This window comes from Tsuneonella deserti, assembly GCF_014644315.1.
GTDB lineage: Bacteria > Pseudomonadota > Alphaproteobacteria > Sphingomonadales > Sphingomonadaceae > Tsuneonella > Tsuneonella deserti.
The window spans coordinates 1-41,816 of sequence record NZ_BMKL01000002.1; the positions used below are offsets into that span (position 1 = coordinate 1).

Consider the following 41,816-nt stretch of genomic DNA (forward strand, 5'->3'; position numbering starts at 1 on the left):
CGAGCCGGGCGGCGCCAATCGCGGCTCCTCCGCCGAGCGCCACCGCGCCGGCCGCACCGATCGTCGTGCCGAGCGCGGCGCCGGCACCGAGCTGCGGCGCCCCTGCGACCAGCCCCGAGGCAATGCCGGGACCGAAGATACCGAGGCCGAGCAGCGATAGGGCGCCGAGCGCCAGGCTCATGGCCTGGCCGAGGTCGGGCTCCTGCCCCTGGAGCGCGGTGGTGAACTCGGCGAAGAAGCTGGAGCCGATTCCGACGATGACGGCGAGCACCATGACCTTGATGCCCGAGGAGACGACGTTGCCGAGCACGCGCTCGGCAAGGAAGCTGGTGCGGTTCCACAGCGCGAAGGGCACGAGAATGAAGCCGGCGAGGCTCGTCAGCTTGAACTCGATGATCGTGACGAACATCTGCACGGCGAGGATGAAGAAGGCGAGTATGACGATCGCCCAGGCGAGCAGGAGCACCGCGATCGTCAGGAAGTTCTCGAAGAAGCTGACGAAGCCCATCATGCTCGCGGCCTGCTCGAGAAGCGGCCATGCGGCAGAATAGCCGGTCGCGGCGAGCCGGCCCGGCCTCAGCAAATCGTCAGCCGAAAGCGTACCCCCGCCGGCGGTCAGCCCGGCCTGGGCGAAGGACTTGAAGATGATATCGGCCAGCGTCGAGAAGCTGTTCAGGATGAACGCGAAAGCGCCGACGTAGAGAATCTTGCGCAGGAAGCGGCCGATGACGTCCTGTTCGCCCCCCATGGCCCAGAACAGGCCCGCGAGCGTGATGTCGATGCCGATCAGCGTCGCGGTCAGGAAGCCGACATCCGGGCCAAGCAGCCCGAAGCCGCTATCGATGTAGCGGATGAAGGCTTCCATGAACCGGTCGATGACGTTGAGATCGTTCACGGGCGCGTCGTTTCCTGCTGGTGTGGCGACGAAATCGCGGGGCGTGGCCTGGGGAGCGGGTAGCCACGCCCCGCGGCGATGACGGCGTAGGGGGGACCGCCGCCATCAAGCTCGGCTAGCGGGGCGTGTAGGTCGAGCCGGTTCCGAGAAACCTCTTGGTGGCGAGGCGTCCGTCGATCTCGGCCTGCGCGCGCCGCGCGGCCTCGGTCGCCTGGGCGCGATATTGCGCCGCCATGAGATCCTGGATCTGGAACTGCTGCTTGGCCGCGAGCGCGAGCAGCTGGTTCGACGTCTGCGTGGCCTGCAACGCGCCTTCGGCGCCCTGGCTTCGCGCGACGAGCCGGTTCAGCAGGCCGGCATCGGCCTGGACGTTCTCCGCGACCTGGGCCTGGAGCGTCATTGTCTGCCGGTAGGCATTCATCGCCGCGTCGAGCCGCCTGCGCGCGGCGATCACCTGCTGGTCGGTCGAGAGTGCCTGCCCGTAGTCATGCGGGAACAGCTGCCTGAATTGCTGGTCCAGCCCGGAAACCTGGAACCCGATGCCCTGCGCCTGCGCCATCAGCCGGTCGATCTGCTGGATGTCGGCGTTGAGAGCCTGGAGTTCCGGGAAGTCGACGCGCGCCAGGTTCTTGGCCTGGTTGAGCAGCATCGTCGCTTCGTTCTGGAGCGACTGGATCTGGTTGTTGATCTGCTGGAGCGTTCGCGCCGCGGTGAGCAGGTTCTGCGAATAGTTGCGCGGGTCGAACACCGCCATCTGTGCCTGGGCGGGACTGCTCGACAGCGCGAACGCTGCGACCAGCGGGCCTGCCGCGGCGAGGCCGAGAGCGGGTGCGATCAAGCGGCTACGCAAATACTTTGCCATGGGTCTTACTCCTGGGGCTGGGGGTTGGCGGGGAAGGAGGCGAGCAATTCGGCTGTCCACGGCAGGCCGGCCGCGGCGAGAAAGCGCGCCGCGAAGTCGTCGGCGCCGCCTTCGTCGAGCATGCGGTCGATCAGGGCCTGGGTGGCAGGATCGGATGCACCGCAAAGCGCGAGGCCGACCGGTCCCAGCCCGAGCTCGAACAGCCGATTGCCGCGCGCCGACTGGAGGTAATAGTGGCGCTTGGGGGTGGCGCGGCTGACCAGCCCGATCTGCCGCTCGTTGAGCCCGAAGCGTTCGTAGGCGGCGCGGCTTTGCGGCTCGATCGCCCGGTCGTTGGGCAGGAAGATGCGCTGCGGGCAGCTCTCGATGATGGCCGGCGCGATGCTGCTGTCGGCGATGTCGGCGAGGCTTTGCGTCGCGAACAGCACGGCGACGTTCTTCTTGCGCAAGGTCTTCAGCCACTCGCGGATGCGCGCGGCGAACAGCGGATGGTCGAGGAAGATCCAGGCCTCGTCGAGGACCAGCAACGTCGGCCGGCCGTCGAAGCGCTCCTCGAGCCGATGGAACAGGTAAGTGAGGACCGGCGCGACGACGCTTGCCTGGCCCATCAGCCCCTCGGTCTCGAAGCATTGCACATCGGCGAGCGCGAGGCGCTGCTCGGCCGCATCGAGCAGGCGCCCGTAGGGCCCCTCCAGCGTGTAGGCGGCCAGCGCCGTGCGCAGCGCGCTCGACTGGAGCAGGAGCGCGAGTCCCGTCAGCGTGCGCTCCTCCACCGGCGCGGAGGCGAGGCTGGCGAGCGCGGACCAGACTGCCTCCTTGACCTCCGGCGTCACCGTCACGCGCTCGTGGGCGAGGAGCGTGGCGATCCATTCGGCGGCCCAGCTTCGTTCGGCTAAGTCGTCGATCCCGCGCAGCGGCTGGAAGGCGAGCGCCTCGCCCGCGTCGGCGCCGAGCCCGAGCGCGTGGTGCGCGCCGCCCATCGCCAGCACCGCGGCCCGCGCGGAAAATCCCTTGTCGAAGATGTAGAGCTGCGCGTCGCGATAGCGGCGGAACTGGAGCGCGATCAGCGCCAGCAGGACCGACTTGCCCGCGCCGGTCGGTCCGACCACGAGCATGTGGCCGACATCGCCGACGTGCGTGGAAAGCCGGAACGGCGTGGTGCCGGACGTCTGCGCGTACAGCAGCGGCGGGCCGCCCAGGCGACGGTTTTCCGTCGGCCCTGCCCAGATGGCCGAAAGCGGCATCAGGTGCGCGAGGTTGAGCGTGTGGACCAGCGGCTGGCGGACGTTGGCGTAGACATGTCCGGGCAGCGAGGAGAGCCAGGCTTCGACCGCGTTCACGGTCTCGCGCACGCTGGTGAAGCCGAGGCCGCCGACGATCCGCTCGACGGCGCGGACCTTTTGCTCCGCCTTGGCGGCATCGGGATCGCTGACGGTGATCGTCGTGGTGAGATAGCCGAAGGCGACATGGTCGCCGCCGAGCGCCTGCAACGCGAGGTCGGCGTCGATTACCTTGTTGTCGGCATCGCTGTCGAGGAGCTGCGTCGGCTGGTTGTAGAGCACTTCGCGCAGCAGTGCGGTGATCGACTTGCGCTTGTTGAACCATTGCCGACGGATGCGCGTCAGCACCTTGATCGCGTCGGTCTTGTCGAGCGCGATGAAACGGGTCGTCCAGCGATAGGCGAAATCCGCCGCGTTGAGGGCATTGAGGATCCCGGGCCTGCTCGCATTGGGAAAGCCGAGGAGCGTGATCGTTCGCAGGTGCGCTTCGCCGAGCCGCGGCTCGAGCCCGCCGACAAGCGGCGTGTCGGCGAGGACCGCGTCGAGGTACATCGGCATCTCGGGCACGCGGACGCGGTGCGGCCGGGCCGATATGCCCGCGTGGAGGTAGGTGAGCGTCTCCGCGTCATCGAGCGCGCGGATTTCCGGCATGAAGCCCGAGAGCAGGTCGAGCAGGCGGTTGGTTTCGGTCACGAAGCCGCCGAGGGCGGCGCGCCAGTCCCGCCCGGCGTGCTCCTGCGGGCGTTCCACCAGCACCCGGCCCGCGGCATCGCTGCTGTCGGCCGGAGGCATCCAGACGAGCGTGCCGTAATAGCGGCTCTCGAAATGCTCGCCTTCGGCTTCGAAGGCGATCCGCCGCTCTTCGTCGACCAGCCAGGACGCGGCGTCCGGGAAGCGGCTCTGCGGATAGGCCAGCGCCTCCTGCCGGACCGCCTCGAAGAACAGCGCCCATCCCGAGCCGAGCCGCCGGAGTGCGTTGTTGGCGCGCGCCGAGGCGGCGACGAGCTCGGCCTCGGTCGCGCTTTCCAGGTCGGGACCGCGAAAGGCGAAGCTGCGCTGGAAGCTGCCGTCCTTGTTGAGGACCACGCCCGGCGCGACCAGCGCGGCCCAGGGAAGATGGTCGGCGAGCCGATCGGCACGCCGGCGATATTCGTGAAGCGCTAGCATGCCAGGTATCCCTTCTGGCGGAGGTGCCGCAGCAGCACGGGGGCGAAATCGGGATCGCGCCGCGCGGCGAAGACCGCGAGGCTGTGGCCCACGGCCCACAAGGCAAGCCCGGCCAGCCATTGCTGCAGGCCGAGGCCGACCGCCGCGGCGAGCGTGCCGTTGACGATCGCCAGGCCGCGCGGCGCCCCGCCCAGCAGGATGGGCGAACCGAGGCTGGCGTGGATCGGCACCTCGAAGCCTTCGACATGATGCAAGCCGGTGGTCACGCGACGAGCGCCCCGCCGCCGAAGCTGAAGAAGGAGAGGAAGAAGCTCGACGCCGCGAAGGCGATCGACAGGCCGAAGATGATCTGGATCAGGCGACGAAAGCCGCCGGCCGTCTCGCCGAACGCGAGCGTCAGGCCGGTGACGATGATGATGATCACCGCGATGATCTTGGCGACCGGCCCCTGCACCGATTCCAGGACCTGCTCGAGCGGCTGCTCCCAGGGCATGCCGGAGCCACCGGCCCAGGCGGGTTCGGCAAGCGTTGTCGCCAGACCGAGGGCAAGGCCGGCGAGAAGGTTGGGGCGTAAGGACATAGCGCGCATGGGTCAGTCTCCTGTGAGAGAGGCGGCGGGTTCGGGAGTGATGTCGAGCACGGCGTATTCGGCGTCGGGATCGAGGCCGACGACGCGCGCGAGCGTGTCGACCCGCCGGCCGGTGCCGCGGCCCGAGATGAAGACGACGAGATCGATCGCTTCGGCGATGAGGCGTCGGGGAACCGTGACCACCGCTTCCTGCACCAGCTGCTCGAGCCGGAAGAGCGCCGAGATCGCGCTGTTGGCGTGCACCGTGGCGATCCCGCCCGGATGGCCGGTGTTCCAGGCCTTGAGCATGTCGAGCGCTTCGGGTCCGCGCACCTCGCCCACGATGATGCGATCGGGCCGGAGGCGGAGCGTCGAGCGGACGAGGTCGGCCATCGTCACCGCGCCCGCGCGCGTACGCAGCGCGACCGTGTCGGGAGCGGGCGACTGGAGTTCGCGCGTGTCCTCGATCAGGATCACCCGTTCGTCGAGATGCGCCATCTCGGCGAGCAGGGCGTTGGCGAGCGTCGTCTTGCCCGAGCTCGTGCCGCCGGCGACGAGAATGTTGCGGCGTTCGACGACGGCCAGGCTGAGCAGCCGCGCCGCTTCGGCCGACATGATGCCGTCGGTCACATAGTCCATCAGCGTGTAGAGCCGCGTCGCGGGCTTGCGGATCGAGAAGCACGGTGAAAGGCTGACGGGGGGCAATATGCCTTCGAAGCGCTCGCCCGCGCCTTCGCCCAGCGGGGGAAGCTCGGCCGAGACGATCGGCGCGGCCGCATGCACTTCGGTTCGCGCGTGGCTGGCGACCAGCCGGATGATCCGTTCGACCTGCGCGGGATCGTAGCGAACGCCGGTGTCGATCCGCCCTTCGCCGAGGCGGTCGAGGCGCAGGACGCCGTCGGGATTGACCATGACCTCGATGACCAGCGGATCGCCGAGCGCGGCCGCGATCGTCGGCCCCATCGCCGTGCGCAGCATCGCGCGGCGCCGGCTCTCGGACACGGTGTCGGGACCGCCGCTCATGCCGCGCCTCCCGTGTCGGGATCATGGCCGATGGTGCGCTTGCCGCCGGCGAGCTGGCGGCCGACCTGCGCCACGAATTTCTCGAACCGCTCGCGACCCACGGCGACGGCGGCGGCATCGGCGTCGGGAAGCGGCGCCGTCACCATCAGTTGATAGCGCACGAACAGCGACAGGCTTTCGAGCAGTACTTCGATGTCGCGCCGCGCATGGCTGATCTCGCGGGTGATCCGGTCGAGGCGGACCTTGAGGAGGTCGTCGATCTCTCGGGTAGCCCGCCGCGCCAGCCAGTCGGCGAGCGCGTCATTCACCAGCCGCGACTTGTTGCCGACGGTGCCCGCCGCGAGTGCCTCAAGCGCGTCGCTCAGCTCGCGGTCGATGTAGAGGTTCTGCCGGACCTTCATGGCTTACAGTCCCGGCACGAGATCGCGGTCGCTGCCCTCGTTGAGGGCATACCCGCGGGCGACGGAGGTGAGGCCGCGCGCCTGGTCCATCGCGCGCTGGTCGGTGGCGATATCCTCGTCGTCGGCGGGCGCGAGGGCCGGATCGGGCGCGGTGTCGGGCTGCGACGCGGACTGCTCGGGCAGCGCAGGATGGCGCTGCTGTTCCAAGCCGCCGTCCTCGGCGAGTTCTTCGGGCGCGTCCGGTTTACCCAGCCGCGCATCCGGGCCGCGAACGATCCCGCTCCAGTCATCCCCGCGAGCGCCGGGCCGGTCGGCATAGCGGCCATCGGACAGGGCCGGCGGCGCGGCGACGCGGCCGGTGAAGTTGTAATCCGCGAAATAGCGCAGCTTGCGGGCGCGGATCGGGGCCATGCCGGAGACGAGCACCAGTTCCTCGTCGGGCGAGAGCTGCATCACCTCGCCGGGCGTCAGCAGTTGCCGGGCGGTCTCCTGGCGGCTGACCATGACGTGGGCGAGCCAGGGTGCGAGCCGGTGGCCGGCATAGTTGCGCATCGCGCGCTGCTCGGTCGCGGTGCCGAGCGCGTCGGAGATGCGCTTGGCGGTGCGCTCGTCGTTGGTCGCGAAGGCGACGCGGACATGGCAGTTGTCGAGGATCGAATTGTGCTCGCCATAGGCCTTCTCGATCTGGTTGAGGCTCTGGGCGATGAGGAAGGCGCGGATACCGTAGCCCGCCATGAACGCGAGGCTGGTCTCGAAGAAGTCGAGCCGCCCGAGCGCGGGAAACTCGTCGAGCATCATCAGCAGCTTGTGTCGCCGCTCGGACCTGGATTGATCGAGGCGCTCGGTCAGGCGCCGGCCGATCTGGTTGAGCACCAGACGCACGAGCGGCTTGGTGCGGCTGATGTCCGATGGCGGAATGACGAGATAGAGCGACAGCGGGCGCTCGCCCTCGATCAGGTCCGCGATCCGCCAATCGCAGCGAGAGGTGACCTCAGCGACGGTCGGATCGCGATAGAGGCCGAGGAACGACATGGCGGTCGAGAGCACGCCCGAGCGCTCGTTCTCGCTCTTGTTGAGCAGTTCGCGCGCGGCCGAGGCGACCACCGGGTGGACCCGCGGCGCGTCCTCGGTGCCGAGATGGTTGGTCGTCATCATGCGCCGGAGCGTGGCGACGAAGGGCCGCTGCGGATCGGAGAGGAAGGTGGCGACGCGGGCGAGCGTCTTCTCTTCCTCGGCATAGAGGATGTGAAGGATCGCGCCGACCAGCAGCGAATAGCTGGTCTTCTCCCAATGGTTGCGCCGCTCGAGCGCGCCTTCCGGATCGACGAGGATGTCGGCGATATTCTGAACGTCGCGGACCTCGTTCGGGCCGCGTCGGACTTCGAGAAGGGGATTGTAGCGGGCCGACCGCGCGTCGGTCGGGTTAAACAGCAGCGCGTGGCTGAACCGCGCGCGCCAGCCGGCGGTGAGCTGCCAATTCTCGCCCTTGATGTCGTGGATGACCGCCGAGCCGGTCCAGCTCAGCAGCGTCGGTACGACTAGGCCGACGCCCTTGCCCGAACGGGTCGGCGCGAACGCCATGACATGCTCGGGCCCGTCATGGCGAAGATAGCGGGCGCCGAGGCGCCCGAGCATCACGCCGGCATCGCGCAGCAGCCCGGCGCGCTCGATCTCCTTCTGCGTCGCCCAGCGTGCGGAGCCATAGGTGGTCACGTGCCGCGCCTGCCGTGCCCGCCACAGCGAACCGAAGATCGCGGCGCCGCAGCCGATGAAGCCGCTTGCTCCCGCCAGCGCGCCGGCGCGGTCGAACACATGCGGCGCGTAGGCGTCGAAGTGATACCACCAGGCGAACAGCGCCCAGGGCCGGTAGACCGGCAGGCCGGCGACACGGAACCATGCGGGGCCGAGCTCCGGCTGGTAGGCCAGCATCGCCGCGGCCCATTGCGTCGCCGCCCACAGTCCCGCGACGACGATCGCGAAGACGACCAGGATCTGTCCGATGAGCAATTTGGTGGGCGTCACGTCGAGGCTCCCGCCGGTCGACGTCAGGTCGATCCGGACGGCCTCAAAGTCCGTCCAAGCCCTCGAAAAGAGAATGGCGCTGATGGGCCGGGAACGGTCAGGTTCGGCTGGAAAACCGTCCGTGGCGGCTACAGGCCGGCGACGCTCCGCAGGTGATCGAGCCGCTCGCGCGATACCTGCTCGATGATGTCGCGGAGCTGGCGCACGGAGCCGAGAATTGCGTTCAGTTCCTCGACGGTGATCTCATAGGCGGTGGAGTAGCGCGCCTCGACATAGGCGCGCTTCAGTAGCTGGAAGCGTCGCCGGTCGATTCTGCGCTCGCGCGGCCACGCTTCGATCAGACGCGGTTCGCTGTCCTCGGCGAGCGAGCGCAGGAATTTGATGTTGTGTGAGCGCGGGAAATAGAGCGTTCGCACCAGCAGGAAGCAGATGTAGGCCCGCTCCACTGCTTGGTGCAGCGTGAAGGCGGCATCCTTTCGCCATCCAAGGTCGTCCGCCCCTTTTTGGACTTGGTCACTGGCCGTGGATAAGGCGCGATCGATGCTCGGCAGCCACTCTCCAAAATAGCCAGCTGCCATCTGATAGGCGTCGGCCGACGTGAGCGGCATCGGCGTCGCCAGCGGATGGCATGGCAGCTCGTACAGGATGATCCCGTCGCGGGCGATATCGACCCAGAAATACTCGCCGCGTTTGAGCGACTGGTTCACCTCGTCGAGCGAATGGACGATGATGTTGACGGGGCGCGCGATCGCGGCGTCGCGCAGGATACGGTCTTCGGCCACGTACCAGTAATGCGCAATGTCGGTGAGGTCGTCGTGGTTGACGACGACGAGCAGGTCGAAATCGGACTGGTAACCGTTCTCCGGCTCGTCGACCCAATCGTTCCGGGCGTAGGAGCCGAACAGGATGATCTTGAGGATCTTGCCGTTCTTCCGGCTCTCGGTGGTCGCCCTGCCGATCGCCTCGGCGAACTCCTCCATCAGCACGCACTGGACACGCTCCAGTTCGCCCTGTTGGATCGCCGGTAGGTGATCGACATCCTTTCTCATCAAGAGGAATCTTCGGCGACCGAGTCCCGCTTGGCAAGCACAGGTTGTCGATCCAATGATTTAGGCGCTATGCCTTCCGCGTTCGGCGGCGCCGGATGGCCGTTATCGGCGCGCGTTCTCAAGCGCGGTTCTCACAACTTCCGGGGTCGTCGGACACCCGAAATTTTTGCCCTGCGCCGACAAAATGGGACGCCTGAATCCGCAAAGCATCGCGGAATCGAGCATTTAATGCGCTGATTTGATGAGCGCCTGCCGACATTAATTCTGGCGAAAGCCGGCACCCAACGCTATACAAAAATTCAATCGCGCGAGGGCATTGGGGGGCCTCATTTTGTGACGCTTGTCATCACCGCCTGTACGAATCGCAAGCGCAAGCCGGTTTCCGACAGTCTCCATATGGCCGCTCTCCCGGAGGCGGACCTTTCCAATCTCGCCTACGATTGGGCGCGCCGGCTTGCCCGCGAGCGAGCGCGTTTTCGCGGCGACGAAATCTATGGGGGCCGCAGCTTCAGGGAAGCGATCGCCGCGGCTAGGTTACTCGACGCAAGGTTGATGGTTGTCTCCGCGGGGCTCGGCCTTATCGACGCGGAGGCATCGGTGCCGCCTTATGCCTGCACCGTGCTGATCGGCGCGCCAGACAGCATTTCTGCCCGGATCATTGGCGAATTTGATTCCGCGGCTTGGTGGCGAAAGCTGAACCAAGCTTCGCCATTCGCCGTCGCGCTGCACGATGTCGCCTCGCGGAATGACGGTTTGATCTGCGCTGCGCTCTCAGAAGCCTATATCGATATGATCGCTGCTGATCTTCTGTCGCTGCCCCGAACCGTGCTGGCGCGATTGCGGCTCTTCACACGCGCACCAGCCGACCAAATTCCGGCGACTTTGCGCGATTTTCTCATGCCCTATGATGACAGGCTCGATGGTCCGGACAGCTCAAATCGCGGAACGCGTAGCGACTTTGCCGGCCGGGCTCTGCGCCACTTCGCCGAGGTGATTGCGGATAACGTGGATGCGCGCGACGCGCACGCGCATGCCGAAGCTGTGTCGCACGCGTTAGAGGGCTGGCGGCTGCCGACGCAGTTTGCTCGGACTCGTCATGACGATGCAGCCTTGCTCGACTTGATCCGCGCGAACTGGGACGCAGAAGGGGGAAGCTCCTCACGGCTGCTGCGCCGGTTTCGGGACGATCTCGGCATAGCATGCGAACAGGGCCGCTTTGCGCAACTGGCGCGTATCGTCCGGGGTGAACGCGCATGAACGGGCGCGAATATCTCAAGGTGCGTGCGGTGCGCGCTGAGCAGGGCTCGGGCACGAGCATATTCGCCTTTTTCCTCTACGGTGCCGACATCAATCGCGTTGCAGACATTAGCCGCATTCGTCGTGATGAGCAGGAATTGAAAGGTTTCCAGCGGCGCGAGATCCGCGACCACGTCAAGGAAATTGCCGCCTTTCTTGACAGCGGCCCGGTGCTGTTCCCCAATGCGATCATCCTCGCCCTCTCGCCGGAAGTCGAATTTGCGTCGGCACGCGGGCGTTCGCCCGGCAATCTGTGCGAAGTGGGCGACGCCGGAACGCTTTCGATCCCGATCTACCCGGAGGGACGCCGGGCGGCATGGATCGTCGACGGCCAGCAGCGCTCGCTCGCGCTCAGCGCCGCCAAGGACCGGACGATCGCCGTGCCAGTGGTCGGCTTCGTATCGGATGCGCTCGAGACGCAGCGCGAGCAGTTCATCCTGGTCAACAAGGCGCGGCCGCTGCCCACACGGCTGATCAACGAGCTTCTGCCCGAAGTCAGCGTGCTCCTGCCGCGTGATCTTGCCGCCCGGCAGTTGCCGAGCGCGCTGTGCGAAGCGCTCAACACCGATCCGAACTCGCCCTTCTGTGGGCTGATCAAGCGGGAGTCGGACGCCAAGGATCGGGCCGGGATCGTCACCGACAATGCCCTCATCGAGACGATGAAGGCGAGCCTCAAGACTCCGGCGGGCGCGCTCGGCCAGTTCAAGCACAATGGCGACGGCAACGACACGGCGGCGATGTACGACGCGCTCGTGCTCTACTGGTCCGCGGTGCGCGACACCTTCCCGGAGGCATGGGGCAAGCCGCCGTCGGAAAGCCGGCTCATGCACTCGGCGGGCATCCGCGCGATGGGGGCCTTGATGGACACGATCATGCTGCGCGCCGACGCGTCGCCGGACAAGGCGGCGGCGGTGCGCGCGATGCTCGCGCGGATGGCGCCGCGCTGCTGCTGGACCGGCGGCACGTGGGAGGGCTTGGGGCTCGATTGGAACGAGATCCAGTCGACCTCGCAGCATATCACCAAACTCAGCGATCATCTGATGCATATCGAGCGCGATCTCGCGCGGGCGGCAGCATGAAATTTATCTTCGCCGACAGCCTCGATTATGTGGACCCCGCGTTCGACTTCATCGCCGATCGCAGTCCGGCGGAGCGCCAGCCCTATTGGGACGATGCCTATCCGCACGAGATATTGGGCTATGCCCCTTATGACGGGGTGCTGGTCTCGCGCGGCATTGTCGGCGACCACCGGGTGAAAGGCAAGTATACCGCGAGCCAGGCGCGCCGGTTCCGGCTGGTCGGCGCACGCAAGTTCCTGCGCCTCGACAAGCCGGAATTCGCCCATCTCGAGATATTCGGCGACTGCGGCGCTTTCACCTATGTCCAGGACGAGCGGCCGCCCTACACGCCTGCGGAAATGGCCGAATTCTACGACGAATGCGGTTTCACCCACGGCGCCTCGGTCGACCATATCATCTTCGACTTCGATGCTGGCCTTGTGGGCATGGCCGGCGGGTCGGCCGAGGCCCGGCAGCGCTTCGATATCACGCTGGAGAATGCCGAGGGTTTCCTGCGCGAAGCCAGAGCGATGGACGCGGATTTCACCCCCCTCGGCGTGGTCCAGGGCTGGTCGCCGGACAGCATGGCGGACGCGGCGCGCCGGCTCGTCGCCATGGGCTATGACTATCTCGCGCTCGGCGGCATGGTTCCGCTCAAATCGCCCGAGATCAAGCTCTGCCTGGAAGCGATCCGTCACGCGGTGCCCGCCTCGACTCGCCTCCACATCCTGGGTTTCGCCAAGGCCGACGATATCGACAGCTTCCACGGCTACGACATCTCGAGCTTCGACACGACCTCGCCGCTCATCCGTGCGTTCAAGGACGCGAAGCAGAACTATTACCTGCCCGGTGATGGGCTGGCGCTGCGCTATTTCACCTCGATCCGGGTGCCGCAGGCGATCGAGAATCCCAAGCTGCAACGGGCCGTCAAGAAGGGCATGTTCCGCGCCGAGGATCTGGTCAGGCTCGAAGCGCTGGCGCTCGGCGCGCTGCGCGCCTTCGATCGGGACGAGGCCGAGCTCGAGGAGACCTTGCACCACGTTCTCGTCTACAGTGCGCCGCTGTTCGAGGAGAAGCCGCACGAGGACTGCAAGGACAGTCCGACACTGGCGCGGCTCGCGCAGCGCTACCGCGCGACCCTGACGGAGCGGCCCTGGAAGCAATGTTCCTGCAAGATCTGCCGGGACGCCGCGATCGATGTCATCATCTTTCGCGGCAGCAATCGCAACAAACGCCGCGGGATCCACAACCTCGCGGTCTACCAAGACCATATCGAACGACTGGATTTGAAGCGTGCCGTTGAACCAAGTGATGACCTACCTCGCCGTCTGTGCGCAGCAGAGCAGTGAGCACAAAGTGCTCAGCTTCGCGGCGAAAGCCGCGGATGTGCTGCGCTTTGCGACCATCGATCGCATCGGGCGGGACGCGCAGGGCGAGCTCAACGGATTTCAGCGCCCGCAGGTCGCGGCCCATATCCGCGAGATTCGCGACTATCTCGAAAAGCCCGACGCCGTTCTTCCCAATCCGATCGTGGTCGCCTTCACGGAAAGGGTTTCGGTGGAGGAGCTGGAAACCGGCGTCGTGCGGCTGTCGATCGACATGAGCGCGGGGGCTCCGGGGCTGGTGGTCGACGGCCAGCAGCGGCTCTCGGCCTTGGCCGATCTGGACCGCGACTTCCAAGTGTTCGTCTCGGCGTTGATCTGCCGAGATGAAGCCGAGCTGCGCCGCCAGTTCGTGCTCATCAACAACACCAAGCCGCTGCCCAAATCGCTGATCTATGAGTTGCTGCCGACGGTCGGGGATCTCCCGCCGCGGCTCAGCCGCCGCTCGACGGCATCCGACCTGACGGCGCGCCTCAACTTCGAGAACACCGCGCTCAGGGGTTATATCAAGCAGCACACATGCCCCGAGGGCATCATCGCCGATACCGTGATGCAGAAGATCATCATGGAATCGCTCAGCAACGGCGTGATGCGCGAACTCATTCGCGGTCCGAAAGGCGTGGAACGCTGCGTTCGCCTCGTGTCGAACTTCTTCGAGGCCGTGAAGAAGACCTGGCCCGAGGCCTGGCACGGCCAGAAGCCGAACTCGTCGCGGTTGCTGCATGGCGCGGGCATTCAGGCAATGGGCGATGTGATGGAAGTGCTTGCCGAGCGCGCCGGCGCACGCAGTGTGGAGGACTTCCGCGATGGCCTTGCATCCCTCAAGGACAAGACCGCCTGGACCAGCGGAGAGTGGCACCTCGAGGGCGAAGTGCGGCGGTGGAACAGCTTGCAGAACGTCAATCGCGACGTCGCGCTCTTGAAGCATTATCTAGTCGGGCTCGTGAAGGCGGACCTTCGGCGCAAGGCCAAGCTCGCCCCGGCTCCGCTGCTCGAATCGACGCCGGCCCCGTCATGAGCTACGCCGTCAAGGAGATCTTCAAGACGCTTCAGGGCGAAGGTGCGCAGATGGGCGGCGCAGCGGTGTTCTGCCGCTTTGCCGGCTGCAATCTGTGGTCGGGCCGCGAGATCGACCGGGGCCAGGCGGTATGCAGCTTCTGCGATACCGACTTCGTCGGCATCGACGGCAGCGGCGGCGGCCGTTTCGCCGATGCAGGCGCCCTAGCTGACGCGGTCGAGGCCGAATGGGGCGACAGCCGTCCGGGCCGCTATGTCGTTCTCACCGGCGGCGAGCCCTTGCTGCAGGTCGATCAATCGCTGGTCGATGCGCTCCATGCGCGCGGCTTCGAGGTCGGGATCGAGACCAACGGAACGCAGGCCGCCCCGGCGGGTCTGGATTGGGTCTGTGTCAGTCCCAAGGCCGATGCCGAACTGGTGCTGCGAGCGGGCGACGAGTTGAAGCTGGTCTATCCGCAGGACAAGGCGGCGCCCGAGCGCTTCGAGCATCTCGCGTTCGACCATTTCTTCCTTCAGCCGATGGACTCGCCGCAAGCTACAACCAACCTGGAGGCGGCGATCGCCTATTGCACCAACAACCCGCGCTGGCGCCTGTCGCTCCAGTCGCACAAGATGATCGGGATCCGCTGATGTTCGAACTCAGCAAGCAATTTCGATTCGACGCGGCTCACACGCTCGAACGGTCGATCGACACGGAGTCGAGTCGACGCATTCACGGACATAGCTATCGCGCCGAGGTCGCGGTGCGCGGCCGCCCCGATCCGGTCACCGGCATGATCGTCGATCTCGGTCTGCTCGAACGGTCGATGGAGGATGCGCGCGATGCGCTCGATCATCGCTTCCTCGACGAGATCAACGATCTTGGTCCCGCCACCATGGAGAATCTCAGCCGGTGGATCTGGGATCGGCTGCACCCGGTCGTGCACAATCTCCATAGGGTCAGCGTCCATCGCGACAGCAGCGGCGAAACCTGCTCCTATTGGGGCGAGGAGGCGTCGGCGTGACCCCGGACACGGGCGCGCTGGTGCTCTTCTCCGGGGGGCAGGACAGCGCCACCTGCCTGGCCTGGGCGCTCGACCGGTTCGAAACAGTCGAAACCGTCGGATTCGATTATGGCCAGCGCCACCGCGTCGAACTCGAGTGCCGCGGCGATTTCCGGGCCCGTGTCGCTGAACTCGATCCGGAATGGAGCGATCGGCTCGGTCCCGATCATATGCTCGATCTCTCGGTGCTGGGTCAGGTGAGCGAGACGGCGCTTACTCGAGAAGCGGAAATTGCACTGCGCGACGATGGGCTTCCCAACACCTTCGTGCCGGGGCGTAACCTGCTGTTCTTCACGCTCGCGGCCGCACTCGCGTCACGCCGCCAGCTTCGACATCTCGTCGGGGGCATGTGCGAGACCGATTACTCCGGATATCCGGACTGCCGCGATGACACGCTGAAGTCGCTCCAGGTCACCCTCAACCTCGGCATGGGCAGCCGCGCCGTCGTGCACACGCCGCTGATGTGGCTCGACAAGGCCCAGACATGGGCGCTGGCCGACCGGTTGGGCGGACAGCCGCTCGTCGAACTGATCCGGACGGGTACGCACACCTGCTATCGCGGCGAGCACGAAATTCTGCACGACTGGGGCTATGGCTGCGGTGGCTGCCCCGCCTGCGAGCTGCGATCAAAGGGTTGGGAAGCCTTCGATTCAGCTGCAGACAGGTGACGATTGGGCAAATGAATCATCAACGATGATGGCATAAGAGGATCGAATAGCGGGGGAATCAGTGTTCGTTCGGTCGACCGGGGGGCAGTATGCATCGCTGGGAATTGGCAAGCAGATCGATCGAAGCGGGTCTTTCTGCGCGGTCGAGTATTTCGATTCGCCGACTTCCGAGCCGGTCGTCCATGAGATCGAACACGATCTGATCGAGCGGGTAACGCTCGCCGAGCAGACCCGCGTCTATCATTTCGACGAGGCAGCCGGCGCGTGGGAGATCGGTCGGCTGCTCGACGATCATGGCGACAGCCAGCTCATCCAGTTTCCGAATGGCAAGGCGAAGCACCTGAAGCTCGAGGCCGTGTTCGTGCGCTGGGCTCGCCCCATCGAGGATCCGACACCGTTTCTCGCCAACCGGATCAATGAGAGCCCGCGCTTCTCCGATGGACGAAGCGCCTTCATCCGCTCGCAGACGCGCCAGCGGGCAGCATCGATGGGCATGTCGGCGCTCCTGGCGTCGGCAGTCGAACTCGAGGCGCACCAGATCGAGGTGGTGCGACGCATCCTTCAGGATCCGGTTCAGCGGTATCTGCTCGCGGACGAGGTCGGCCTCGGCAAGACGATCGAGGCCGGCGTGCTGATCCGTCAGTGTATCCTCGACGCGCAGCAGAGATGCAGCATCCTCGTGATCGTGCCTGCGGCGTTGGTCGGTCAGTGGCGGAGCGAGCTTGCGGGCAAGTTCTTCCTCGAGCGCTGCCTCGATCGCAACCTCCATGTGGTCGCCCTCGACGACGACGACCGCATTCGCGCGCTCCTGCCAAAGGCGACGATGCTAGTCATCGACGAAGCGCACCATCTGACCGAGCGAAAGGCGGGCGGCGTCGGCGGGATTTACGCAGACGTCGCGGCTGCGGCCCCGGCGATCGACCGGGTCTTGCTCCTGTCGGCGACGCCAGCCCTGCGCAATGAACGCGGCTTCCTCGAAATGCTGCACTTGCTCGACCCTGCCACTTATCCGCTCGGCGGCGAGGATGCGTTTCGTCGCAAGGTCGAGAGCCGCCAGGCGCTGGCGGAGATCGTCGCGGGCCTGACGCCCGAAAATGCGATGTACCTGGACTATACGATCGACCAGTTGGCGGCTCTCTTCCCCGATGATGAACTGCTGCAGGAGCATGCGAGCGACCTGCGCGGCGTCATCGACACGGTGCCGGAGCCCGACGATCCTGCCCTCATCGAGGCGATCGGACGGCTTCACGCCCATTTGAGCGAAGTCTACCGGCTGCATCGCCGCATTCTGCGTCATCGACGGCGGAGTATCGGAGGGCTGACGCCCGACCGAGCCGGCGCCGAGATCGTCCGATATCGCAGCAGAGATCGTGCCGCGCTGACCGTGGCCATCGATGACTGGCGGTTCGACGAGGCCATCAAGCTCGACGCGGCAGGCTCGGAGAAACTTTGGGGCGATCGTGTGCGCGCCTTCTGGCAGGTGCTCGACCGGGCCTCGCAATATCCGAGTTCCGGCCCGGGGATGATCGGATTCCTGGCTCGCCAGCCGGCGATGATCGGCGATCCCGAACGCTTTGCGGAGATCAATCGGTGCCTGGGACGTGCCGGGCTGTTCGAAGACCGCGCGGAGGCGCTGCTCGGCGCGCTGGCGTCCCTCGTGCGCAGCCACGCACAGTGCGTGATCTTTTGCTCCGACGCCAAGACCGCGGATGCGCTCGCGAAGCGTATCCGGGATGAGTTCGGGATTACGGTCGATCGGCACGATCCACAGGACGATGCGTGGACAGCGTTCGCCGGAGCCGCCGATCACCCGGTGCTCGTCTGCGATCGCCGCGCCGAGGAAGGCCTCAACCTCCAGGGCGGGAAGAAGGTGGTCGTCCACTATGACGTGCCGCTCAATCCGAACCGGATTGAGCAGCGGCTCGGACGGGCGGACCGCTACGGATCGGGCGAGGCGGTGCGCTCGCTGGTGCTGGCCTGCGAGGACGACCCCCTGGAAATGGCTTGGGTCGGCTATCTCGATACCGCCCTCAGAGTATTCGACCGGTCGGTTGCGAGTCTTCAATATCTGATCGAGCAGACGGTGCGCGACATAGCGCGTGCGCTCTTCACCGACGGGGCCGAGGCCCTCGCCGATCTCACCGAGAGCAGCACCGGCGAGCACGGCCTCATCGAGCGCGAGATCAAATCGATCGACCAACAGGACGCGCTCGACGCGCTCGGCACGCCTCCGACCGACCTGGTCGATGAGCTTTCCGAACTCGATGAGGATTGGCAGTCGATCGCCAGCGATACGGCGATCTGGCTCGAGCAGACACTGCAGTTCGGCCGCGCGGACGAGGCGGGCCCGGTTGCGGCGGCGGGCATGGCGGCACCGTTCCGCTACGTCTATTCGACCTCGAACCGGCATACGCTCATTCCGTTACCTGCCTTTATGGCGCAGTGTGCGGAGGCGCTCGATCTGCGGCCCGGGCCGAGGCTCGGGCGAGCGATCCGGACCATCCCCTACACATTCCGCAGGCGCACCGCGCTCAATCGTGCGGCCCGCGTCAACGGCGTTGGTCTGCTCCGCTACGGCGACGCTTTGATCAGCGGCATGACTGCGCTCACGCAAGCCGATGATCGGGGGCGGTCTTTCGCGATGTGGCGCTTCGCGCCGGACCATGTCGGCGACCCGCTCGCAGAATTCTTCTTTCGCTTCGACTTCGTCCTGGAGGTCGATACCGCGGCGGCGGACGAGGTGCTGGCGGCCCATGAGCGCGATACGAGCGCGGCCCGGGCGGCAGTCGGTCGGCGCGGCGACATGGCCCTTGCGCCCTTCTATCGCTCGATCTGGCTCGATCGCGAGCTGGCGCCGGTGAAGGATGAGGCGCTGCTCGCGCGCTTGAGTCGCCCCTATGGTGTCGAGCCGGACCGTAGCGGCGCCGTCGATCTCAATTTGAACGTCCGGCGTTGGCAGCGCCTGCTGCAAATGCAGCTGCCGGAGCTCGCCTATTGGGGAGAGCTTTGCGGAAAGGCGCGTGTGACGGCAGAGGAGGTGCTTCGTGGCGACCCCGAGCTGGTCGCGAGCCTTGGCCAGGCAGAGCAGCGCGCGGCCCGCGTCGATCAGGGGCGGCTCGGGCAATTGCGAGCCCGGGCCCGAGCCGGTGCGACCGAAGCGGAAAGTGCCGAGCTTGCATTCGAGGAGCAGCTCGCCGCCGCGGTGCGAGCCGGGATCAACGCCCCGCGTGTGCGGCTCGATACGATCGGCGCGATCTTCATATCGGCGAGCCGATCGGCGACCGACCGAATTTCGGGCGGCATCTAATGGCGGTGCATGATTTCGGCAGTCTGCAGGACATTCTGCTCGACCTCACCAAGCTTGAGGCCGAGCCGCCAGCCGCCGATGGCCTTTTCGACAGGCTGACCCAGATTCTTCTCGCGTCTCGGGCGTCGGGACGGCTGCACAGTCTACCCGACGCGATGGCGCTTTTCCGGCACGTGCTGCGCCGGCAGTCGCTGCGCGCGGGTCAGCAGGCGCAGTTGCGCGTTCCGTCTGGCGCCGGTTGGCCCAGCCGAGATGATTGGGCGGTGTTCGGCATTCGGGCGCACAGCGAAGCGAACGGACATTTCCTGGTCGAAGCGCGGCCGTGGCGCGCGGCCTGGCTCGAGGACAGCGACAATCCGGTCTTCGAGGATGTCTTCGCCGAGCGGAATGTGCGGCTCGACTGGCAGCGGCCGATCGATCCGTTTCTTGGCGAGGCGAGCGGTTTCGACACCTATGTGTCTCCAGGTCAGCGCGAAGCCGTGCGCAGCGCGTTTCTGCTGCCGCCCGGAGAGACCTTGGTGGTCGCTCTGCCGACCGGGTCGGGCAAGAGTTTCGTCGCCCAGGCTCCGGTGCTCGCTCGAGGCCTTGAAGGCGGTCTGTCGCTCTGTGTCGTGCCGACGACCGCGCTGGTGCTCGACCAGGCGCGGCAAATGAAGCAGATGCTCAAGCGCCGCTTTCCCCGCCGCGAAGTGCCCGCGCTTGCCTGGCATGCCGGTCTCGGCGCGGAGGAGCGCGCCGCGATCAAGACCGCCATCCGTGAGGGCCGCCAAGGCATTCTCTATTGTTCGCCAGAGGCGGTGACGGGCGCGCTGCTGCCCTCGCTTTACGATGCGGCGCGCGCCGGGCTGATCTCCTACCTTATCGTCGACGAAGCCCATCTGGTGAGCCAATGGGGCGATGGGTTCCGCCCCGCCTTTCAGATGCTGGCGGGCGTGCGCCGCGGATTGCTCGCGGCGTGCCCCGGCGGCCGGCGGTTCAGGACGCTCCTTATGTCGGCGACCCTGACGCCCGACACGGTGGAAACGATCGACGCACTGTTCGGGCCGGCGCGCACGGTCCAGATGGTCGCCTCGGTCCATCTTCGGCCGGAACCGCAATATTGGGTGCACCGCGAAGACGATCCCGACGAGAAGGATCGGAAAGTCCTCGAACTCCTCAGCCACGCGCCGCGGCCATTCATCCTCTACGTGACCAAGCGCAGCGACGCAAAGCGATGGGTGAGATTGCTGCGCGGCAAGGGCTATGCGCGGATCGACTGCTTTCATGGCGAGACAGCCGATGCCGATCGACGTCGCATCATCGACCAATGGTCCGAAAACCGCCTCGATGGGATCGTCGCAACCTCGGCTTTCGGAGTGGGCATCGACAAGCGCGACGTTCGCACGGTCATCCATGCCGCCGTGCCCGAGACGCTCGATCGCTTCTACCAGGAAGTGGGACGCGGCGGGCGCGATGGCTGTCCGTCGACCTCGTTCCTGATCTACTCGAGCCAAGATCAGGAGACCGCAAATCAGATCGCGTCGCCGACCCTGATCAGCGACGATCTCGCGTTCGAGCGGTGGTCGACCATGTATGGTCGCAGCACGCAGCTCGACACGATCGGGCAGCTGCTCGAGGTGGATCTGGCCGTCGTGCCTCCGCGGCTGCGGCGGCAGTCTGACTACAACCAGTCCTGGAACATGCGCACGCTGATCATGATGGCGCGAGCCGGCATGCTTGGCCTTGAATCGCAGCCTCCGGCCCGCATCGCGCAGCAAGAGGAGGAGAGCGAAGCAGCGTTCGAGCTCCGCAGCGATGAGCATTGGTCGGAATATTTCCAACGCACCGTCGTCGGCCTGGCGGAGTTGGGGCATCTCAGCCGCGAACGGTTCGTCGCGCGGATCGGTCAGGAACGGCAGCGTTCGTTCGATGCGGCGACCGAAAACCGTGAACTGCTGGACAAGCTGCTGAGCGGGTCGACCGAGGTTTCGTTGCTGCTCGACCGGCTCTATCGCAGCAACGCGCCGGGGCGCTCGGTGATCGTGTCGCGAGCGTGCGGGGGATGTCCGGTGCATCGCCGCGCGGGGGCGGCTGACACCGACTATTCGGCGCCGCCCGCCTACGGGATCGAGCAGGTCGGCCGGTTCGACCTCGGCCTCTTTGCCGGCCGTTTCCCGCAGCTCGACTTGAACGAGCCGATCATCCTGGCTGTCGACGATCCGGTCGACGATGCTGCGGTCGTCGGCCTGCTGCGCGATTTCGTCGCGATGTTCGGCGTGCGCGAGATCGCGACCTCCGCGGCATTTCGCCAGCGCAATCCGGCGCTGTCGGCCTTGCACAAGCAGAGCGAGGATCATGTGCTGTTGCTGCAGACGCTTGAAGAAGAAGTGCTTCGCCCCTCGTCCTACGAGCTTCCCCGGGTGACGCTCTGGACGGACGCGACGGGTGCGACACTGCCGAAACATCTATTCATCATGAAGCGACCGCTGCATGTCATCATGGCATCGGCCTCGACGCCGGATCCATGGAACTTCGCGCGCCGCATTGCCGACACCGGTTCCAATGTGCTGGCGGTCGATCAATTCAAGCTCGGAGCGCGTCTGTGAGTATCCTCAACCAAGCGAGCGACGGGCTGTTCAACGTCCTGATCGTGCTGGTTCGCGCGCTCGTCCGCTTCGGGCCAAAGAGTCGCGAGGATCTGATCCTTGCATGTGGCGGCGCCGCCGACGCGTTCGATACCAGCCAGTTGACGAGAACGCTGAATCGCTGGACCGAACTTGGTCTGTTCGGTGAGGAAGACGGGTCCGTTATCGTTGCCGAGCCGTACCGCTCTGCGCTCGGCAAGAATGCCGACGAGGCAGAAGCCCGCCTCCCGAAAGTGGCGCGGACGGTGGCGTTGCAGCCTGCAAACAACGCGCGTTTCTGGGAGAGCGAGGGCGCCAAGAGCGCGGACCTGTCGCGCGGCGTGGCCTGGATGCTCGCCCAGGACGTCTATACGCTCGATGTCAATTCAGACCGTCTGGCTGAACTGGAGGGGCGGCAGTTGGTCGATAGCGGCGCGCAGAAGATCGCCCAGAACAATACGCGCTGGAACGGCCTCAAGACCTGGATGCTGTATCTGGGGTTCGCCCGCGACGGTATGCAGTGGGTCGTCGACCCGACGCAGGCGCTGCGCGAGGCGCTCCCCGAGATATTCGGATCGAACCGGGAATTGTCCGCTCCCGCTTTCGTGGAGCGGGCGGCGGGGGTGCTGCCGGTCCTCGACGGGGGCGCCTATCGGGTCCAGGTCGAGGCCGCATTGAAGGAGAGCGCCTGGCCCCGGCTGCGTACCGGCCTCGTCTCCTCGTCGCTGTCGCGGGCGATCCAGCGCCTTGATCGTGAGGGGTTGATCACGCTTTCGAGCAGAAGCGACACCGAAGGCGTCGTGTCGCTCACCGGCAGCAATGCGCGCATCTGGCAAGACGTGTCGCATGTGGCCCTGGTGCAGACGGGAAAGGTGCGCTGATGCTCGAGAGATATTGGCCGGAGGCCGACGAGGTCAACGCGTGCATCAAGAACGAGGCCGAAACCGCGGATGTGTCGGTCCTGCTGGCGGTTCATCAGCCGGCCCCGCTCACGACGCGCAATGCCGGTACGAACATTGAGGCCCAGGCAAGCGAGCAGGAACTGCTCGATGCTTTTCTGTCCGACGACGTGCCGGGCGGATATCTGCTGTTCCCGATCACCGGCCCTTCGGGCGTCGGCAAGTCGCACATCATTCGCTGGCTCGACGCGCAGCTTCAGCGCTCGCCCAAGCGCGAGCGTCTCCACATCATCCGTATTCCCAAGAGCGCGAGCCTCCGACGCGTTGTCGAGCTCATCCTCGAACCGCTGGAAGGCGATCCGCGCTTCGAAAAGTCGCGATCGGAGCTGACGCGCGCGGTCGCCGAGGTCGACAAGCGCAAGGCCGTGGTGCTGTTCCGCGCGCAGATCGAAAATGCGCTGGCGAGCCGAGCAGAGTCGCTCCTGCTGGAGGCCCGCGAACATAAGGACCGGGCAGCGGAGTTGCGACCGCTGATCGGGCATGCCCAGATGCTGCCCAAGCTGTTCGGGGACGCGGCGCTCAAGGACCATTTCGACGAGACCGTCCTCGCCCGGGTCGTAGCGCGCGCTCTGCGGGGCCGGGAGGATGGCGCGGAGGGAGACGAGACCCAATCGCAATTCTTCGCCGAGGATCTGCTTCTCCCAGACACGATCGATCTCAACGAAGCGGCGCTGCCGGTAAAGACCTACTATCAGACCCAACTCGCGGTCCAGGATGTGCGCCGCCGCCAGGCCGCGGCCGACCTGCTCAACACGATCGTGGACACCGCGATCGGCAATGTCTTCCAGCTCGAGCAGAGCACCGGTGGGATCACCTTGCAGGACATCATCCTGGGAATCCGTGAGATCCTGCTCAAGGACGATATGGACCTGGTGCTGCTCATCGAGGATTTTGCCGCGCTGTCGGGTATTCAGGATGTGCTGCTCAAGGTCTGCGTGCAGGAAGGCACCCATGACGGCAAGAAGGTGCGCGCCACCATGCGCACGGCGCTCGCGCTCACCGATGGCTATCTCGCCTCGCGCGACACGATCCTGACGCGGGCGCAACGCGTCTGGGTGATCGGCCACCGCGAGCAGAGCGACGACGAGATCAAGGGTGCCGTGATCGAAATGGTCGGCGCCTATCTGAATGCGGCCCGCTGGGGTGAAGACGGCCTGCGCAAACGCTTCGATCGCCGCGGTGCCGACGACGGGCTCACCGGCTGGTTGCCGGCCTGGCAGGACGAAGAGCAGAGCGATGAAGAAGCCGAGGCGCTAACCGCCTTTGGCTTCTCCGCGCGCGGACATGCGCTGTTTCCGTTCAACCGTCTGGCGATCGAGCAACTCGTCCAGCGGCATCTGACAGAGGCAAACCGGCTCATCTTCAACCCGCGCCGGGTGATCAACGAGATCCTTCGCCGTCCGCTGCTCATGCGGGGCACGTTCGTCAGCGGAAATTTCCCGCCGCCTGAATTCCACGGGCTGCGCCCGAACGTGTATCTCGCGGGGCTGGTCCGGCAGGCAAGCCAGCCCGAGCCCGTCAAGCGGCGTCTGGCTTCCGCCCTGGCCGTGTGGGCCGGCAATGCGGCGGATAAGGCTGCGCTTGCCCATGTGCCGCCGGCGATCTTCTCGACCTTTTCGCTGCCGACCCCGGCCGAACTCGCCAATGTGCCGTTCGTCCCGACACCCAGTCCGCCCACCTCCCCGGCAGCGCCGGCCCTCGGAGAGACTCCGCCATCTGCGGCTCGTGCTCCTGCGTCGGCACGAGCAGAGCAGGATCCGCGTGCCGCGGACTGGTCGAAGAAGCTGGATGCTTGGGCGTCGGGCACAGAATTGGTTCAGGCTGACGCGCGCGAGTTGCGAAGCGCCTTGGCGGCGATGCTGAAGAGCGCGATCAATTGGCCGGCGCTTCGCATTCCGGATCAGGAGATCAAGGCCACCTGGCTCTCGATCGCCGGGGCGCGCAACAATCCGGTCGGCGGGCGCATCCTTGTGGTTTGCGATAGCCACGACGACGAGGACGGAACGCTGCGCGAAGGCTTTCTCGGTGCGCTGCGGTTCGGCTTCAACGGTCATCGCTGGGATTATCCTGAGGCAGATCTCGACTATGTTGCGAGCGCCGCGATCGTCGATCGTCTGGTCGCGCAGTTGGTCCCGATGCTCGTTGCGGAAGCAAATGCGCAGACAGCGGTGATCGGCCGTGCGCTGCTCAATCAATCGCGGATCGTGGGGCTGTCCCCTCCGGTGCGGCCGACTGGCGCCGAACCGCTTCTGCGCGGGCTGTTCGCGGCGCCGCCGCAGGTTGAGACGCAAGCCTTCGAAGAAGGTTGGGATCAGCTTCGCGCCCAGGCGACAGGGTCGGTCAATGGCCGGAGCACGCGCACGATCCTGCAGGAGCTGCTGCTCGATCGCAGCGCCAGCTTCCAGGGCGCCGGGAGCAAGCCCTTCGCGGTTGACAGCCCCCGGCTGCTCGACGTGCTTGCCGGAGATCCGCCGGCGGGGCTCCCGGAAGGATTGCCGGACGAGGCGCGGACCTTCATTCCGACCATGACCGACGCGCGCATCTGGGGAAGGCTCCAGGCGGTCATCGCAAAGCTTCGTGCCTTCCGTAGCGAGATCGCGGATTATGTCGACGAGAGCTTCGACAAGAGCGCTTTCGTTGCTGACCTGCGCGAAATCATCCCGCTGCTGCAGAAGACCAACTGCTGGCCTGCCAATGTCGCGATCAAGCTCAGCGAGTTCGAGATTCGCCTGACAGAGTTCCAGACCAGCCGCTTCGTCGAGTTGGTGGATAAGACGGCGACGATCGTCGACGAAGCGGATCGCGAGCAGATCCCCAAATTGCTCAATGCGCTTGGATCGCTCGACCTCGGATTGATCCAGCGCACCATGTCGTTTCTGACTATCGCAAACGACATCGTATCGCAGGCGGAGCCACGCGTCACGCTGCAGGAGTCGGTTCGGGGCCAATCGGACCCCAACGCTGTTGCCGCGGAGATCACCAGCCTGCTCGAAGGCGTGAGCGGAACGCCGCACGTAGCAGCGGAGGCCGCCGTATGAGCACCTCGCTTCCTGCTCGCGCCAAGGCGCTTCGCGAACGGCTGGTTGTGCTCGACCGGCTTGGCGCGAATGTCGAGGAGACCGGGCTGCTCGAGGACCTGCGCTCGGACCTTGCGCTGCCCGCAGCCGAACTCAGCCGCGCCCTCGACCAGCGTGCGCTGCTGCTCGGTTCGGGCATCGAAACGCCCGAGCCGTCCTCCCTCGAGACGGCGCGCAAACGGGCCGCGGCGCTTCTCGGCCGCTTTACCGCTGAACGAAAGGCGGCCGCGCTCAAGAAGGGCACCGGTTGGGCCAATCTGCTCAAGGAGATCAAGGCAGCCTCCACGGATGTCTCCGCGTCCGTCGTGCGGGCCTGGAAGGGATATCGGCAAACCGTGTTCACCGGCGAAGCTCCGGCATTGGTGAAAGGCCGCATCGCCTTCACGCCGGCGAACAATGCCGCGTTCAAGACCTATGAACAGCTCCACCAGGCGTTCCGAGCCGAATTCGACAAATTCCCTGCGGACCACGCAGCGATCGAGCGTGTGAAGGCACTGGCCGCACGCCTGACCGAGACGGCGAAGGCGTTCGACTTCGACGTTCCGGCCGACGTGAAGCGCTTCCTCGAGGCCATCCAGAGCGGGGGAGCGAAGCTCGACCTGCTGACCGAAGCGGTCCTCGAATGGCTCAACGAGAATGATGCGTTCGACAACTACCGTATCGTGCCGCGGAGTGCAGATGGAAGCCGATGAAGCCCTGCTGCTCGCCGCGCTGGATAAGATCGAGCAACGTGAAGCCCGGCTCCTGACATGGGGTCTGGTCGACGGTCACGTCTCGGCGGGCGAGCTGTATGGCATAGTCGATGCACTGCTCGACGATCCGAGACTGGGCGCCGTGGTTTCGTTCGCGGACGCCGGTCAGGTCATCGCCGCGCTGATCGATCGTGCCCTGCTGTTCGACATCGGCGAGGAATCGGGCTCGCAATATCGGTCGCGGATGGCGGAAGGCGTGCGGCTCCTGTTCCGGCTGCGCCAGCTCTTTCCTCAGCATCGCGGCCCGATCGGCTGGCAGACCGCGCCAACCCTCGTCGCCGACTTCCGCTTCATCTGGCGGCGCCGCCGCTACCCGCGGCGCGAGATCGACGCCGCAACGGCGCTCGCCGGCATCGCGGCGGCGACGCCCGATCAGGCCGCACGGGCTGCCCTGTCGGCGCTCATCGACAGCTATGGGCCCCGATTTGCGCTGGCAGGCTTTCAGGTCGCGGCAGCAGCGCGGATTTTGGGGAGCTTCGAGGGCTCGCAATCGACGGCCACGCTGGTCAGCGCCGGCACGGGCAGCGGCAAGACCTTGGCCTTCTACCTGCCCGCGCTGTCGCGCGTCGCCTCGCACATCCAGCGCGATGCCGTCGACGACCGGTGGGTCAAGGTCCTCGCGCTCTACCCGCGAAACGAACTGCTGAAGGATCAGTTCGCCGAGGTCTATGGCCAGGCGCGCCGTCTCGACGCGTCGCTCGCGGCGCGCGGACGCAGGAAAATCCTGATCGGCACGTTCTTCGGTCCGACGCCCCGATCGGCCGAGAAAGCGCATGCGGCGCGCAGCGGCTGGCGGCAAACGTCTGCCGGTCTCGTCTGCGAGTATCTTCGCTGTCCGTCGCCGGACTGCGACGGCGACATGGCGTGGCGCGAGACGGACCGCCGCGCCCGGCGTGAGCGGCTCGAATGCCTCGAATGCTCCGCCGTCATCGAAAGCGACGAAATCATCCTCACCCGCGAGCGGCTTCAGACGGAGGCGCCCGACATCCTCTTCACCACCACCGAAATGCTCAACCAGCGTATGGGGGACGACCGTTTCCGGCATCTGTTCGGGATCGGCGAGCGGGCGCAGCGGCCGGTGGAGATGATGCTGCTGGACGAGGTTCACACCTATGCCGGCAGTTCGGGTGCGCAGGTCGCCTTCCTCTTGCGCCGCTGGCGGCGGCTGCTCCGGCGGCATGTCAGCTTTGTCGGTCTGTCCGCCACACTCAAGGACGGCGCGCGCTTCTTCGCGCAGTTGACCGGCCTATACGAACAAGCGTCGGTCGAAATCGCCCCGTCCAATAGCGACATGATCGCGGAAGGCGCCGAGTACCTGCTCGCGCTGCGGGGCGACCCCGTGTCGCGCACCGCACTGCTGTCGACGACGATCCAGACGGGGATGCTCCTTTCCCGGCTTCTCGACGCGCCGGATGAACGCAAGAGCCGGGGCATCATCGGGGAACGTGTGTTCCTGTTCACCGACGACATCGATGTTACCAACCGCATGTATTTCGCCATGCTCGATGCCGAGGGCCGACGGAGCAGCGGCGTACCCGACCTGGCGAGCAAGCCGGATGGCGGCTTGGCCTCGCTGCGCCGTCCGCTGCCGGTCCAGCATCGCAAGCTGCATGGGCAGGATTGGGAGGCCGTGGTCGAGATCGGCCACAGTCTCCAACCGCAGGACCGCAAGTCGGTTGGGCGGGTGATGTCGATGGACCCTGGGGTCGGGAATAATCTCGACATCATCGTCGCGACCGCCTCGCTCGAGGTAGGGTTCAACGATCCCCGGGTGGGTGCGGTCATCCAGCACAAGGCACCGCGCGATGTCGCGCAGTTCCTGCAGCGTAAGGGCCGCGCCGGCCGATCGCGCCGGATGCGACCATGGACGGTTGCGGTGCTGTCCGACTATGGCCGGGACCGTCTCGCCTATCAGGGCTATGACCTGCTGTTCGACCCCGAGTTGCCGGTGCGTACGCTGCCGATCGCCAATCGTTATGTGATGCGCATCCAGGCGGTCTATGCGACGCTCGACTATCTCAGCCAGATGCTGGGCTCTTCGCGCCAGGGGAGCGTGTGGCTGGACCTGTCGAGCAGTACCGACAACAATTATCAGCGGGCGCGGCAGACAGCGCTCGCCGGCCTGATCCGCCGCATCCTCACCATTCCGGCCGAACTCGACCGCTATACGTCCTATCTCGCCTCGGCGCTCAAGGTCGATGAAGGCGCGGTCACACCGTTGCTCTGGGACCACCCACGGCCGCTGATGACGCAGGTTCTGCCGACTGCGCTTCGCCGGCTCGAGAGCAACTGGCGCGCCCGGGGCCAGCCCGGCGAGGACCATCAGGTCTTCAACTCGCCTTTGCCCGAGTTCGCGCCAGCCAACCTGTTCAGCGATCTCAACCTCCCGGAGGTCGACATCGTCTTGCCGCAGCCCGGCAGCGCAACGCCCGAGCGGGTTGCCATGCCGATCGCGCAGGCGCTTCGCGAGTTCGCCCCGGGCCGGGTCTCGCGGCGATACGGCATCAGCCATGCGTTCGAGCGGCACTGGTTATGCCCGGCGCTCGACCAGAATCGCGAGCAGGCCGTGCCGCTCGAGCCGTTCGCCCGTCTTGATCCTCTCGGCGATTGGCGCATCGATGTTGCCGGTTCGGTGCGGCTGGTGCCCGTCTATCGGCCGCGGGTTCTCGAAGTTCAGCCCCCTCCGGGCACTGTCGTCGATACGTCCAACGCCCGGCTTCGCTGGCGTAGTCAGCTTGTCGCGCGCGATCAGGGCATGGCGCTCGATCCGCCGCGCGGCAGCCCCTGGACATCGCTGATCGGGGACGTGCGGTTCTACACCCACGAGGGACTGAGCCCGATCGAGGTCCGCCGGATGGCGCTTGGGAGCGACGCGGGCATTCGCTTCCGCGACGGCGGATCGCTCACCAAGGAGTTCCGCTTCGAGGTGGGAGGAGAGGCAGCCGCGCTCGGGTTCGGTCTCGCGGTCGACGCGATGTGCCTCCGTCTGCGGTTCCCCGATGCCTTGTGGTCCAACCTCGGACCGGACTCGGACCCGCGCTATCGGGCGATGCGCACCGCGCGATTCCACCATCAGGCATTGCACGGGCCCCTCGGCGAACGGGTGGACAATCCATTCGCGCGCGAGTGGCTGGCGCATTTGATGCTCGCAGCCCTCAGCAACGAAGCGATGGCGCGTGGGATCTCGTTGCGGGAAGCGGCCACACGCTTGGCGGACGGGAGCGCCGAACTCACGCTCGATCAGACGCTCAACATCCTGTTTCAGTCGGCGATCGTCGATGATGCCAATGCCCAGGGCAACCAGCAGGACAAGCTGCGTCAGGATCTGGCCGGCTTCATCGCCGACGGGCAAGTGGTGGCCAGCCTGTTTGACCTGGCTGCGATCCTATGGACGCCGATCGACGCGAGCTGGGAGCCATGGCTGCGCGAGCGATATGCTTCGACCGTCGGCGCGGCTGCGCTCAGCGCCATTACCAGCCTATGTCCGCAGATCGACGGCGAGAGTCTGATCCTCGATGTGACGGCGGGCCCGCGGGAAGAGGATGACGTGCTCGCCGGCGCGCCCGATAGCGAGATCTGGATCAGCGAGATGACGCCAGGCGGCAATGGGCAGATCGAAGAGGCGCAACGTCAATATGTCGAGGACCCGCGACGGTTCTTCAGCCTGATGACGGCGGCGCTGCGCGACAATGACTTCTCTCTCAGCGATTATCAACTCGGTCGCTTCCTCGCCTCGGTCGTGGAGGGCGATACCGACGATCCATTGCCGACCGCGACGCGTGCGTTCCGGCATGCCTTGGGCGCGGAGGAAAGCCATGCGAGTTTCACCGCGTTACGTCACGCGCTCGCAGAGGAAGGTTTCGTCACCTTTCACGCGTTCATCGTTGCGCTAGCCAACCGTATCCTCCGGCCCGGATCGAGCAGCGACAGCGACGCGTTCTTCCTCGATGCGGTGCGGCTGTGGGACGCCGAGGAAGCGCGGCTCGGCATCGAACTGGATGCCCGCGTGCTCGCCTATCGCTTGGCGCGCTCCGACGATATCGATGCGGCGCTTGCCCTCGCTGGCATCGATCCGCCGGCGGTCAATCCGGATCAGTGGCGATTCGGCGTGGTCTACGGACTGCTGTGGCCGCGCGGCGCGCACATTCGGCAATCGGGCCTCCGGCCCTATTCGCCATTTGCCGATCTGCCGTTGCCTGATCCGCTGCTGTTGCGGACCTATCTGGCGGAGGATGCTGCGCTGATCGATCTCGAGTCTGACGGTTGGCAGGATCTTTGCCTCGATCGTCTGGCCGACGTCGGCGCGGCGACTTTGGTCTGCCCGATGGCGGCTTCGTCGCTTTTGGCAGACGCGCTGAGCTTCCTAGCGACCAACCCGGTGCAGTCGGCCTATCTATCGGTCTTTGCCCGCGTTCAGGCGGTGCGGCGGGTGGAGAACGCCTTCCACGTCGATCTCGATGTCGCGGAGGCGGTGCAATGAGCTTCGAGACACGACGGATCTTCAAGAGCGCGGTGACCAGCCAGAATCTCATCCGCGAGCTGCTGCAGATGATGTTCCTCGGCGAGCTCCTCGCACCGGGCGGAGAGCGCGCCTGGCTGGTCAGCCCCTGGATCAGCAACGTGGTGCTATTCGACAATCGGGCGGGCGGTTTCGGTTCGATCAACCCGGAGTGGGGTAGCCGCGAGATCAGATTGGTGGACGTTCTGACCGACGTCATGGCGCGCGGTACGGCGCTCGGCATCGCGACGAGCCTGGACGGTCACAACGATCCGCTCATCGATGCGCTCGCCACGGCGGTCGACGAGGCCGGCCTCGGCGACAAATTGTGCGTCGTCCGGCGTCAGCATCTTCACATCAAGGGCGTGTTGCTCAAGCGAGGTCTGCTCACCGGGTCGATGAACCTCACCTACAACGGCCTCGAATTGAACGACGAGATGGTGGTCTACGACACGACGCCGAAGACGCTCGCCGAAGCGCGAATCAATTTCGAATCCTATGTGGGCACGGCCGCATGATCGAGGATCTGCCCGCGCGTGAGCAAGAATGGCTGGAACGCTTCTTCGCATCTCCCAACGAGCTGAGCTGGACATCGCTCGTCGACGGATCGGCGCCTACGGAACAGGCGGATCAGGTTCGGCGGTGGCTCGCGCATCTCGGCATTGGGCGGACCAACGCGCCGCTCATTCTTCCGTTCGTGCGCGGCGGGGAAGTCACCGGGTGGTATGCCACCACGCAGGGCTCCGCCGGCGGATATGAGCTCGGGGACGAGCTCAATGCATGGCTCGGGCCGACCTGGCTGAGCCGCTTCGAGCGAGTGCCGAGCGATGCAGCCGACCCGATGGCGGCGGCGCTTCGCAGCCGCTTCGGTGGAACCGTCTATCGCTTCACAGGTCCCGATGCCGCGGCGATGCGAACGATCGCTGCGCGCTTGAACGATTTTGCCGCACTGCTCGAACGAAGGCCGCGAGTGACACGCGCGCGGATCCGCCCGGTCGGCGCGATCCGTGGCGACTTCGAACGGGCGCTGCTGGCCGGCGACGAGACGCAAGCCGAGGCAATGATCGCCGAGTTGAAGCAGACAGGACGCCTCAACGAGGAGAACCTCAAATATCTCGACGTGCGGCTGAGCGCTGGTCTTGGCCTCTGGCCGCAGATTGCGCGCGATCACTGGCTCATCAAGACACTCGCAGATCTCGCGCTTCCGCCGCAGATTCTCGCGGATCTGATCGAGGCACTCTACCGCACCTATGTCGACGAGGCCGAAGCGAGTGGCGATCCGGCCGCTCTGCGCGAAGCCTTCGCGGTTCACGTCGCGACACCGTATCCCAAGTTGTTTGCGTCGCGTCGGGGCATTCGTGCGCCACGCGTGGTCAAAGCGTTTGCGCTGTTCGAGCAGCTGCAACCCAGTCCCGACCCGACGATCGTCGCTTCGCTCCTCGCGCTGTTACCTGCGGGTACGGACATGGCGGTGTTCGAGTCGGTGCCTGTCGCAGAGCCCACACCCGCATCTGCCACGACGTTGGACGAAGCGGACGAAGCCTTCGACGATGGGCAGATCGATCGTGCCTTCGAATTCTACATGCGGCTGCCGCCGAGCAGGAAGGCCATCAGCAGGTTGGTGTCCTGCGTGGGCACGATCGGGACCGACGAAGCTCGGGATCGTCTCCTTACGTTACTGGAAGATTCCGATCCGGCGATCCTCGATTCCCTGGCGCCCGCCGTCGCGGCGAAAATCGAGAGCCTGAAGCAGTCGCAGGCCGACGATGCCGCGCCCGGACAAGCCGAACCGACGAGCGCAGCCGCGGTAAATCCCTGGTTGCGGTGGGCGGAACAGTTGCGGGCAGGCCAAAATCTCCCCGCCGCCGAGCGCGATGCGCAATCTGCTCCGACGACTTGGGACGCGTCAGAGGTCAGAGACAGCGGCCCGCTCGCGCAGCAGTTCGCCGATATAGTCGGTGGTCTCGACGGCGAGGCCGGTTTGATCGCTCGTGCTGCCGTTCCGCAGATTTTCGCGAGCTTCTTCCCCGATGACGCGAAGGTGTCACCGGCAGCCAAGCCGATCGCATCTCTGCTGTTTCTACTGATCGCGATGGACGACGCACTGTCGCGAGCGGATCTGGACCTGCTCGCCCAATTGACGAGCTTGCAGATCGAGCAAGGGCTGTCGTCGTCGGAATATGTGTCGCTGATGGGTGACCTCGAAGATGTGCAGAAGCGCATCGGGTCCTACGCCTATCTGCCATGGAGCCTCGATGTCAGTGAGGCACTCGCGATCCTGCCGAGTCCCTCGGATCAGGCGCGAGACGCCAGGCTGAGGCTGTTTCTGCAGGTGCTCGGCCAAGCGACCACCTTTTCCCACCGGCTCGTCCCCGCCGATCTCGTGCCGATCGAAACGCTGGCGCAGGATTATGGGGTCGGGCCGGAGGCGGTCAGTGCGCTGAAGCGCGAGGCACAGGGGGATGACACGACATCAGCTGTGGTGACGAGCCTCAAGGACAAGACGATCGGCATCTACACGCTGGCGGAGGCCGCCGGCAGCCGGGCGAAGGCGGCGCTGGAGGAGCTATTTCCCGGCTGCAAGGTCGTCGTGAACTCGGATCTGGTGGCAACGGCGCAGCTTACCAGCCTAGCCAAGGCCGCCGACTTGTTCGTGTTCGCGTGGAAGAGCAGCAGCCACCAAGCATTCTACTGCGTGAAGGATGCGCTGGCCGGCAGGGAGCCGATCTGGGCGCCGGGCAAGGGAACGGCCAGCATCTTGCGAGCCATCTTGGACCATCTCGGGTAATCGCCGCTGCCGCTGCCGCTGCCGCTTTGCGATGATGTCAAACGACATACAGGGACGAGAGAACCGGCCACTCAAGCACGCTCAACCTTGGGAGGGGGCGCGTAGCCCACCCGCTCTGGTGGTCTCTTTGACGCGCAGTAGATCCGATCGATTTACGCGATAGCCTGCAACCCCTTGTTCTTGACCAGGTTCAGCAACTTCAACGAGGGGCCATCCGGCCGCTTCTCGCCCCGCTCCCATTTGCTGACCGCATCCTTTCGGACATTGAGGTAATGGGCGAAGACCGGCTGGGAGACATTCTCGCGCTCGCGCAGCGCACGAATCTCCTCCGGCGCGAGCGGCTCGACCGGGCTGAGACAGAGCGCGTCGAATTCGCGCATAGTGGCCTTGTCGATCAGGCCCGCGCCATGGAGCCCCGCTGCGGTCTCATGGACCGACGCGAGAATAGAGCTCTCAGCTTTCCTGCGCTTCGTCGTCATCTTCCACCTTCACAAACTCGCCCGCGGTAATGCCCTTGTCGATATCGGCATCCGACAGGGCCAGCAGCACCTCGGCGAGCTTCCTCAACGCCTTGAGCTCCTTGGCGGTGACGTTCGCCTTCTCGTTCTTGGCAAAGGCATGGGCGAAGAAGCTGTGCCCGCCGACCTTGAACAGAATGATCGTCCGAAACCCGCCTGACTTTCCTCCACCGGCCCGGGCGACCCGCTGCTTGTAGACGTGCCCGCCGAGATCGGCATCGAATTCTCCGGCCGCCACTTCGACGGCCGCCTTCGCAAGGCTGACATCCGTGAGGCCCGCCTTGCGGGCGAAGCGCGCGAACGTCTTGGTCATCAGCACCGTCATGGGCGCATCCGGCCGTCATTGCGATTCATAGTGTAGTCCTTAGAGCTATGGTATTCAAGGGGAGCGGAAGCATTATTGGGTCATTCAGGCGCGGCGCGCGCGACGCCGTCAAGCACCGCTTCTTGCGGGTCAACCGGGGCGCGGTTCGCGCGCCTTCAAGCGCAGCCGGACTTGCCATTCGTTCTTCTAATGTTCTAACTCCGGTCCGACGCCCCTTGTGGCGATTCGTTCCATCCTGGAGCTCGCTATGCAGCATGACGTCTGCCTGCGCGCCGCCGCGCGTGCGATCTACGATGCCTGTTTTCCGACGGAAGAGCTGGCGCCGGTCGGTTTCGAAGAGGCCGAGCGATACGGCACCATCCACTATCGCCGTGCGGTCGAAGCCGCACAGAACGCGCGCGAGCATCTGCTGTACGACCGCGAGGCGCAGCCGAGCCTGTTTTAGGTCGGTCACGAGATCACCGGTCCGCTCCTGCCGCGGCCGATCGTCCAGCTGACGCCGTCGCCCCGAACGCGGCCGGACACCGTCTTGCCGACATGCCGGTCGAGCACGGGACGCCAGGGCACCAGCGTGAACTCACGGCTCTTCTCGATGAGCGCGTGACGCCCGCTCAGAAGCTCGACCGGGCGGCGGTAGATACCTTCGACGCGGGCGCCTTCCGGCGTCTCGCGGAAGGGCAGCCCGAGCTCGTCGGAAAGCTGCGCCGCGACGCGAAGCAACTCGCGCCGCCGCAGCGCGTCGATCAGGCCCGGCGCGAAGGCGGCACCGTTCGCCTGCTCCTCGGCAAGACCCTGCGCGATCAGCCATTGTCGGCGCTGGTGCTGCGCCTCGCGCACCGCCTGCCCGAACCCGGCTTCGCGCAGCGGCTCGGGCGAGGACGTGACGAGCTCGCGATCGAGCCACGTCGCGGCATCGGCCCCGGCCAGCCGCTCGAGCGGCTCGGCGGACAGCGTCTCGACGTGGACCGGGGCTTCCCCGGCGCGGGCCGCCTCGTAGGCGGCGGCGCGGTCGAGATGATCGGGCGCGATGGTCCAGCTGCCGTCGCTCAAACGCTCCACCGCGCCGAACCTGCGCCGCATCGCTTCGAGCCGGCGGACATGCGTCTCGGCGAACGCCTCGGTCGCGGTCGGATCATGGCGCAGATGCGCGTCGATCGTATAGCGCCCGCCATTGGCGGCGGCGACCGCGGCGATGGTCCGATCGACCTCCCGGACCGCCGGCCGCTCGGGGACGATCCGGACGATCGCACCGGCCGGCAGCGGCGCCAGCGCCTCGCCCTTGCCGATGTCGACATAATGGGTGCGACCGTCGGTCGCCTCGACCAGCAGGTAGTGGCGATCCTTGTGCTCGTCCGACAGGCCGCGCTCGAGGACGCGGCCGATGATCGGCCGCGCGTCTTGGGCGGCGGGCTCGTAGATCGCGAGATCGGCCGCGGCCGGCGCGATGCCGCGCGCGGTATAGGCGCGCTGCAGGGTGCGAATGATGTCGCCGCGCTCGCCCATCCGGCGCAGCGTATCCTCGATGCCCTCGGCGAGGCGCCAGCGTCCCTCGGGCAGGCGTTCCGCCAGCCCCAGCCGGGCCAGCGTTGCCAGGCGGCCCACCTGCAGGCTCTGCTGGAAGGGGTCGCGCGCCGATGCGGCCACGACCCGGTCGGTGTCCATCGCGCCGATCAGCCGACGGTCGATGCCGGTCAGCCGCTCCTGATCGATCTCGGCGCGCAGCCGCGCCTCGATGTCGCGGTCGCTGCGCGGGCCAAGGTCGAGGTCGACGAGCTCGGCGGCGCGCTCGCGGATGCCGCGGGTCAGATAGTCGGGTGCGATGACGAGATCGCGGCCGCGTTCGTCCTTTCCCCGCACGATGACATGGGTGTGCGGATGGCCGGTATTGAAGTGATCGACCGCCACCCAGTCGAGCCGGGTACCGAGATCCTGCTCGAGCCGCGCCATCAGCCGCCGGGTCAGGTCCTTGAGGTCGGCATATTGGTCGCCGTCCTCGGGCGAGACGATGAAGCGGAACTGATGGCGGTCGCCGGCCTGTCGATCGAGCCAGTTCTTGCCGTTGACGGTGTCCGCGTCGCGGCCATAGAGTTCGCCCGGCCGGCCGTCGCGGGTCACGCCGTCGCGCTGGACGTAGCGCAGGTGCGCCCGGGCGCCGGCGAAGCCCTTGCCGGCGAGCTTCGCCAGCCGCGCTTTGACGATGACGCGGCGCTGGCGAAAAGCGGCGTAGCGGTCGCGCCGGGCGAGCAGCCGTCCGACGCCAGCCCCGCGGCCGATCCGGGTGGTGGAATAGGAGCCGCTTCGGCCCGGGCCGCCGCGCGCGAGATTCGTGGCGGCGAGCACGCGCGAAAGATAGGTTCGCCCGCGCTTGCCGCCGCGGCTGCGAATGCGGCCGAGCCGCGGTTCGAAGTCGTCTTCCGTCGCCATTGGTCGATCTGGTCTGGCGCCCCGCGGCAATCATGCCTTGCGCGACGGCGCATGAAAACCGGTGCCGCTGGAACTGGCGGATTTCCGCCGTTTCCGGCGCTGATGGCACCGTCCGCCAGGCGGCAGTGCCGTTCAGCTTCCCCAAAAATGATGTGCAGGCAAACACTTACGGCGCCAGGGGTGCCGGTGCTTTATCTTGCCTTACGCCGCCTTTCCGCCCTCGACCGCACAATGGCCCTTCCGTCTTGCCGGCGAGGTCACGACGGGCGACGAGAGGGAAGGTAATCCCAAGGAGCGGGGCAGGTGATGCGGAGCACCGCGCGTCGACGCGAAGGCGGGCGCTGGCGCGGTCGTGGAACGTCCCGAAGCAACCAAGTGTCAGATAGTTTGCTCATCCGCCGGCCCGTTCCCGGTCGATGACGCCGTTGAGACTGTCGACGCACCGGGCGAAGATTTCTGCCGTCTGCGGGCCTTCGCCCAGGAGAGCGCCGGGCTGCGATCGTGCTTCTTCGCGGCGCTTGATCACGCCTCCAGATAGGCACTCATGTCACGTCCTCCCGCGCCGTTCTCTTGCCCGAAGTTCGGGAGCAATCGCGCTTTCCACGTTGGCCGACGGGGCAGGCAGGCTGTTGTGAAGTTCTTCCAGCAGACGCCTGCTGACACCGCGATAGCCATACCCTTTACGGAAGTGCGCCGCGGTCTCTTCGACCTTCCTGAGCGCGGCCCGCAGGTCATCGAGGAACACGTCTTCCATGCCCTCGATCGGGGTGGCGGCAACGAAATAGCCGTAGTGGCGGAACGCCTCCTGGAACTGCTCCAGCGTCCGTTCCTGCTGTTCGCTCATAGCCATCTTCATCTCCCTCAAAGTATGCAATTCGAAACGGAGCCGGAGTGCGATGCCTGTCCGGCACCCGCGCTCCGGCTTCCCGTCGCGGCATTCGATCAATGCACGGCGGCAAAGGCTGCGCGCGCCTGGGCTTCGCTCCTGAAGCTGCGCCGGCTCATCAAACCGTGCGGGTTTCCGTCGCCGTCGACGATGCTCACCGCGACGAACCAGCGGCCATCGAGGCGCCCAACAATGGCGATCCGGTCGAGCGCGAAATCCTTCTCGTCGAGGCTCTCCCAGGTGCCGAGCCAGCGCTCATCCGTGCGCGCGTCCCACAGGAAATCGCTTTCCTCGGCATCGATAAACCGCTGCGCCAGCGCGTCGCCTGCGCCGCGCCCGAACTCGATTTCGAGCCCCGCCTTGAGGGTCTCCAGCACCCGGTCCGATGCCGCGCCGATGGTCTGAAACATGGTCATGATCGCCTCCTTCGCTTGCGTCCCCGCGATCGAGGACAGCCGCCTCGGGATGGGCGGCGGCGCGGCTGTCAGGGCCGCGGAGGCGAAGCCGGAGCGCCGCGCGAGCGGCGGCGGAGGAACCGATTTTGTTGCGCCCGACAAGCAAAGTCGCGTGCGCAGCACGCTCATATTCGCAGCAAAATTGGAGGGGCCGCCGGCCTTGCACAGCCGCGCCGGCGCCCGTCATGCTGGGACTTGCCGAGCCCAGCCCCTCCAACGCTCACGATGCAAAGAGACCTCGGGCGACCCGTCGCGACCTGATGATCGGGATCATTGTCGCAAGCCCTTGGGTCTGCTTTCAATTGACGGGGCAGGCTTGGGCGGATGCCATCGACACCTATATGAAGCCTTCGCACGGCTCGCGGACGGCCGCGATGCATGGGGGAATAAATGCACGAAGAACTAAGCGAGCTTGCCCAGTCGTTGGGCCAGTACATGGCCGAACGCTGTTCGGATGGCTTGCCCGGTCACTTTGGCGATGAGCTCCTCCAGGCCTTCCCGGAGGAAAACCGCCGGAATTTGGGTGTCGCGCTTGCCGAGCTCGAGGCCGAGGGTCTGGTGACCCTGTCGCACGTCATCGGCCCCCACCTGCCTCGCGTCCGCACCACCGTCGAACTCTTCGTCGCTTGCGACGCGGCGATCACCGGGCATGATCCGGTTGAAGATTCGGTGATCCTCGCGCGAATGCTGATAGCCGATCCCGACTTGGGCGGCCGCGCCAGCGACCTGGAAAAGGCCGCTGGATGGGAACGTCGCCGCTTCAATCCGGCCTTCGCACTGGTCATCTCGAATGTCGCGGAAGGCCGCGTGCGAAGCGTCATTCAGAACGACTATCCGTCGGTCGGCGTCCTCATTGCCGATGAGGATGTGGTCCAGTTGCGCCGGTACGTGCAGCGGCATTCGGCATGATCAAGATCACGCACAACGGACGGCCGTTCGACCCGAAGCGGTTTGCCAGGGACATCGAGCGGGCGGCGATCGAGGCCGGGATGAAGGCGATCGAGGAGAGGGCCAGGGGGGCGGCATCGTCGATTTCCGATCCCGAAACCGGACGCCACGCAGACGTGTTCGTGGACCGCCTTCCAGGGAACAGAGTCTCGGTGCGCACCAGCGGCTCGCCGGCTTTCGCGCGCCTGCTTGAGACGCGCCTGGGTGTCGGCGTGGGAGAGGTGGAAGTGATGAGTTCGGAGCATGAAACGAAGCATCCTAAGGTGTATCTGGCGCACGCCACGGAAGACAAAGCCATCGTTCGCCCCCTAGCCGAAGCGCTCATGGCGAACGGCATCGATGTCTGGCTGGACGAGTGGGAGATCGAGCCCGGCGAGAGCCTCCGACAGAAGATGGAGGAGGGGCTGCTCGCCATGACCCACTTCGTCGTTGTGCTTACGCCGGCCGCGCTCGCCAAACCTTGGGTCGGGATGGAGATCGACGTCGGCATGGTCCAGAAGGTCGGCGGCGAGAGCCGCTTCGTTCCATTGCTCGTGGGCGTCGAGCCGAAGGAGCTTCCGCCATTTCTGCGGACGATGCTCGGCGTGAAATTCGATCCCTCGAGTCCGGATCGGGTCAAGGAACTGATCGATCGTCTCCACGGCGTAAGCCGGAAACCTGCGCTGGGTCCGGCGCCCAAGTATGTGCGACCTGCACCCTCCGGCCTGAGCGGCTGGTCTCCGGCCGCGATAGAGATCGGCCGACATCTCGTCATGTCGAGCAAGCACGCAATGCTGCGCGATCCGATCAAGACGCTCGACGAACTGATCGCGGAGACGGGTCTATCCGAAGATGATGCCCGCATCGCGGTGCTCGATCTCAAGAATGCGGGCTATCTGTGGGAGGCGAACCTGCGCGGACACTACGCCCCCGAACGGGCGATGTTCACGGACTTTGACGAAGAATTCATGCCCTTCAGCCCGCAGGAGGATGCGGCAATTGTCGCAAACCGGATGCTCGAGGGCACCGAGCGCGCTTACGAAACGAAGCTTCTGGCCGAGGAACTCGGCTGGGAGCCCCGGCGGATGAACAGCGCTATTTGCTATCTGCAGCGGGCCGGTGCGATCAAAGATAGGCAAGCGCTCGCCGGTGGTCCGTGGCGTGCCGTGCAATTGATCCGGACCGACGAGACGCTCCGCTTCGCGCGCAGCCGTGCTTGAGCTGCCGGCGCATTTTATCCAGAGTTTTCCTGCTTTGGACGGCGTCGAGTGACTTGCCACTCGCGCCAGCCCGAGGATCGCCGCTAGTATGCGTCAGGGCGCGCTCGCACCGCAAAAAGCGTGTCCGGCGTAGTCGTCGAGGCCGTTGATGCCGGCTTGGGTGCCGCGCCGACCGCGCGGTCGATCGCGAACAGCCGCGCCCGGGGAGGCGCTGCGGGAACCTGCGAGGCGATCGTCGCCGGGGCGGACGTGGCCGCGCTGGGGGCGACGCCGGCGACCTGGGCCAGATAGGCGCGGGTCTCGGCCGGCAACGGACGCCCCCCCGCGAGCCATTCGGCGTAGCGTGCCGGGCCTGCGTTATAGGCACCGAACAGCCCGGGATAGCCGAACCGGGCGTGCATCGCAGCCAGGTAGGCGGTGCCGGCGAGGATGTTGTCGCGCGGGTCGTGCGAGTCGGCGCCGAGGCCGTGCCGCGCGCGCATTTCGGCCCAAGTCGCCGGCATCAACTGCATCAGCCCCATCGCCCCGGCGCGGCTGGTGATCGGGCGTCCGGCGAGCGTGGTGTAGCCGCCGCTTTCGGCGCGCATCACCCGCTCGATCCACTCGGCCGGGACGCCGAAGCGCGCCGAGGCTTCCGCGATATAGGGCCGCCAGCGCGTGACCGGATCGCTCGCGGGCGCGGGATCGGAAGCGGCCCCGAGGGAACTCGCCTGTGCCTGCGCCTCAGATGTCGATGGCGACCGCATGGCCGGCGAACCGCCCGCGCCGTGCGCGGCCGCGAGGGCGAACGCGGCGAGCACCAGCCCGCTTTTGGTGCCGGCGCCGAGCGCGGAGGCGAGCTCGTTCATTGCCCCGCACCCGCATGCGGCGACCACAGCAGCCGCGCCTTGCCGACGATGTCGGCGCGCCGGGTGACCCCGAAATAGCGCCCGTCGAAGGACTCGCGGCTCCCGGCCATCAGCAGGAAAACGTCGCCGGACCCGAGCGTCCGGCAGCCGTGCCACCAGGGCAGCGGCCGGCCGTGCCGGTCGGCGGCGAGCCGAGCGGCGACGCGCTTGCCGTCTATCAGGATGTGCGCCCCCGACGCGCAGACACGGGCGCCGGCGACCGCCGCGACGCGTTTGATCGCGGGCACGTTGGCGGGCAGATAGCGGCGCTGCGCCGCGAGCCGGCGCGCAGGCTCGGGCAGGCGGACGACCACCATGTCGCCGCGCGCGACCGGCGCTCCGGGCCGCACCATATAGAGGCCGAGCGGCGCGCTGGCGCTCGCGTTCCAGACGAGGCGCGGCGACGGCGGGAACACCAGGGTCGCCCCGAGCGCGGCGGCGACGAGCGCGACGAGCGCG

The 41,816-nt window shown here is 66.2% G+C and carries 35 protein-coding genes; 18 read left to right on the forward strand and 17 right to left on the reverse strand.

Annotated features, from left to right (window positions below; all coding sequences use genetic code 11):
- The 9 genes from trbL to IEW58_RS13545 form a co-directional block, all read right to left on the reverse strand.
- Positions 1–895, reverse strand: an 895-nt coding sequence (gene trbL, locus IEW58_RS13505) for a P-type conjugative transfer protein TrbL (RefSeq protein ID WP_188645849.1), incomplete at its 3' end; no start/stop codon positions are given.
- 115 nt (positions 896–1,010) lie between these two features.
- A complete protein-coding gene (gene trbJ / locus IEW58_RS13510) occupies positions 1,011–1,757 on the reverse strand; it encodes a P-type conjugative transfer protein TrbJ (protein ID WP_188645850.1) in 747 nt (248 codons plus the stop codon).
- Positions 1,758–1,762: 5 nt separating this feature from the next.
- Positions 1,763–4,204 carry a conjugal transfer protein TrbE gene (gene trbE, locus IEW58_RS13515; protein ID WP_188645851.1) on the reverse strand — a complete coding sequence of 814 codons (2,442 nt, stop codon included), beginning with the start codon at positions 4,202–4,204 and terminating at the stop codon, positions 1,763–1,765.
- Positions 4,198–4,470, reverse strand: a complete 273-nt coding sequence (locus IEW58_RS13520; RefSeq protein WP_188645852.1) for a VirB3 family type IV secretion system protein — start codon at positions 4,468–4,470, stop codon at positions 4,198–4,200. The genes trbE and IEW58_RS13520 overlap by 7 nt, the downstream gene beginning before the upstream one ends.
- Positions 4,467–4,784, reverse strand: a complete 318-nt coding sequence (locus IEW58_RS13525) for a TrbC/VirB2 family type IV secretion system protein (protein WP_373284782.1) — start codon at positions 4,782–4,784, stop codon at positions 4,467–4,469. Before IEW58_RS13525 ends, IEW58_RS13520 begins: the two co-directional genes overlap by 4 nt.
- 12 nt (positions 4,785–4,796) lie before the next feature.
- The gene (gene trbB, locus IEW58_RS13530; RefSeq protein ID WP_188645854.1) at positions 4,797–5,795 is read right to left on the reverse strand and encodes a P-type conjugative transfer ATPase TrbB; all 999 of its coding nucleotides are present in this window, start codon (positions 5,793–5,795) and stop codon (positions 4,797–4,799) included.
- Positions 5,792–6,196 carry a CopG family transcriptional regulator gene (locus IEW58_RS13535; RefSeq protein ID WP_188645855.1) on the reverse strand — a complete coding sequence of 135 codons (405 nt, stop codon included), beginning with the start codon at positions 6,194–6,196 and terminating at the stop codon, positions 5,792–5,794. The genes trbB and IEW58_RS13535 overlap by 4 nt, the downstream gene beginning before the upstream one ends.
- 3 nt (positions 6,197–6,199) lie before the next feature.
- Entirely contained in the window at positions 6,200–8,218 is a 2,019-nt protein-coding gene (locus IEW58_RS13540; protein WP_188645856.1) for a conjugal transfer protein TraG, read from the reverse strand.
- A gap of 128 nt (positions 8,219–8,346) precedes the next feature.
- Positions 8,347–9,267, reverse strand: coding sequence for a nucleotidyltransferase and HEPN domain-containing protein (locus tag IEW58_RS13545; protein WP_096341780.1), 921 nt, complete (start codon positions 9,265–9,267; stop codon positions 8,347–8,349).
- A gap of 333 nt (positions 9,268–9,600) precedes the next feature.
- Here IEW58_RS13545 and IEW58_RS13550 point away from each other — a divergent pair, with 333 nt between their 5' ends.
- From IEW58_RS13550 to dpdD, 15 genes are all read left to right on the forward strand, one after another.
- A complete protein-coding gene (locus tag IEW58_RS13550; protein WP_188645857.1) occupies positions 9,601–10,524 on the forward strand; it encodes a hypothetical protein in 924 nt (307 codons plus the stop codon).
- Entirely contained in the window at positions 10,521–11,642 is a 1,122-nt protein-coding gene (gene dbpB, locus IEW58_RS13555; protein ID WP_188645858.1) for a DGQHR domain-containing protein DpdB, read from the forward strand. The genes IEW58_RS13550 and dbpB (IEW58_RS13555) overlap by 4 nt, the downstream gene beginning before the upstream one ends.
- Complete coding sequence (dpdA, locus tag IEW58_RS13560) at positions 11,639–12,970, forward strand: tRNA-guanine transglycosylase DpdA (protein ID WP_188645859.1); 1,332 nt, start codon at positions 11,639–11,641, stop codon at positions 12,968–12,970. The genes dbpB (IEW58_RS13555) and dpdA overlap by 4 nt, the downstream gene beginning before the upstream one ends.
- Positions 12,933–14,021 carry a DGQHR domain-containing protein DpdB gene (gene dbpB / locus IEW58_RS13565; RefSeq protein ID WP_188645860.1) on the forward strand — a complete coding sequence of 363 codons (1,089 nt, stop codon included), beginning with the start codon at positions 12,933–12,935 and terminating at the stop codon, positions 14,019–14,021. Before dpdA ends, dbpB (IEW58_RS13565) begins: the two co-directional genes overlap by 38 nt.
- Positions 14,018–14,650, forward strand: coding sequence for a 7-carboxy-7-deazaguanine synthase (gene queE, locus IEW58_RS13570; protein ID WP_188645861.1), 633 nt, complete (start codon positions 14,018–14,020; stop codon positions 14,648–14,650). Before dbpB (IEW58_RS13565) ends, queE begins: the two co-directional genes overlap by 4 nt.
- Entirely contained in the window at positions 14,650–15,024 is a 375-nt protein-coding gene (locus IEW58_RS13575; protein WP_096341774.1) for a 6-pyruvoyl trahydropterin synthase family protein, read from the forward strand. The genes queE and IEW58_RS13575 overlap by 1 nt, the downstream gene beginning before the upstream one ends.
- A complete protein-coding gene (queC, locus tag IEW58_RS13580; protein ID WP_188645862.1) occupies positions 15,021–15,731 on the forward strand; it encodes a 7-cyano-7-deazaguanine synthase QueC in 711 nt (236 codons plus the stop codon). The genes IEW58_RS13575 and queC overlap by 4 nt, the downstream gene beginning before the upstream one ends.
- A 61-nt stretch (positions 15,732–15,792) precedes the next feature.
- The gene (dpdE, locus tag IEW58_RS13585) at positions 15,793–19,038 is read left to right on the forward strand and encodes a protein DpdE (RefSeq protein ID WP_188645863.1); all 3,246 of its coding nucleotides are present in this window, start codon (positions 15,793–15,795) and stop codon (positions 19,036–19,038) included.
- Positions 19,038–21,623, forward strand: coding sequence for a protein DpdF (gene dpdF / locus IEW58_RS13590; RefSeq protein ID WP_188645864.1), 2,586 nt, complete (start codon positions 19,038–19,040; stop codon positions 21,621–21,623). Before dpdE ends, dpdF begins: the two co-directional genes overlap by 1 nt.
- The gene (gene dpdG / locus IEW58_RS13595; protein WP_188645865.1) at positions 21,620–22,522 is read left to right on the forward strand and encodes a protein DpdG; all 903 of its coding nucleotides are present in this window, start codon (positions 21,620–21,622) and stop codon (positions 22,520–22,522) included. The genes dpdF and dpdG overlap by 4 nt, the downstream gene beginning before the upstream one ends.
- Positions 22,522–25,638, forward strand: coding sequence for a protein DpdH (dpdH, locus tag IEW58_RS13600; RefSeq protein ID WP_188645866.1), 3,117 nt, complete (start codon positions 22,522–22,524; stop codon positions 25,636–25,638). Before dpdG ends, dpdH begins: the two co-directional genes overlap by 1 nt.
- A complete protein-coding gene (locus IEW58_RS13605; RefSeq protein WP_188645867.1) occupies positions 25,635–26,369 on the forward strand; it encodes a hypothetical protein in 735 nt (244 codons plus the stop codon). The genes dpdH and IEW58_RS13605 overlap by 4 nt, the downstream gene beginning before the upstream one ends.
- On the forward strand, positions 26,356–30,909 hold the full coding sequence (gene dpdJ / locus IEW58_RS13610; RefSeq protein ID WP_188645868.1) for a protein DpdJ: 4,554 nt from the start codon (positions 26,356–26,358) through the stop codon (positions 30,907–30,909). Before IEW58_RS13605 ends, dpdJ begins: the two co-directional genes overlap by 14 nt.
- Positions 30,906–31,445: a phospholipase D-like domain-containing protein DpdK gene (dpdK, locus tag IEW58_RS13615; protein WP_188645869.1), complete on the forward strand. Its 540-nt coding sequence runs from the start codon at positions 30,906–30,908 to the stop codon at positions 31,443–31,445. Before dpdJ ends, dpdK begins: the two co-directional genes overlap by 4 nt.
- Positions 31,442–33,715: a protein DpdD gene (gene dpdD / locus IEW58_RS13620; protein ID WP_188645870.1), complete on the forward strand. Its 2,274-nt coding sequence runs from the start codon at positions 31,442–31,444 to the stop codon at positions 33,713–33,715. Before dpdK ends, dpdD begins: the two co-directional genes overlap by 4 nt.
- 152 nt (positions 33,716–33,867) lie before the next feature.
- On the opposite strand, the gene IEW58_RS13625 is transcribed toward dpdD, so the two are convergent.
- Together IEW58_RS13625 and IEW58_RS13630 are read right to left on the reverse strand one after the other, a co-directional pair.
- Positions 33,868–34,194, reverse strand: coding sequence for a helix-turn-helix domain-containing protein (locus IEW58_RS13625; RefSeq protein ID WP_066491204.1), 327 nt, complete (start codon positions 34,192–34,194; stop codon positions 33,868–33,870).
- Positions 34,169–34,546 (reverse strand): type II toxin-antitoxin system RelE/ParE family toxin, encoded by a 378-nt coding sequence (locus tag IEW58_RS13630; protein WP_229658658.1) that lies wholly within the window; start codon positions 34,544–34,546, stop codon positions 34,169–34,171. Before IEW58_RS13630 ends, IEW58_RS13625 begins: the two co-directional genes overlap by 26 nt.
- Positions 34,547–34,805: 259 nt before the next feature.
- On the opposite strand from IEW58_RS13630, the gene IEW58_RS13635 reads away from it, so the two are divergent.
- A complete protein-coding gene (locus IEW58_RS13635) occupies positions 34,806–35,003 on the forward strand; it encodes a hypothetical protein (protein ID WP_096341762.1) in 198 nt (65 codons plus the stop codon).
- Between the two features lie 5 nt (positions 35,004–35,008).
- On the opposite strand, the gene rlxS is transcribed toward IEW58_RS13635, so the two are convergent.
- From rlxS to IEW58_RS13650, 4 genes are all read right to left on the reverse strand, one after another.
- On the reverse strand, positions 35,009–36,982 hold the full coding sequence (gene rlxS / locus IEW58_RS13640) for a relaxase/mobilization nuclease RlxS (protein WP_188645872.1): 1,974 nt from the start codon (positions 36,980–36,982) through the stop codon (positions 35,009–35,011).
- 391 nt (positions 36,983–37,373) lie between these two features.
- Positions 37,374–37,508 carry a hypothetical protein gene (locus IEW58_RS13985; RefSeq protein WP_268237124.1) on the reverse strand — a complete coding sequence of 45 codons (135 nt, stop codon included), beginning with the start codon at positions 37,506–37,508 and terminating at the stop codon, positions 37,374–37,376.
- 21 nt (positions 37,509–37,529) lie between these two features.
- Positions 37,530–37,826: a hypothetical protein gene (locus IEW58_RS13645; protein ID WP_188645873.1), complete on the reverse strand. Its 297-nt coding sequence runs from the start codon at positions 37,824–37,826 to the stop codon at positions 37,530–37,532.
- A 98-nt stretch (positions 37,827–37,924) separates the two neighbouring features.
- Positions 37,925–38,452, reverse strand: coding sequence for a hypothetical protein (locus IEW58_RS13650; RefSeq protein WP_229658659.1), 528 nt, complete (start codon positions 38,450–38,452; stop codon positions 37,925–37,927).
- A 261-nt stretch (positions 38,453–38,713) separates the two neighbouring features.
- On the opposite strand from IEW58_RS13650, the gene IEW58_RS13655 reads away from it, so the two are divergent.
- Both IEW58_RS13655 and IEW58_RS13660 read left to right on the forward strand, forming a co-directional pair.
- Positions 38,714–39,232, forward strand: a complete 519-nt coding sequence (locus IEW58_RS13655; protein WP_188645874.1) for a hypothetical protein — start codon at positions 38,714–38,716, stop codon at positions 39,230–39,232.
- Positions 39,229–40,470 carry a toll/interleukin-1 receptor domain-containing protein gene (locus tag IEW58_RS13660; protein ID WP_188645875.1) on the forward strand — a complete coding sequence of 414 codons (1,242 nt, stop codon included), beginning with the start codon at positions 39,229–39,231 and terminating at the stop codon, positions 40,468–40,470. Before IEW58_RS13655 ends, IEW58_RS13660 begins: the two co-directional genes overlap by 4 nt.
- Before the next feature lie 83 nt (positions 40,471–40,553).
- Here IEW58_RS13660 and IEW58_RS13665 read toward each other — a convergent pair whose 3' ends face one another.
- Together IEW58_RS13665 and IEW58_RS13670 are read right to left on the reverse strand one after the other, a co-directional pair.
- Positions 40,554–41,318, reverse strand: coding sequence for a lytic transglycosylase domain-containing protein (locus tag IEW58_RS13665; RefSeq protein WP_373284781.1), 765 nt, complete (start codon positions 41,316–41,318; stop codon positions 40,554–40,556).
- Positions 41,315–41,816, reverse strand: a 502-nt coding sequence (locus IEW58_RS13670) for a S26 family signal peptidase (protein ID WP_188645876.1), incomplete at its 5' end; no start/stop codon positions are given. The genes IEW58_RS13670 and IEW58_RS13665, both read right to left, overlap by 4 nt.

Coding starts and splice junctions, on each gene's coding strand:
- trbJ (WP_188645850.1), bottom strand. CDS start 1,757: ATGGCAAAGTATTTGCGTAGCCGCTTGATCGCACCCGCTCTCGGCCTC.
- IEW58_RS13660 (WP_188645875.1), top strand. CDS start 39,229: ATGATCAAGATCACGCACAACGGACGGCCGTTCGACCCGAAGCGGTTT.
- IEW58_RS13535 (WP_188645855.1), bottom strand. CDS start 6,196: ATGAAGGTCCGGCAGAACCTCTACATCGACCGCGAGCTGAGCGACGCG.
- dpdJ (WP_188645868.1), top strand. CDS start 26,356: ATGGAAGCCGATGAAGCCCTGCTGCTCGCCGCGCTGGATAAGATCGAG.
- trbE (WP_188645851.1), bottom strand. CDS start 4,204: ATGCTAGCGCTTCACGAATATCGCCGGCGTGCCGATCGGCTCGCCGAC.
- IEW58_RS13525 (WP_373284782.1), bottom strand. CDS start 4,784: ATGTCCTTACGCCCCAACCTTCTCGCCGGCCTTGCCCTCGGTCTGGCG.
- dpdD (WP_188645870.1), top strand. CDS start 31,442: ATGATCGAGGATCTGCCCGCGCGTGAGCAAGAATGGCTGGAACGCTTC.
- dpdF (WP_188645864.1), top strand. CDS start 19,038: ATGGCGGTGCATGATTTCGGCAGTCTGCAGGACATTCTGCTCGACCTC.
- IEW58_RS13575 (WP_096341774.1), top strand. CDS start 14,650: ATGTTCGAACTCAGCAAGCAATTTCGATTCGACGCGGCTCACACGCTC.
- queE (WP_188645861.1), top strand. CDS start 14,018: ATGAGCTACGCCGTCAAGGAGATCTTCAAGACGCTTCAGGGCGAAGGT.
- dpdK (WP_188645869.1), top strand. CDS start 30,906: ATGAGCTTCGAGACACGACGGATCTTCAAGAGCGCGGTGACCAGCCAG.
- IEW58_RS13605 (WP_188645867.1), top strand. CDS start 25,635: ATGAGCACCTCGCTTCCTGCTCGCGCCAAGGCGCTTCGCGAACGGCTG.
- dbpB (WP_188645860.1), top strand. CDS start 12,933: ATGACCTACCTCGCCGTCTGTGCGCAGCAGAGCAGTGAGCACAAAGTG.
- trbB (WP_188645854.1), bottom strand. CDS start 5,795: ATGAGCGGCGGTCCCGACACCGTGTCCGAGAGCCGGCGCCGCGCGATG.
- IEW58_RS13655 (WP_188645874.1), top strand. CDS start 38,714: ATGCACGAAGAACTAAGCGAGCTTGCCCAGTCGTTGGGCCAGTACATG.
- dpdH (WP_188645866.1), top strand. CDS start 22,522: ATGCTCGAGAGATATTGGCCGGAGGCCGACGAGGTCAACGCGTGCATC.
- IEW58_RS13635 (WP_096341762.1), top strand. CDS start 34,806: ATGCAGCATGACGTCTGCCTGCGCGCCGCCGCGCGTGCGATCTACGAT.
- IEW58_RS13650 (WP_229658659.1), bottom strand. CDS start 38,452: ATGAGCGTGCTGCGCACGCGACTTTGCTTGTCGGGCGCAACAAAATCG.
- IEW58_RS13545 (WP_096341780.1), bottom strand. CDS start 9,267: ATGAGAAAGGATGTCGATCACCTACCGGCGATCCAACAGGGCGAACTG.
- IEW58_RS13665 (WP_373284781.1), bottom strand. CDS start 41,318: ATGAACGAGCTCGCCTCCGCGCTCGGCGCCGGCACCAAAAGCGGGCTG.
- rlxS (WP_188645872.1), bottom strand. CDS start 36,982: ATGGCGACGGAAGACGACTTCGAACCGCGGCTCGGCCGCATTCGCAGC.
- IEW58_RS13625 (WP_066491204.1), bottom strand. CDS start 34,194: ATGACGACGAAGCGCAGGAAAGCTGAGAGCTCTATTCTCGCGTCGGTC.
- IEW58_RS13645 (WP_188645873.1), bottom strand. CDS start 37,826: ATGAGCGAACAGCAGGAACGGACGCTGGAGCAGTTCCAGGAGGCGTTC.
- dbpB (WP_188645858.1), top strand. CDS start 10,521: ATGAACGGGCGCGAATATCTCAAGGTGCGTGCGGTGCGCGCTGAGCAG.
- dpdA (WP_188645859.1), top strand. CDS start 11,639: ATGAAATTTATCTTCGCCGACAGCCTCGATTATGTGGACCCCGCGTTC.
- IEW58_RS13630 (WP_229658658.1), bottom strand. CDS start 34,546: ATGACCAAGACGTTCGCGCGCTTCGCCCGCAAGGCGGGCCTCACGGAT.